We start from the raw sequence: 57,349 nt of genomic DNA on the forward strand, positions 1-57,349 counted from the left end.
TGGTGTTTTATCTTCAAAGAAAAGGCTGTCGCCTACCAAAACCGGTGAAGGGTAAACTGTTGCCAAGATATCGTCTGCTGAGTGAATTACTTTTTTCTGAAGCCACAATGCGACGAGGGCAGCAAGCAACAATGTTGCGATAACACCGATGATGATGTTTTTTTTGTTTTTTTCAAAATAGTTCATGATAATTTGGTGTGATGTGTTGTAATATTTGTGTTTTTATCTAGCTTTCATGGCATTATCCCGATCAAAGAGGCGTTGCTCTTTACTTTTATAACCTACAATGCATTCCTGAGTTCTCTTTTCAAAATTTTTGGTATCAAACGAAATAGTCGTTACCCTTTTTTTATCGTTGTAGTACATTTCAAAGAGCTTTGCAATCTGGGGATAAGCATCTATTCTGTTATCGTCTGTACTGAATCTTTTTTTGGTCCCACGTATATAATCGGTGTTTCTTTCAATGTCGTGATCTACCATAACATCCGGAATTTCTTCTTTTATGCGAGAAATCTGAGTAAAGGTACTGTCAACTATTTTTTGAATTTTCTTCTGTTCGTTATCAAACTTCGCTTTTTCTTCCAATCGGTCTAATGCGACAATATCTGATGAAGTAAAAGGAGATTCAAAACGGTTCAGAAAAATAATTCCCAGCAGAATCATAGCGGCCAGCAACATCAAGATGAGATATAAAAACTGAAAACGTTTTTCTTTTTTGGATAGTGTAATTTGCCCTTGCATAATTTGGTGTTTTAAAATAGTTTTATCTTCTCCTTCTTCCTCCTGAATAATTTCTTGTAGGATCTTTCATGAGTTCTCTGTTAACAGTAGCAACTTTACCCGTACAACGTATCAGCTCATTACGTGCAAATTCTTTCTTGTTCGATGCATCGATAATTTTTGTTTTAAGATTCAGCATCGGATTGATGTGATTAAGCAAAGAAGAATAATGTTTGAGGTTATCGGCACTATCGGCACCTATGACTCTCCTAACTTCATCAATCTCATCAGCAATCTGACGGCGTAGCGGAATATCATTATCCACCGCAGCAATATCTAATGAGGCTATATGATATTGAAGACTATCTACCATGATTTTCATGGCCTTAGAACGAGCCATCAATTTTTCATAATCTTCTACTTCCTTCTCCATTCCCACACGCTGCGTGTGGTAACTTTTAAAAAAGAAAAATACGGTACAGAAAGAAATTAAGGATAAGATAACAAACGATAAGATAAATTTCCAGATGCCTACCCTGACATCGGATGTATTCAATTTTTTATCTCTAGTTGTAGACATAGTTGTGATTTGATTTGGAATGTGAAAATAGAAAAAAAATACTTATGCACAAAATTAAATATGGACTTTGCAACATATTTACAATTATTTAATGTTAAGTTTAATTTTGCAATCCGAAAGATTTTCATACTTTAGTGATCAAAATTTTATTTTACCACTACCAAATCACAAAAATAAAATGAGCAAAATATTAACCAATACGGTTCGGTTTTCCATTGCCGACAGCGATTTTTATTTTAAAAAAATAATGATCAAAACGCTTTTGGAAAATCCTTTTAATATGCTTCTCAATGACTGCAACAATGGTCATGAGCTCATCCACAGGATCTACAGAAAACAGGAAGATGTTTTTATTGTAGAACTCTTCATGCCGGTACTCAGTGGCCTTGAAGCCATAAAATTTATCCGAAAAAATAATGAAGATACCCCTATCATCACTTATTCCGGGACATATCAGGAAGATATGGCCGATATTTTAGAAAAAATTCCAAACATTTATTATTGTCAGAAAAATAGCAATGTTATTAAAGATTTAATCAAAGGGCAGATTACTTCACAAGATTTTGATTACCAAGCGTACTCAGAAAGTTGGAAGCAGCAACCTTTGGCCGTGCAGGAATACATGAATCGACAGAAAAAGAGCCAGGAAGAGCTCTCTTCTACAGAGATCCAGCTGATGAAATTTTGCTATGAAGGCTTCAGTAACAAAGAGATAGGTGAACAACTGAACCTGAGCACCAGAACAATTGACACCTATATCAACAGACTTACAGAAAAGCTTGGTTTAAAAACAAAACTTCACCTCATCCGCTTCTGTGTAGAAAACGGATACTATAATTCGAGTATGTAAAAGGTGTTTTTGTGGAGTAAAACCGTACTAAATATAAAATTCTCAGCGTCTTAACCGAAATATTTTCGTTACTAATTTGTTACTATTCAATTTTTTTAACTAAATTTGCACACCTAAAATTTAAAATTAAAAAAGGAAATGACAAAGGCAGAATTGGTAAACACCATCTCAAATAAATTGGGAACAGAAAAGAATGAAACACAGAAAGTTGTAGAAGCTTTTATGCAGGAGATCAGGACTTCTATGTATAATGGGGACAATGTTTACTTAAGAGGTTTTGGATCTTTCATCGTTAAAACTAGAGCAGCAAAAACGGGAAGAAACATTTCTAAGAACACTGCAATAGAGATTCCTGCACATAATATTCCTGCTTTCAAGCCATCAAAATCTTTTGTGGAGAAAGTGAAAACTAAAGTTGCAGTAAAATAAGAATAACAATTGAATATTAACTAGTTACACAAAAAAAATTTAACATTATGCCAAGCGGAAAGAAAAGAAAAAGACACAAGGTTGCAACACACAAAAGAAAGAAAAGAAGAAGAGCGAACAGACATAAGAAAAAATAATCTCAACTAGAGATTTTGTAATATAATAATATAGTTGGTGTTTATATTTTTTTAATATTCACCAACTATATTTTTTGTTTGTTACCACAAGATTTCAGAAAAATTCAGGCTAAAATTAATATCAGAATTTCGAAAATTTAGCATTAAATTTAAAAAAGAAAAATACTAATCAATATCTGAATCAACTTTAATCTAAAAAAATATCTTATATCAAAATGAAGAAAGAACTTATAATTTCGCACGAAGATGAGCTTACAAAGATTGCTTTATTGGAAGACGGAAGATTATGTGAACTTCATGAGGAAGAAGACAAAAATGACTTCGTAGTCGGAGATTTATTTATAGGAAAAGTAAAAAAACTGGCTCCAAACCTTAATGCAGCATTTGTAAATATCGGATACGATAAAGACGCTTTTCTGCACTATCAGGATCTCGGACCTCAGTATCTTACCTATAAAAAATTTCTAAAAGACACGGTTTCTAAAAAACAAAACGCTTCAAGTTTAAAAAATTTCGAAATACAACCCGAAATTGACAAAAACGGAAATGTAGATAAAGTAATCGCTAAAGATGACGTTGTCATTTTACAGATTACAAAAGAACCCATCTCCACGAAAGGCCCGAGAATATCTACTCAGATTTCTCTCACGGGTCGTTTTTTGGTCTTGATACCGTTTGATAATAAAGTTTCTATCTCAAAAAAAATCGGTAGTTCTGAAGAGAAAATAAGACTCAGAACTTTGATTGACAGTATAAAGCCGGAAGGTTTTGGGGTCATCATCAGAACCGTTGCCGAAGGCAAGAAAGTCGCTGATCTTCACAATGATATGAATCAACTGATTCAGAAATGGGAAAATACTTTTAAGAATATTCAGAAAAATAAAGTCCCTTCTAAAGTATTGAGTGAAGACGATAAGGCGTCGTCTATTTTAAGAGATAATTTCAACCAGGATTTTGTAAACGTCTTCTGTGACGACGAACAAATGGTTGAAGAAATGAAAAATTATCTGGAAGTCATTGCTCCTGAACGAAAAAATATTGTTCAGTTTTATGATTCCCACATTCCTCTCCTCGAATATTATAACGTTGAAAAGCAGCTTAAACAAAGCTTTGGCAAACACGTAAATATTCCAAGTTCAAAAGGTGCTTACCTTGTGATAGAACACACTGAAGCATTGCACGTAATCGACGTCAACTCCGGAAATAATATTACAACCGGAAACGTTGCCACCAAAGAACACGGTCTCAACGTGAACAAAATGGCAGCCACAGAAATAGCAAGACAGCTACGTCTACGTGATATGGGTGGTATTATCGTTATCGATTTTATCGACATGATCAACCCAGATCACAGAAGAGATTTGTTTGAACATCTGAAAACAGAAATGAGCCGCGACAAAGCTCGCCACAAGATTCTGCCTCCAAGTAAATTTGGACTGATACAGATCACCAGACAGAGAAACCGTCCGGAAAAACAAATCGACATCAAAGAAGAAAACCCCAACAAAGACGGAGAAATTGTAGCTCCAATTGTCATTGTTGAGAAAATGGAAGACACCATCAGAACCATCATGCAAAAAGGCGACAAAGGAAAACTTTACCTGCATGTACACCCTTTCGTTGAAGCTTTCCTTACCAAAGGACTTAAAAGCATACAAATGAAATGGTTTTTGAAGTACAAAAAATGGGTGACCATTATCCCAAGGGATTCTTTCAAATATTTAGAATACAAAATCTACAATTCGAAAAAAGAAGAATTAAGCGGATATTCTAATTAGAAAAACACAAAAGGCCTTCAGAATTTTCTGAAGGTTTTTTTATTTTCTTATTCTCAAAATACAATTTTAAAAATTTTGAATACCATAGTCACCAAATGTAAATGACTAATGACTTCTTAAATATAAAATAAATCCCTACCTGAATAAAAAAAACAGCTAAATTATACCGTTAAGCATTATCAGTAAAGGGATTAACAACTTCATTAAAAAGCAAAAATTAAAATAATTCACAATTAATAGATTTTATAATTTTAAAATTGCGAAAAAAATAAAATAACATCACTTATATTACATTATTCAGTAAAAATTTACGTTTATACACCAAAAACATATGGTTTTTTCGTATATTTATATACTGAAAACTAAGACCGATGAAACCTAATTTAACTATTTTTGATGAGCCTCTCTTGTACACGGAAGGTCTATCTAAACTCCTTGTGCAAAACAAAATTTTTAGTTCTATAGAAATTTTTAATACTTCCGAAGGTTTATACAATCACGTTAAAGACAATCCACCGGAATATCTCATGATCAGCTCAAATATTTTGATGTTAAGTGATCTTTATCATTGCATTGATAATGTGATATCACAAAACAATAATATCAAAATCATGGTGATAGGAAATTCTTACGATGTCATCGTGATCAGAAAACTTTTTAACAAAGGCATCAAAAGTTATCTTGATAAGAACAGCAGCTATGACGAATTTATAAAATCTGTGAACGCTCTGAGCTCAAACGAAATTTACGTTTGTGAATATGCAAAGAAAATGATGATTAACTTCATCAGCAACGAACAGGAAAAGCAAAGCCCAAGCATAAAAGAACCACTAACAAGACGAGAGCTTGAAATTCTTAAGCTAATTTGTGATGGTCACAGCAGTAAAGATATTGGCGGGCAACTTTTTATCAGCATCAATACTGTGGAAACTCATCGAAAAAGAATCTTAATGAAATTGAACGTAAAAAACTCTGTAGGTGTAGTAAAATATGCACTTGAAAATAATATCTTCAGCTAATTCAAAATATTTAGACGAAAAAAAATCAAAACCCATTAAGGTTTTGATTTTTTTGTTTCATCAAGTATCTATAAGCCTCTATTCATAATCCGCCATCTCACCGTTTGTAAATAATACCGCACGGGTAAAATCAATCATTAAATTATTTAAATCAATTACCACAATATTTTTCTGAGAAATATTGTCATTTGAAGTATTCATTAATATTATTTGAGAATTATTGGGTGAGAATCTAGGATCCAAATCATTTGTCCCAAGAGGTCTGTCACTCTCTACCGTAACATCTACAACCGAACTGTTTGCCAGATTATAAATAAAAACATGAGAATCTAACTGTCTGTAATTGGCATCCTGATATCCTGAAACATCATGCGTGTAGAGTAGTTTTTGTCCGTCCACAGAAAAATTAAGTCCGCCGGTCGCACCCGTGAGAGCTGAAAAAATATTTTGCAAAACATTCCCAAGCATATCGATAATAAAAATTTTGGTATTGTAACCGCTAAAGTTATTGGTCTTTATTGCAATTTTGCTGTTGTCATAGCTCCAATCTGCTTCTGAAATCAGGCTTCCATCAGGAGTTGTGTAAATAAGCTGCTGCCCGGTACCATCTTTATTAATTCTATATAATTTATCAAAATTTGAATAAATAAATGCGCTGCCACTTGTATTCCAAGAAAAATCTAATTCATCCTGATTAAAACCTGCAACCGGAATTTGGGTCACTTTAAAAAGATTGCTTCCATCAGGATTGACGGTGAAAATATGACTTCCGCCTGCATCGTTTCTTAAAAATGCAACAAGCCCGGCATTATTGTTTTTTCTAGGTCTCCAGCTGTTGCTTGCTGAGCTTGTCAGTTGAAAACTATTTCCCTGACTATCGCTGGACAGGATGACAAAGTTCCCATTTTGCTTACGCACATAATGATAACGGTTTGCAGGAGTTGCATTGGTAGTAAATTTGAAAACAGGACTTAAAACATCCGGATGAATACCGTCTGAAACAGAAACCTGCCAAAAATAACTTACTCCAAATTGCAAATTAGACAAAGTATAAGTCTTTACCTTCAGATCATTCACCTCAATAACATTGGTATTGATATTATTTTTAACCGTAAGTTTATACGTAAGACTGTCTGTTTTATCAGGATCAGTAGCGTTCCAACTAAGTTGTACCGTCAGGGGCTGATTTTCAGCATTATCAATCGGGCTTAATAATACCGGTGCTGTAGGCGGAGAATTGAGAGATTCATCATCATCCATTTCAAAAACAACAGTAACGATCTGGTTCTCACTCTGAATATTTACCGCTTGAAAATTAACGACATAACCCGTAAGTTCAGCTTTTATAGAATAATTGCCTTTCGGAATGTCTTTAATTTCAAACATCCCATCTTTATCACTAAATACAGTTTGCGTACTTGGTGTGGTGAAAATTTTCGCATTTGCAATAGCTACATTTGTACCTTTCTTTACTACTTTGCCTTTAAGCACACCCTTTTGGCTCTGCTCTACCAAGTCTTCACTGCATGAAGCCAACGTGAAAAGCAAAATCAGTATTGAGAATATTTTGATATATGTTTTCATAATTTACGTTTTTATTTTTTTCCGATATAAAAATTAATGCCTAAAGCAAATCTCAAATTTTGATCTTTTCTTTGGCCATTGACAAAACCGTCCCAATCATCTGTGAATCCCAAATCATATTGAGAAGAAAGTCTTAAACCCAAATTTTTCTGAACAAGATATTCTAGACCGCCACCAAACTGACCTTTATATCTTGTTTTGTCGGTAGAAAACATTGAACCTAAACCTGCATACACATAAGGTGAAAGCTTGAATTTCGGAATAATAAGATACTCAAGATTAAGCTCTGCCCCTACATATGTTTTTGAGATTATATTTTCATTTTCGAGTGTAAAAACATTGGCGTTGGCTTCAAGATTAAAATTATCTGCAAAAAAATATTTAATTCCTAGCTTACCTCCGATTGTAGTTTTAGGATTTACATAATCGCCTCTTACTTTGTTTGCTTCAATCTGTCCGAAAATTGAAACGTTCTGCCTGTCATTTGTAGGATATTTGTTCCCAACAAGTCTATTGTTGCTGATTTTCTGCTCTGCATTATATTCATCAACTACTTGCTGATATTTTGCAGGGACATCAACCGCCTTTCCCCAGATATTATCTCTTACACCTTCTACAATCAGAGATTTTACAGCTTTTTCGATAGCATCTGTAACTGCCATTTGGATGGGTTCATTTTGGGTCACCCCAACCTCAGCTTCCAACAGCCTTTCTGTATCAACATATTTAAAGAAACTTCCGTTGATGCTTGTAGAGAGAATTGTTTTTGAAACATAAACAGTTTTTAGAATTTCACCATTTAAAGTAGAAACAGCTCTCAGATAAATCGTGATTCTGTCTTGTCTGTATTGTGTAGAGGCACCAATACCGAAATATCTTGCGCCAATACCACCGGTCATAATATTACTGTCATAAGAGATCACACCACCCTCTAAAAGAGTTCCTGCATACAACAACGGTGGCAAAGCCTGGCTGTTTTTATCTACATCTTTAAGGTACTCCTGACGGGTTGATCTGATGATCTGTCTTTCGTTAAGAAGATTAGCAATATTTTCTCTTTCAATGGGTGTAAACCATCTGCTGTCTTCTAATGCTTTGATGAGGATAGTTGTAGTACCCTGAGGAACCGCTGTACTCCAGTTATTTCCGTTTTCTGACGGCTTGTATTGGCCAGTCTGATCACGGAATTTATAAACGCCTATAACAATTTTTTCTTTTGGCAAAGGTAAGTTGCGAAGTTCTGTGGTGTAAGGGGTAATCTCTCCCATCATAGATTTTTCTTTCTCTGCGGGAAGTCCAAGAATGGAAGTGCAGCCTTGCATAACATACAAAAGCACAATGCCAAATACGATTCTGAATTTCGTATAGATTCTCATGGTAAGGTTTTTAGTTTTAGTTTTTTAAAAATTATTTTGGAACCACAATCTCAGATTGCTCACCGGTATTGGTGTCCAAAATACTGATCATCATGCCTTGAGCGGTATTCGTAATCTGAAGATACAATGACCCAAACATATAATTTCCTGCCTGCACGCCTCCGGAGCCAAACTGATCCTGAAATAATTTTCTTGATAACTCACTCAAAACCTGACGGTTTAAGCTATCTGTGAAATTACTCAGAGAACCTGAGTTTCCGGTAAGGCTGTTGCTTAATTTATCATCAAACTGATTCTGAGCACTCGCTGAGCTCAGCAACCATTGATAATTGAATGTATCGCCGCCAAAGGCAGGATTAATCGGTTTGTATACCAGCTGTTGAGATTTTGCCAGAAAAAATCCTGATAAAAAAATCATTGCTGTAAAAAAAGTTTTCATGGTAGTTAGTTTTTAGTAGATGAATTCGTTTTTAATGAGATTCTTCCGGGCGTTATAGTCTTTTATGTACCTCAAAGTATAATCTAACTGTTCCCTCAGATAATCTTCATTGGGATTGGTCATAAAGCTATAGACGAGTTTATCATCAACCTGTATATTGATTTGTCCGCTTGTTCCTCTGGCTGGCAGTTCGGTAATAGTAATTGCAGAATTGCTCTTGTCAGGAATTTGACTGTACTGAATATAAAATAAATCGTAAAAGTCTCTTCCTACTTTGCTTTTTGTCTCGTCAATCGTCAATCCGCTCAATTCAAAAGCTTCTTCTTTTTCAACAACACTTACTGATTTCTTAAAAAAATCCTGATTGATTTCCAGGCTGTCTTTTGCCAAAAGTTTTTGTGTCTGCTCGTCTCGAATGTATAGGAAAGCTTTTATGGCATCTCGCTGCTCAAGATTTACACTCATTTCAGATAAGGCTTTGCTCTCATTAGGATTGATAGAAAATTTTCCGCTCTGTTTATTGTTGGAAAGATTTCCGCTGGCTCCTTTTTTAATTGAAATCAAAAGGTAATTCAGTTCCTGATAGGTAGAAGTGTTATTGGTAACTAATGCTTTAATTTTCAGCTGCTTTTCTACGACATCTTTCTCTATTTTTGCGACAATCTTTTTGTCATCCTGCCCAAAAGTGAAAATCGACAAGAACACAAAAAGAAAGCTGTAAGATATAAAGATGAAATTTTTCATAGCAGAAGTTTAATAATTTCGCATAAAAACCGTCAAATTCTCGCCTTTTACATTCAGATGCATGCCTTCAGAGACACTGTTACTTCCTGCAATATCAACCATATTGTTATTGCCTTGGGTTGTGATTGCTGTTTTTGCTTCTTTTGAATAAAATGCATTATTAAAATAAATACTGTTTTGATCACCAAATTGCTGCACAACAATATTAGTTTTGGCATTTATATTTAAATCTGCAGTATTTGAATTCCCAACTTGTGCAACTTGCGAAATGGAAGATGCAGATAAAGATTGGTCTGCATTCTGTAAATTAATCATATCAACTGCAGTCTGGCTGTTGATACGATTCCAGTCTATTTGCTGCGACTTCGCCAACATTGTTGAGAGAAGCGCCAGGGTAATAAATATTTTCTCAAAGGTTTTCATTTTTATTTTTTTTAAAGGTACTTGAATACAGTGCTTTACAAAACACGTGAAACGGTTACTTATAGAAAATCACGGTTTATGGTTACCCGATTCCGTATTTATACGCTAAACTATTTTAGCCAAAAAAAGGAGAAACCTAAGTCTCTCCTTTACAGTATTAATATGAATGAAATTAATTTGCCTTTTTGATTACGTATAGAAAATTAAATTCTTAACACATTCATTTTAAGTAAAAGAAACTATTGTCTGCTTATTGATTAACTACAACAGTATTTGCATTACCAACTTGGTTTGAAATATGATAGTTTCCGTTAGTCATTTGGTTTACAGTAACTGCATTGGTATTACCATTTTGAGTAATATATGATTCGTTACTATTTGCATTAAGTGCTCCTGAACCTTGATTGATAGTAGCTGTGTTGCTATTACCCATTTGGTAGCCTTCAGAGATATTACTGTTACCATATTGGTTAGTAACCAAAAGGTTGCTGTTTCCACCAGATTGCTCTCCGATAGATTCGTTATCATTACCTCTTTGGAACATATCAATAGTGTTTCTAGTTGCAATGCTGCTTGCTGTTCCGCCTTGGTCAGCACTTGCATAGTTTCTATTTCCTATTTGGTCTATCTCAGTTCTGTTATAATTATTTACTTGAGTAACATATGCTTCGTTATCATTACCATTTTGGTCAGATTCCATAGAGTTACGGTCACCTGTTTGAGTACCTTCAGCAATGTTTCTCAATCCTGTTTGGAACTGTCCGGCTTCGTTATAGCTTCCGATTTGTTCTAAATCAGCATTGTTGTTTCTATTGTTTTGGCTTTGCATTGCTCCGTTGTAAATTCCTCCGGATTGTTTTGCAGACACAATGTTACTGTTACCTGTTTGATTTTGAGTATTCCAAGAAGAACCTCCTGTTTGTAAAGAAGTAGCACGGTTAAAGTTTCCGTTTTGAGTTTGTTGTGCAGTATTGTCATTACCAGACTGAGTAGATGAAGCGTTGTTCAAATTTCCGTCTTGATTTTGAGTTGATTTTTGACGAGATCCTGTTTGTACAGCCGATGCAACATTGAAGTTACCATCCTGATCTTGTAAAACCTTGTGGCCATCACCAGATTGATTAGAAGATGCTGTGTTTAAATATCCATCCTGCACTTGATCAAGATCATTTAAATATCCAACCTGAGAAGCTGTAGCTGCATTCAGGCTACCTTCCTGCATTTGATTAATATCATTGGCAGAGCTATAAACACCTGTTGGACGAGTATATCCTACCTGACTTTGAGAAGCAGTAGCCGAGTTAAAATTACCATCCTGATTCTGAAGGATTTTTGATCTTACATCTCCACCACCTTGTGTAGAAGTAGCTGTATTAAAAGTACCGTCTTGATTTTGAGTAATTTTAGACCCATAAGTAAATTGCTGTGTCGCAGTAGTTCTGTTTGCCAGACCTGTTTGATCCTGAACAACCTCAACTCCTCCGGCAGAAAATCCCTGACCTTGTGATACTGTTGCCTGATTTAATGTTCCATCTTGTGTACTTTGTGCTTTATTACGCGCACTATTACTTCTTTGGCTTACATTTACGCTATTATTGTTACCTGTCTGCACAGTCTTATTCTCGTTTCCAAAAGTCTGCAAACTTGTTTGTGAAACCGTTGCAGAATTATTGTTTCCAGTTTGTGTTACATCATTATCACTGTTTTGTGCTAAAGCGAAGCTTGCTGATAAAATAACAAAGGCTCCTGTTACTAATTTTTTCATGGTAAGAAATTTTATTGGTTAGTGATACAAATTTAGAGCTATCACAACCTGAAAAATACCACCGTAAAAGGGTAAATTTATAATATCATTGGATACAGTTTGAATCGTAACCGTTTTCAGTTTAAGATAGTCATTAGTAATAGGTAGTTGAGAACTACGTAAAAATACGGTAGAGAAATTGAAAGAAAAATTATGGTTAATTAACATCAACAAGTATTCCTTTTTATAAGATATATTAGTAATTTTGAGATATGGAAAGTTTTGGAAAAGATTTACTGCAAAAAATCAAAAAAGCTCAGCTCGGCGGCGCCAATGCACATGGAGTTTTCTCGCCGCCATACCGTGAAGTTCTTACCCATGATCAGATTATAGAAAACAATCCAAAATTTGCTGCCGTAAATATTGTTCTTTATCTAAGGGATAACGAATGGTTTTTCCCACTCATCCAAAGAACAGAAAATGAGCGCGACAGACACAGCGGACAAATATCTTTACCCGGAGGAAAACGTGAGGAATATGACAGAGATTTTGCTGAAACTGCCGTTCGTGAGACATCAGAAGAAATCGGTTTAGAAAAACCTTATGTAAGAATCATCCGTGAAATGTCTCCTATTTACATTCCGCCAAGTAATTTTTATGTTTATCCTTACATTTCATATTCGAAAAGAAATCCTGAGTTTATTCTTCAGGAAAGTGAGGCCGTAGAAGTTATTGAATTTCCAATCACCTCATTTTTAAATCTACCGGATTCACCGGAAATAATGTCATTGCCAGGTGCAAGAGGAAAAGAAGTTCCTGTAATTAATTTCAACGGATATATCATTTGGGGAGCAACCGCAATGATACTCAGCGAGTTCAGTCAGTTGATTAAAAAAATGTAACTTTGCAGATATTATGTTTAATTGAAAAATGGCGAAGAAGAACATATTCACCGATTCGTTCGGCACTCCTTATTTTTTAAAAAGGTTTATCATTTTTATTCTGGGAATTATTTCTTACAGAAGATTTAACGGTTTTAATAAGCTGAAAATCACCGGAACAGAACATTTAGTAGACCTTCCGGATTCTAATGTCCTTTTCGTTTCCAATCATCAGACTTATTTTGCTGACGTTGCTGCAATGTATCATGCATTTTGTGCGGTAAACAATGGCTATTTAAACACGATAAAAAATCCGATTTACCTTCTTAATCCAAGAGTTGATTTTTATTACGTTGCAGCCGAAGAAACCATGAATAAAGGCATCCTTCCGAAAATTTTTAAAATCGCAGGCGCAGTAACAGTTAAAAGAACATGGAGAGCCGAAGGTAAAAATGTCAACAGAATGGTTGATTTGAGAGAAATTGATAATATCATGAAGGCCTTAGATAACGGTTGGGTGGCAACTTTCCCGCAGGGAACCACCGCAGCATTTGCACAGGGAAGAAAAGGAACGGCAAAATTGATTAAAAATCAAAGACCAATTGTTATTCCAATTAAAATAAATGGATTTAGAAGAGCGTTTGATAAAAAAGGGCTTCGTGTAAAAGTAACCGGAGTAAAACCAACAATGGAATTTAAAAAACCATTAGATATCAACTACGACGAAGAAAATGCACAACAAATTCTTCTGAAAATCATGACCGCTATTGAGCAGACTGAAGATTTCAACGTACTTCATACGTATGATGAAGAAATTAAAGCAAAGAAGTCTGAACAACCCAATCCATAAAAAAATTTAAAGTCATTATGAAAAAATTAATAGCAATATTCCTATTAATCATGATTACGGTTTCTTGTAACAGCCAGAAAGTTTATTCAGATTTTGATATCAGTTATTCAAAAAGCGGAGGTTATGCACCGATCTATGAAAACCTTTTGATCAAAGGGAATGAAGCACATTATTCTTTCGAAGGTCAGGGAAAGAAATCCAAAACAACTTTCAAACTTACCAGTGAAGAAATTCAGAATCTTAATCAGGTTCTGACTCAGAATAACTTCAGACATATTGCCGAAGATCACAAAAAAATATACGACCGCATTGCCGTTTCCATCAATGTAAAAAATGGTGAAAACAGTGCCAATAAAACCGATGCCAGCATGATTATGCCTCAGTCTCAGAAAAATTGGGATCAGATCGTGAATACTTTCCAAAACACCATCAGTAAAAACGTAAAAAACACTCCATAAATTTGAAAACCCATTTCATTGCCATCGGCGGAAGCGCCATGCACAACCTTGCGATTGCGTTAAAAGATAAAGGATATGAAGTTTCAGGCTCAGATGATGCCATTTTTGAACCTTCAAAATCAAGACTTGAGAAAAAAGGAATTCTTCCCGAAGAATTAGGCTGGTTTCCTGAGAAAATAACTTCAGATATTGATGCTATCATTCTTGGAATGCACGCTCATCAGGACAATCCTGAACTGGCAAAAGCAAAGGAATTAGGTCTAAAAATATATTCTTATCCTGAATTTTTATACGAACAGTCAAAAACCAAAACGAGAGTTGTCATCGCAGGCTCTCACGGGAAAACGACGATCACATCAATGATTCTTCATGTTCTGAATTTTCATCAGAAAGATGTGGATTTTATGGTGGGTGCTCAGCTGGAAGGTTTCGACTGCATGGTAAAACTAACGAAAGATAATGATTTTATGGTTTTAGAAGGGGACGAATATCTTTCCTCACCTATCGATCTTCGTTCAAAATTCTTACTGTATCAACCCAATATCGCTTTAATGAGCGGAATTGCCTGGGATCACATCAATGTTTTCAAAACATTTGATGATTACATTGAGCAATTTAGAAAATTCGTTGCAAGCATTACTCCGGGAGGAGTTTTGGTGTACAATGAAGAAGATCCAGAAGTTGTAAAAGTAGTTGAAAATGCTGAAAATTATTTCAGAAAAATCCCTTACAAAACTCCCGAATATGAAATCGTCAGTGGAAAAGTTCATTTAAAAACCGAAATGGGAGATATTCCGCTTTCTGTTTTTGGAGCACACAATTTATTAAATCTTGAAGGAGCAAGGCATATCTGTCATACTTTAGGTATCATGGATGAAGATTTCTATGATGCCATCATGAGTTTTAAAGGGGCTTCTAAACGTCTTGAGAAAGTTGAAAGAGAAGACAAGGGAATTCTTTATAAAGACTTCGCACATGCTCCCAGCAAAGTAAAAGCTGTGGTAAAAGCTTTCTGTGAGCAGTTTAAAAACGAAAAAAAATATGGCTTTCTTGAGCTACACACTTATTCAAGTTTAAACCCTGTATTTTTAGAACAATATGATCACGCAATGGATGGTCTGGATGAAGCTATCGTTTTCTATTCCGAAGATGCTTTAAAAATCAAAAGAATGGAGCCGATTTCTCCCGACTTGATCAAAGAAAAATTTAAGAACGAAAATCTGAAAGTCTTTACCAATGCTGAAGAACTTCATGCTTACTGGGATTTATTAGATAAAACTAAAGGAGTTTATATGATGATGAGTTCGGGTAATTTTGGGGGATTGGATTTAGCTAAATAAGATTTTTATCACTAATATATAATTGATTTAATTCCATAACTTCGTTTTGCATATGTAAGTTATCAATAATGCTAAAACCGCATCATGACAGAACTTTTAGATTCAAGAAACCAAAATTTATGGAATGACATTCAAGAGAAATTTAATATTTCATTTGTAGATACCATTAATGGAAATTATGGTTGTTATTCACAAAATGACAGTGTCATTTTTTACATTGACAGCAAGCACTTGTGTAAAGATTCATTCACACATGAATTGTTGCATATCTATTTGAGGCTTAAAGAATTTTACATTGGTGCTGGATTAAAACTTACAATCAAAGATAGTAGCATTTTATCCAATATTATGTCTGACAAATTACTTGAACACATGGGAAATTGTTTGGATCATGTGAAAATGCTTCCTATCTATTTAGAAATGGGATTTGACAGAAAGAAATTTATAGTTGACTACAATCTTTACAAATGCACAACCCAGGAATTACAATTTTTAAGAGAACATTACAACACCGGTAACCGAATAAATTTAAATGTTGTAGACCCATATATAGGAAGAATTGTATCAATAATAGCAGATCCAAATGATCAGTTTGATTATTCAAATGACTTAGTAGAACTAGAAAAGATTGATCCTTATTTATATCAGATTATTGTAAAGCTTTATGATGATTGTAAAGAGATCAAACTTGAAGATAGAAGTATACTTGATGATGATGATCATAGTGCAGTATACAACTTTTATCAGAATATGAAAACCTGGATGTCAAAAAACATGATTAATTAATGTACAGAATAATTCTTTCTTAGCTAGAAAATTTTCAAACTACTCATTAAAAATGTAAAAAACTCTTTCTGAAATAAATCTGAAAGAGTTTTTTTATTTTATAACTTACTAAATATCTGCCACAGCATTCAACATTTTTTCTTCCCAAGACGGATCTTTCGGGTCAAAAAACAATCTTTTTCCGGTGTCTAAAGAACGGACAACATTCATTTCTTCTTCTGATAATTCAAAATCAAAAACATTAAAATTCTCTTCAATTCTTGAAGGCGTCACAGACTTAGGAATCACACAGAAACCTTCCTGCAAATGCCACCTCAGAATAACCTGAGCAACTGTTTTGTTGTATTTTTCGGCAATATTTTTTAAATCCTGATTTTCTAAAAGTTCTGCATTTCCATTTCCCAGCGGGCTCCAAGGTTGAGTTACAATGTTATTTTCTTTATTGTAAACCTGAAGTTCTTTTTGTTGGAAAATCGGGTGTAATTCAATTTGGTTAATCACAGGAAGAACTGTAGAATTTGCTTTTAATTCCTCTAATTTTTCAACTGTGAAATTACAAACACCAATCGCTTTGATTTTCCCTTCATGATACAACTCTTCCATTGCCTTCCAAGCTCCCATAAAATCCGAGTAAGGCCAGTGGATAAGATACATATCCAGATAATCCAATTGCAATCTGTCGAGAGTCCTTTGAAAAGCAGCTTTCGCCTTGTCATAGGTTGTATCCTGAACCCATAATTTGGAAGTTACAAACAAGTCCTCTCTATCTACTCCACTATTTTTTATAGCATTTCCAACAGCAGTTTCATTTTGGTAAATAGCAGCCGTATCAATCATTCTGTAGCCCACTTCAATGGCTTTTACAACAGCGTTCTCGCATTCCTGCATATCTTCCATTTGCCAGACTCCAAAGCCTAAAGCGGGAATATCAATTCCGTTATTCAATGTAATTACAGGCTGTCCTGTGTATGTTTTTTGTTGCATAATTGCTTTTTTTAATTTAAAATAAATTTATTGTAAGTTCTAATTAATTTTTCCCATAATCTGTCGGAACAAACCTTTGATATGATCAATTTCATTCTGATACATCGTTTGTTTTCTACAACCAAAGTACAAGGTATTTTCTAATTTTTTTTCGCCTTCCCAAATCAGTTTCACATCACCATTTTCTATTTCATTTTTGCATAAAAAATCAGGAACCACAGCCAATCCAATCCCGCCTTTCAGACAACGGATAATGGAATTCAGGTTTGGAACAATATAATTGGGTCTGAAATTAGGTTTATGCCCAAAATTCAACAGCCAAAACTGAAAAAGATGCTCCATATCTCCGGTTGTTCCGTACCATTTTTCCTGTTTCAGCCAACTTTCGATTTCCTTAAAATCTTCGGTTTTTAAAACCTCTTTAAAACTATCTGTATCAACATTTTTTCCGCCAACTAAAATAATTTGTTCAGAAGAAAATGCTTCGTGCAGAATGTTGGGAGAAGTTCCTTTTTTTGGAGTAATGATTAAATCTAAAATTCCTTTATCAAGCTGATCGAGCATTTCAGGATATTCGCCAAAGCTGATAATTAAATTAAAATCTAATGTTGAAACATATTGTTCCAGAGTTGTCTGAAAAGTTTCAAAGCACATTCCTACACTGATGGTCGGGGTGGTCTTTTCAGTCGATTTCTGAAAGTTTTTTTCCACATCTTCCAATTTAGATAAAGCTTCGGAAACTGCGTTGAACAAAACTTTCCCTCTCTCAGTCGGAATCATTTTCCGTCCTGTCCTGTCAAATAATTTATACCCGACATACGCTTCCAATGAACCTAAATGAAGGCTCACTCCGGGTTGCGAAATAAACAGAGAATCTGCCGCTCCGGTTAAAGTTCCGGTTTTATAAATCGCTTTGAAAGTTCGATACCATTCTAAATTAACCATAATTTTTAATTATAAAATGAATTATTAATTGTCGATTTCGCTTCGCAAGTTAGGACTAAGTTTTTAAAAATAGACAATTTTATTATCATAATTATAATACAAAACTATAATTTATGTTATTTTTATTATACAAAGACCAGCCATAACTTTGCATCATAAAATTTAAACATTTACTAAAAATGAAAAAAGTATTAGTTATTAACGGCGGACAAAATTTCGGACATTCCGGAGGAAAATATAATCAGACGATTGCAGAAAACACTTTGGAAGCCTTAAAAGAATTTGAAAATGTAGAAATTAAAATTTCGAATATCAGCGAAGGTTACGATAAAAATGAAGAAGTGGAGAAATTTGTTTGGGCAGATTTTATTATCTATCACACCCCAATCTGGTGGTTTCAATTGCCGAATGGTTTCAAAAAATATATTGATGAAGTTTTCACAGCCGGCCATGCCAAAGGAATTTACATGAGCGACGGAAGATCTTCTGATAACCCAAAAATCAACTACGGAACCGGCGGAATGTTGGGCGGAAGAAAATACATGCTTACTACAAGCTGGAATGCACCGGAAACTGCCTTCACACTTCCCGGAGAATTTTTCAGCGAAACAAGTGTTGACAACGGACCGTTATTCGGTTTTCACAGAATGAACTCTTTCGTTTCATTGGAAAAAATGGAGAGTTTTCATTTTCATGATGTAGAAAAAAATGCAAATATTGAGCGTGACATGAAATTGTACAGAGAACACGTTACAACCGTTTTCGAGAAAGAATTAAAACCACAATTAGCCTAATGAAAATCTATCTCACAGCAATCATCAAAGCAAAAGAAGAACACAGAACCGAAGTTTTGGAAGTTCTTCAGAAGATGGTAACAGAAACAAAAAAAGAAGAAGCCAACGAATTGTACGCACTTCATCAGGGAATTGAAGATAAAAATCATTTCATTTTCTATGAAATCTGGAAAAGCGAAGAAGGTTTGAAACAACATAACGAGCAATCATATATAAAAGCTTTCGGAGATTTGGTTGATGAAAAACTGCAGGAAAAGCCACAGATTTATTTAACAGAAATTATTTAAATATGAAAAAATTAGCATTATTAATTCTTTCCGTTTTTACAATAGGATTTGTTAATTCTCAAACCAAAAAATCAAAGAATATGAAAAAGAAAATTCTTTTCGTGGTAACAAGTCACGACAAAAAAGGTGATACAGGAGAAGATACAGGATACTACCTCGGTGAAGTTTCGCATCCATGGGAAGTCCTTCACAAAGCCGGTTACGAAATTGATTTTGTAAGTCCAAAAGGCGGAACCCCACCTGTCGATGGATTTGATTTGAAAGATCCTGTCAACAAAGAATTTTGGGAAAACAAAGAATACAAAACTAAAATAGATCATTCCTTGAAACCATCAGAAGTAAAGCCTGAAGATTATTCAACAATTTTTTACGCAGGCGGTCACGGTGCGATGTGGGATTTCGCAGACAATACAGAATTGGCAAAAATTGCTTCTATCATCTATGAAAACGGAGGAATTGTCGCAGGAGTTTGTCATGGACCTGCTGGTCTGGTGAATATCAAACTGAATAATGGAAAATATTTGGTTGATGGAAAGAAGATCAATGCGTTTACGAATGAAGAAGAATCTGAAGTAAAACTGACACATGTAGTTCCTTTTCTTTTAGAAGATAAATTGAAAGAAAGAGGTGCGAAATTTGAGAAATCTGGACTTTGGCAGAATCATGTTGTGACAGACCAAAGAGTGATCACAGGACAAAATCCGCAATCTGCAAAAAGTGTAGGCGAGGCGATTTTGAGTGAGTTGAAAAAATAACTTCATACTTTTTAATTCAAATTGGTGTAAATATTTCATTACATCAATTAAAAATCAAGACATGAAACTACTTCCAACTTTTCTATTCACAATATTTCTGATGTGTAATTTTTCAGCACAGAAGAAAGAAATTTGCAGATACACAAAAACTCCCACAGGTTATCTGATGGTACTTCGTGAAAATGATGATGTCCTGGCTCAGATTGAGAATCTTGCAAAGACTGAGAATATTCCGTCCGCAAGCTTTACGGGAATTGGTTTTGCGAAAGAAGTAACTTTTGGATTTTACGATTTTCAAGCTAAAAAATTTAATCCCAAGACGTTTAAAAAAGTTGAGATGGGAAGTCTGACGGGTTCAATTGCATGGAATGAAAAAGGTCCGTCAATCCACGTTCATGGAGTCGCAACTGATGAGAAATTTGATGCGTACGGCGGTCATCTTCTTTCCCTTCACGTCGGAACGGGCTCGATGGAAATCTATGTAACCGTTAATGATAAAAAATTAGAAAGGAAAATAGAACAACCTTTGAATGCTAACGTGCTTCAACTGAATTGTCAACAATAATTATTAAACAAAAATAGCTTCTCAAATTCTGGGAAGCTATTTTTGTTAAAGGCAAAACTGAATTACCTTGCTATCGGTAAATGGGTACTGATTGCAATTCTGTTCCACATATTAATCGAAACAGCAGCCATGATAATATCTGCAATCTGCGTTTCATTAAAAAGTACTTTCGCCTTCTCGTAAGTTTCCTCAGAAAGTCCTTTTTGACTGATTAATGTTACCTCTTCTGCAACCATTAAAATTACCTGTTCTTCTTCTGTGAACAATTCTTTTGCATCTCTCCATGCATTCAAAAGAAAAATTCTCTGCGGAGTTTCACCGTATTTCAAGGCATCTTTCGTGTGCATATCCAGACAGAAGGCACATCCGTTGATCTGGGAAGCTCTGATTTTAATTAATTCTTTCTGAATAGGAGTTAAAAAACTGTTTTGAAGGGCAGCCTCCATTCCAATTCCTGCTTTGTAAGCGGCATCGTGCGTCGTTGCCATGTTGAATCTTGCGCTCATACTATTTATGATTTTTTAATTAATGTATCTATTGAAAAAAAATATTCTTTTTGTGTTACCAGTAAAAAGGCCGCTGCACTTCCTACCCAAACCGAATAGTCTAAAGGAGCTTTAATTCCTAATGCAATCGTCATCGAAAGGGCAAAAATCAGCAATAAAAAACCTGTTCCGTATGCTGCGATTTTAGTTTTAAACCCGAAAATCAACATCAATGGAAAAATAATTTCTAAAAAAGTAGCAGTGTAAGCTGAAAATGTGCTTAGAATTTCAGGAAGGAAAAAAGTTAACTGTTTTGTGTATTTTTCAAAATTCTCCCAGTTTCCCCAGGCCGAATTTTCTCCCCAAAAACCAAACCGATCTGCAACGGCAGATAGCATTGTAACTGCGATTGCGAATCTTAAAAATAATTGTGGAAATAAAATCTTTTGGTCTGTCATGATATTGGCTCCTTATTACATGACAAAGTTGCGACATAGAAACCGCAAAAATCTTAAACTGGTTTAAGAACGTAATTTCGCCCTGATCTCACTTAAATATTCCGGAGTGAAACCTAAAAATGAAGCCAGTAAATATTGCGGAATCCTCTGTATAAACCAAGGATAAAGCGTACTGAAATGAATGTAATATTCTTCTTTACTCATTTCATAAAGATAGCGGATCCGCTTTTCGGCAGCAGAATAAGCACGTTGATAAATCATTCTGAAATAACGTTCCATGATTGGATGTTTTTCCAGCAAAAGTTCCTGAGACTGAAAATCAATCATCATAATTGTCGATTTCTCAACTGCCTGAATATTAAACTCAGTTTTTACTTTTTGTTCGAATGCAAAATTATCTGCCAACCACCAGTTTTCAATAGCAAATTCGGTAGTTTGCTCAACTCCTTTTTCATTGATGAAGAACTTTCTCAGACAACCTTTTAAAACAAAATATTTGAATTTACATAAATCACCTTCTGACATCAAATTCTCTTTTTTCTTTACTTCCAAAACTTTAAAGAAAGAAGATATCGAAGCAAATTCTTCTTCACTTACAGTAATAAATTTATCTAAATGAGCTTTAAAAGTTTCCATTTTTAAAATTGAATACTCAAACTTAACTTTATTTTTTTAGTTTTACAATGATAAAAAATCGAATCATGGAAATTGTTGCTAAAATTCTTATTGCAGTTGTGGCTTTAGAGCATTTATATATTCTCTGGATGGAAATGTTCGCCTGGGAAACCAAAGGAAAAGAAGTTTTCAAAGCGGCTTTACCACCTGAAATGTTCAAACCGACAAAAGGTTTGGCAGCCAATCAGGGATTGTACAATGGTTTTCTTGCCGCAGGATTGATCTGGTCTTTTTTCATTGAAGATGAAAAATGGCAAACCAATATTGCTTTGTTTTTCTTGAGCTGTGTAGCGATTGCAGGAATCTACGGTGCCATTTCTGCGACAAAGAAAATATTTTTTGTTCAGGCTTTACCTGCTATTTTAGCGATTGTTGCGGTTTTGTTGAAGTAATTGAGAAACAAAATGCCTGAAACAAAGTTCATATACAAAAGAAAGTTTTTTGACAATGAATTTAACTTAGCATTTATTTCAATTTTTGGATTGCCTTTCATTTTAGTTAAAAAAGGTTTTCTTGATTTGTCATTCGGCTGTATCATTTTTACTATTTATTCAATGATGATTTATTTCTCATTGTCAAATATTTTTAAAATGATCATTTTGAACGATAAAACAGAGCTAATAAACTTTTTTGGAAAGAAAATATTAGTTCCTAATAACAAAATATACTTTTCAGAAGAATATTACAGAAAAGAAACTAAAGATTCTGTTGTACATACTCTTAAATTGGAGGTTCAATTTCCTGATAAAAAGATTACTTTTTATAAAGATGAAGAACCAAATTACGATGAAGTAATTAATTATTGCAAAAATAAATACACACAATCAAACAAAAAAATCATCAACTATAGGTTTTATATAATTCCTTTGTTAATAATTTTTTCAGGGTTACTTTTTTTCCTCTTTACACGAAACTGTTATAAAAAGCAGGAGCAGGATAATATCGTAAGTATTAGAGATTTTGGATACATTAAATTAGAAGGAACTTTTAAAGATTATAGGAATAAGAGAAAGAGCACAAATATTGTTCTCCATCTAAAAGAATATCCAAAATTTGAATTCTCACCTGTTGACTCATTACAATATTCACCCAATTTTTATAGCAAACTAACTAAAGGTAGTACAGTAAACATTTACATGACTCATAATGAATATTATAAAAAGATTAAAAAAACTATTCCTCTTAATTTTTATGATACATATTTTAATTATACTGAAATTAAAATCTACGATCTTGAATAAATTTATTAATTCAAAAGAGTCTTTATTAGTTTCTCCTTCATTTTCTCTGTTTCAAATAGACCTTCATGATAATAAACCAGTTCCTGATTTTCATTTAAAATAATCCACAACGGATAAACGGGCTGATTTTTATTTTTAGATAAAGCCAAAGCTAACTCATGAATTCCAGAATTTCCGTTAGGTAAATAATTAAATTCTTTCCCTTGAAAATTAATTTTTTCTTTTGTTTTCTCAGCTTCAAAATTGATGAAATGAAAATTTTCGTTCATCATTTTAACCAAGTCCTTATCCTTGCTTAATTTAAATGATTCTATTTTACAAATTGAGCACCAATCGGTATACAAATGAATAATAATTGGCTTCTTATTTTGTTTCTCTATTTTTTTAAAATCTGAAAGAGTGCCTGTCTTTATCTGCGATAGATAAAAACAAGGCACTAAAAGTAACATTAAAAAAAACTTTATTTTTTTCATTTCAAATTATATTTTACACCCAAAAAACCTCGGATTCTCTGCATCGGAGCATAACCATACGTTGTGTCAAAAGTATAATGATTTGGATTATTAATTGGGTCATTTACATTATTATCAAACGGATCAAACGGTCGCATCAACGGATCTTTCGGCGTGAAATTGAACAAATTTTTCACCCCGCAATACACTTCAAATCCGGAGTTGAAACTTTTAGAAACCTGAATATTGGCAAGATTGTAAAACGGTGAATATTCAGGTCGGTAATCGTTGGGCAATACAGGCAATCGCATCGGACCATAGAACTGTCCTGTAAAATCGATGGCAAGATTATTCTTAAATTTATAGGTTATGCTGTAAGTTCCGCTCCATTTCGGGGCATGAAGTTGTCGGGATTTTCCGGTTTCTCCATCGAATTTCTGATAAACATCTAAATAGGTAACTCCTAAATTTACACTCAACGGAAAACTGAAACTGAAATCGACATTCATCGAAGCACCTCTTGAAATTCCGTAGCCATTTAAATTATCATAAATAATTTTCTGAGGATCGGTATCAAAATCACCAACAATTTTATTGCTGAAATACGTGTAAAATGCAGAGGCATCAACATTAATTAATTTATCTCCTACAGGAATTTTCCAGACATAATTTAAATTTCCGTTAATGGATCTTTCAGGTTTTAAATTGTCCTTAATCACAACTTCCCGTGAACCCGTCAAAGCTGCATGATCTTCGGTAAATAAATTCACCACCCTGAAACCCGTCCCGAAATTAAATCTCAAAGTATGATAAGGATTCGGAGAAAACTTCCATGCAAAACGCGGCGAATGCACAGAATGATGAATTTTATCATAATCAAATCGGTAACCCAACAACAAGGTGTTTTTTTCATTAACCTCCCATTGATCCTGAATAAATGCTCCAAAAATGGGTGATTTCATTGGCTCATTCTGCAAACCGTCTGAAGACATCGTCCCTGGCGTATTGTCATCATAAAAAGTTTTTTTGAAAGTCGCTCCCAAAACCAAATCATGATTTCCGAGTTTTTTATCCCAATAGGTTTGGGTAAAAGCTACTTTCTGAGTCGCCAAAAAAGGATTGGTTCCATAGAAAGAATCCTGATCGTGAAAATTGTAGGAAAACTGAGTAACAATATTTTCTTTCATTGGCCACTGATAAACGCCAAAAGCCTCTATTCTATTGGTGTAGATACTTTCTCCGTAAACCTGATCGCTTCCCCTGTAAGACTTATTCCACTGCATCTCTCCACCGAAACGGTCTTCATACAGATACCTCAAAGCGAAACTTGCCAGCCTGTTTTCTTTTCGCACAAAATTCCATTTATTAAAAACTGAAATTCTGCTCTGCAGAGCGGCATCTGTGAAATTGTCTTTATTTTCGTCAAATCTTTTAGTGGAATTAAAATAATTTAAGCTTAATAATGAGGCCACATTTTTACCGAAATTAAACTTTGTTGACAAGTCAACATTATTCTCTGCCCAACTGGTAGTCATTAAGTCAACACTTAATCTCGGAGCGGTCAACGCATTTTTGGTGATAATATTAATCACACCGCCCATCGCCTCTGAACCGTAAATGGATGAAGCCGGGCCTTTTACCACTTCTATTCTGTCAACTAAACTGTTTGGAATTCCACTCAATCCATAAACGGTAGAAAGCGAACTTACAATCGGCATTCCGTCGATCAGAATCATTGTATAAGGACCTTCCAGACCATTGATGTGAATATCTCCCGTATTACAAACCGAGCAGTTCAATTGAGGCTTCACTCCGTTCACCATAGAAATTGCTTCAAAGATACTTGGCGTTGGGTTTTTCTGGAAAAATTTCTGTGTATAAATTTCAACATTCACCGGACTTTTAGATTTGCTGATTGGTTTGAGCGTACCAGTAATCACGACATCATCAATATCTCTGGTTTTAATTTCTTTTTTGCTTGAAACTTTAGCAGAATCAAGCTTTTTAGATTGATTTAAATCTAAGCTATCCGTTTCCTGAGAGAAACAGAAACCCGAAAAAAATATGACAGAAAATAATATTCGCTTCATGAAATTAAAATTGTTAGACAAAACTAACATTTATTTTTAGAACAGCAAAACTTAAATAAAAAATTGTTTTTAATTTGAATTCACTAAAAAATATTAAATTTGAGAGTCAACATATAAAGTACAATGAGATATCATCAGTCGGGAAACATCCCACCAAAAAGGCATACGATTTTTAAGTCACCGGAAGATAAATTCTATTACGAGCAACTATTTGGTACAGAAGGCTTTCACGGCATTTCTTCTTTGCTATATCATGTTCACCGACCGACACAAATCAAATCAATTGGCGAAGCAAAAGATGTAACTCCAAAGATTGCGGTTGACAAAAATGTGACGCCGAGAATGTTTAAAGGGATGAATGTGACTCCTGAAGATGACTTTTTGGACAGCAGGAAGTTTCTTTTGGTAAACAATGACCTGAAAATGGGATTGGCAAAACCAAGAAAATCGATGGATTATTTCTACAAGAATGCCGAATGTGACGAACTGCTTTTTGTACACGAAGGAAGTGGGATTTTAAAAACATTTGTCGGCAATCTTGAATTTTCTGTTGGCGATTACCTGATTATTCCGAGAGGAACGATTTATCAGGTAGAATTACAATCTGATGATACTGTATTTTTTGTGGTGGAAAGTCATTCTCCGATTTACACACCAAAGAGATACAGAAACGAATTCGGGCAGCTTTTGGAACATTCTCCGTTTTGTGAAAGAGATATTATTGCACCCACTTTTGTAGAACCAAAAGACGAAAAAGGAGAATTTTTAATTAAAGTAAAAAAAGAAAATCAGATTACTGATTTCATCTACGCAACGCATCCATTTGATGTTGTGGGCTGGGACGGTTATTTTTATCCATATAAATTTAATATTAAAAACTTCGAACCGATTACTGGGAGAATTCACCAACCGCCACCAATTCACCAGACTTTTGAGGCACACAATTTTGTAGTTTGTTCGTTCTGCGCAAGAATGTATGATTATCATCCGTTGGCAATTCCCGCTCCGTACAATCATTCAAATATTGATTCTGATGAAGTTTTATTCTATACAGAAGGTGATTTCATGAGTAGAAATCATATTGACTTAATGGATTTCACGCTTCATCCAGGCGGAATCGTTCACGGACCTCATCCGGGAGCGATGGAAAGAAGTATCGGAAAAAAATTCACTGAAGAATATGCTGTAATGGTCGACCCATTCCGTCCTTTAAAAATCACTGAAGAAGCAATGAAAGTGGAAGATCCGTCTTATAAAACTTCTTGGCTGGAAAGTGAGGATCATAATTTGGAAGATCGTTCGCAGGAATGATCATTCGAAAATAATCAAGAAAATTAAATATAAAAGGATTGAATGTAAATATTCAATCCTTTATTCTTTTCATTAATCAAAACATGACAAATATCTTCATCAAACAAACCAAAGATGTAGACTAAATATAAAGAATATGAGTTATCTTTAAGATATTAAAGTAAACGATAAAAAATTTCAATATGTATAATTACATCAGTGCAGAAGAAGCTATTTATACCATTAAAAGCGGAAACCGTGTGTTTTTTCATGGAAGCGCATGTACTCCGAATCATCTGATTGATGAATTGGCAAGACAGTCTCACCGCTTAGAAAATGTTGAGATGGTTTCCATTACACAACAGGGAAATGTGGAAATCGCAAAGCCTGAATACAAGGACAAATTTTTCATTAATTCGCTTTTTGTTTCAACACCGGTGCGTGATGCTGTCAATTCTGACCGTGGAGATTTTGTTCCTGTTTTTTTAAGTGAAATTCCGATTTTATTCAGAAAAAATATTTTACCGCTTGATGTTGCTTTAATTACGGTTTCACCTCCGGACAAACACGGTTTTTGTACATTGGGAACTTCTGTCGATGTTGCGAGAGCTGCCGTAGATACCGCAAAAATAATTGTAGCCGTCGTGAATCCCCTAATGCCGAGAACTCATGGCGACGGAATGCTTCACATCAGCAAAATTCATAAATTAGTCTGGAATGAAGAAGAACTTCCGACGGTAGATTATGGTGCAAAAGTAGGTCCGGATGAAATGCTCGTTGGAAAAAATGTAGCTGAATTGATTGACGACAGATCAACCTTACAAATGGGTATCGGAACAATACCTGATGCGGTTTTAAAATGTTTAGGAAATCATAAAGACTTAGGCGTTCACACCGAAATGTTGAGTGATGGAGTCATTGATTTGATTCAAAATGATGTCATCAACAATAAGTATAAAGGCTACAACGATAATAAAACCATCACAAGTTTCTGCTTCGGAACAAGAAAATTATACGATTATGTAGATGATAATACGGTTTTCTCTTTTGATGATGTGAGCAATGTTAATTTTCCGATTAACATTATGAGAAACAAAAAAATGGTCGCCATCAATTCTGCCATTGAAATTGATTTAACTGGACAAGTCTGCGCAGATTCTATCGGAACTATGCAGTATAGCGGAATTGGCGGACAAATGGATTTTATGCGAGGAGCTGCTTTAAGTGAAGACGGAAAACCAATTATCGCTATTACTTCAAGAACAAAAAGAGGAGTTTCAAGAATTGTTCCTTTTCTAAAACAAGGCGCAGGTGTTGTGACAACAAGAGGTCATATTCATTGGGTGGTAACGGAATACGGAACGGCTTATCTATACGGGAAAAACCTTCGTCAGAGAGCTCAGGAATTGATCAGTATTGCGCATCCTGATGACAGAGAAATGCTAGAGAGAGCGGCTTATGAAAGATTTAAGCATTAAAAAAGATCTAAAAACCTCATATTTATCTAAAAAATACGTACATTTAATTAAAATAGAGAAAAAAGTTTTTGGCAATCTTTTTGCTGAAAACTTTTTTTATATAAACATTACACATTTGAAGACGATTTATAATTCTATAAAAGATGAAGTTGTAAAACATCCAAAAGTTCAGGATTCTGTTTTAGGGATGGTAAACGAATGGAAGAGAAGTCACTATATAATTCTTTCAGAAATTATCAAAGAAGAGCTTGCTTTATCAGAAGAGCTTAAAGATGATAAAAGATTTGAGTTAGGAAATACGATTTCACACATTACCTTGCAGCGATTTTTTGAAAATGATTATCAGGATAAAACCCACAATGATCTCCGTTTTTTGAAGACGCTAGATAAGATCTGCATTTTTTTAGGCTTTAAAGATCTCAACGCATACATTTATCATTTAAAAGAAAATGATCTAAATGGTAAAGAATTAAATGATGATGTCTTTTCCACTGATATTGTTTACCAATATTGCTCGACCGTTTTTGATTTATATAAGAATTTCCCTGTCTTAAAATTAGACTTGTTTAAGGATCTTGTATTTGACAATTCTCCGTTTTTGGAGAGAGCCTCAGAATTTAGCCGCGAACTTTGCGAGAGACAGTTTGAATTGGTTACAAAAAATAACCGTTCTAATTTTGAAATATTCGATGTCAATATCGTTACAGACGAGCCTGATAAAAAAATCCTAGAAACTCAAGAATTCTGGAATCTTTTATTCAAGGTAGGAGAAACCGGAGAAGAACATTTTGTAAATCAACTCAACACACAAATTTATTTCATTCGCAAAATTGATAACGTATGGAAAATTTGGGATAATTACAATCCGGATGCCGGAAGATTAAATAATAAAAAATAAAAGCCGTAATTAATTACGGCTTTCATCGTTTTGAAATAACTTCCTTTCGACATCTAGTTTCTAATACAAATATAGATTAAATAACAAAACAAAATTAAACTTAAATATACTTAAGTGAACTTTAACATATATTAAAAATAACGCAACCGATTACATAACAATAATGTTTTTAATTATTTACAAGAATTTTGTAATTTGCAATCCATTAAATAAAAGTAAAAATAGAAAATATGTCAACACTTACATTTGCCGAAAAAATTGCTCAGGCTGAGAATTTTTTGCCAATAAATGGCACAGATTACATTGAGTTTTATGTAGGAAACGCTAAACAGGCCGCTCATTATTATAAGACAGCATTTGGTTTTCAGTCAGTTGCTTACGCAGGTCCTGAAACCGGAGTAAGAGATCGCGCATCTTATGTTCTTCAGCAGGGGAAAATCAGATTAATCCTTACAACAGGTCTAAAATCTGACTCGCCAGTTAGCGAACACGTAAAAAAACACGGCGATGGAGTGAAAATCTTGGCACTTTGGGTAGACGATGCTTATTCTGCATTTGAAGAAACTACAAAAAGAGGTGGAAAACCTTATTTAGAGCCAGTAACTTTGACAGATGAGCATGGTGAAGTAAAAATGTCCGGAATTTACACGTACGGAGAAACTGTTCATATGTTTATCGAAAGAAAAAACTATACAGGACCTTTCATGCCTGGTTATCAAAAATGGGAAAGCGATTACAAACCTGAAGAAGCAGGATTATTATATGTTGACCATTGCGTAGGAAACGTAGATTGGGACAGAATGATCCCAACTGTTGAGTGGTACGAGAAAGTAATGGGATTTGTGAACATTCTTTCATTTGACGACAAACAAATCAACACAGAATATTCTGCATTGATGTCTAAAGTAATGTCAAACGGAAACGGTTTTGCCAAATTCCCAATCAATGAACCTGCTGAAGGAAAGAAAAAATCTCAGGTTGAAGAATATCTTGATTTCTATGAAGGAGAAGGCGTACAACACATCGCAGTTGCAACAAAAGATATTATTCACACGGTTACCGAACTTAAAAAGAGAGGTGTAGAATTCCTTTCTGCTCCACCGGAAGCATATTACAACATGGTTCCTGAGAGAGTTGGCCACATTGATGAGGATCTTAAAAAACTTCAGGATTTAGGTATTTTAATTGACCATGATGAGGAAGGTTATTTATTACAAATCTTCACCAAACCTGTAGAAGACCGCCCTACCCTTTTCTTCGAAATCATTGAAAGACATGGTGCACAAAGCTTTGGTGCAGGTAACTTCAAAGCACTTTTCGAAGCTTTAGAAAGAGAGCAGGAAAAAAGAGGTAATCTTTAATTTTAAAATAAAATATAGAGTTTTGTCAGGATGCAGATCTTGACAAAACTTTTTTATAAACACAAACTCATGAGAAAATTATTCATCTGTACATTATTTTTCATCAGTCTTTTATCTAAGGCTCAAAATTACGCAGCATTAGATAAAATTCTAACCGTTTTGGAGGAAAGAAGAGGCATTAATCAACATCTTGAAAACGTAAGCGTAGAGAATAAAAAATTTGTTCTCATCAAAGATTTCCCAGACCATACAGAAAGAAGTTTTATCATTATCAAAGGGAAAGATGCGACGTACGTTGAAATGTTTGACGATAAAGCGACCGGACAAAGTACATCAAATGTTTTTTCCGGAGATATCATCAGAAAAAAGAACATCATTTCTTTAAGAGCTGATAAACTTGAGAACAAAAAGATCCCGATTCCGGTTTCCAAAACACTTCTTTTAACCAAGCAGAAAGAAATTATCTATCTAATCGACATCAATTCGAGAGACCGATGGATTGATGAAGAATCTTATACCAAAAAATCAAAATAATAACTTTCAAAAAAGATTACTTTAAAATCTAAATCAAACTATCACATTATGAAATCATTTGTAGAGTATAATTCAAATTCAGACTTTTCAATACATAATATTCCTTTCGGAGTTGCAGTGTTTAACAAAGAATTTATCGCCTGTTGTACAAGAATCGGCGACCAAGTTGTTGATCTTGCCCTTTTATACGACCTTTCTTATTTTGAAGAAATCGCAGGTTTAGACGACAATGTTTTCGAAGCATATACTTTAAATGAATTCATCGAATTAGGAAAACCTGTAACCAACGCTGTTCGTTTAAGAATTCAGGAATTATTACAAGAAGGTTCGATTTTATCTAAAGATGAAAAAACCATTGAAGATGCATTCTACGATTTGGATCAGGTAAAAATGATCATGCCGATTCATATTCCAAACTACACAGATTTTTACAGCAGCATCGAACACGCAACAAATGTTGGAAAAATGTTCCGTGACCCAGCAAACGCATTGCTACCAAACTGGAAGCATTTACCGGTAGGTTATCACGGAAGAGCTTCATCGATCGTCGTTTCAGGAACTGAGATTAACCGTCCAAAAGGCCAGATGAAACCTGCCGACGCAGACAAACCTGTTTTCGGACCTTGCAAACAGTTAGATTTTGAATTGGAAATGGCTTTCATCATCAACCAAAATACTGAAATGGGAGAAAGCGTATCTACAAAAGATGCTGAAAATGCCATCTTCGGAATGGTGATTTTCAACGACTGGTCAGCTAGAGATATCCAATCTTGGGAATATGTTCCGCTAGGACCGTTTTTGGCTAAAAATTTCGGTTCATCAATTTCTCCATGGGTCGTAACTTTGGAAGCTTTGGAACCATTCAGAACTACTTCTCCAACGCAAGATCCTGAAGTTTTGGATTATTTAAAATTTGAAGGAGATAAAAATTATGATATCAATCTTGAAGTGTATATCCAACCTGAAAACGGTGAAGAAAACCTGATTTCAGAAAGCAACTACAAATACATGTACTGGAATATGACGCAGCAATTGGCTCATCATACGGTAAACGGCTGTAATTTGGAAGTTGGAGATATCTACGCAAGTGGAACCATCTCAGGAAACGACCCAAAATCATACGGCTCTATGCTTGAATTGACTTGGAGAGGACAAAACCCAATCACATTAAGCAACGGACAAGAAAGAAAATTCATTGAAGATAACGATACTGTGACCATGAAAGCTTGGGCAGAAAAAGATGGTATGAGAGTAGGTTTCGGAGAAGTTTCTGGTAAAATTATTCCGACTAAATAGATTTAATTTTAAACACTTAAGTATTTTTAAGTTAAAAGGCAATGAATATTTTAAGTTCACTTTAGTTTTTGAAAATCTCTGATTTTCTTTTTTAAACATGATTACACAAAAACTCATCAATGACATTCTTATAAAGTTGTTGGAGCTTGTATTGAAGTTCATAAATTGGCAGGTCCCGGTTTGTATGAAGAAGTATATCATCAATGTTTAGAAAAAGAATTTAATTTAGTAGGTTTAAAATACAAAAGTGAACTTGAAATACCATTTTCATACAAGGGTGAGAAAGTAAATTGTAAATTGAAATGTGATTTTTTAATTGAAGATTTAATTGTTTTAGAATTAAAATCGGTTTCAGAGATTCATCCAATTCATAAAGCACAGACAATGAATTACATGAATTTACTTAAAGTACCAAGATCAATTTTAGTAAACTTCAATGTAATAAATCTTTATCATGAAGGTTATGAATCTTTTGCTTCAAAACTATTTAAAGAACTTCCGAAAGGATGAAAATCGCAGATTTTCAAAACTTAAGTGCACTTAATATACGCAATTATAATACTTAAAATAACTTAAGTGTTAAGATATAAAAAAATGAAAACACTCATCCCATCAGAAATATCGTCAGTTCAACTACAGACAATAATGCAGACCGCCGTCTCACCACGACCGATTGCATTAGCTTCTACAGTTGACAAAGACGGTAATAGCAATCTATCGCCTTTTAGTTTTTTTAATATGTTCAGTACCGTTCCTCCGATTTTGATTTTTTCACCATCGAGAAGAGTTCGGGATAATACCACGAAACATACTTTAGAAAATGTTCTAGAAGTACCAGAAGTGGTTATCGGAACAGTAAATTTCCCAATCGTACAGCAAATTTCTTTAGCATCGACAGAATATGGAGATGGCGTCAATGAGTTCATCAAATCTGGTTTGACGATGAAAGATGCTGATTTAGTTCAGCCTAAATTAATTGAAGAATGTCCCGTAAACTTTGAATGTAAAGTTTTAGAAATAAAATCTTTAGGAGATCAAGGCGGCGCAGGAAATTTGGTTATTTGTGAGGTTAAAAAAATTCACATAAGAGAAGAATACCTGAACGAAGAAGGAAATTTAGATCAGGCAAAATTAGACATGGTTGCTCGTCTGGGCGGAAATTGGTATTCAAGAAATAATGAAAACAATCTTTTTGAAGTTCCAAAACCTTTGGTAACAAAAGGAATTGGTTTTGATCTTCTCCCGGATGCTATAAAATACAGCAAAGTCTTTACAGGAAACGATTTGGGAATGCTCGCCAATGTAGAAGTTTTGCCTTCAGAAAATTGTCATGAGGATGAAAATATTCATCTGGAAGCACAGAAACTTTTGCTCGAAAGTAAGATTGATGAGGCTTGGAAAATTTTAGTTAAATAAATTGACATACGTACATTGATGAAAAATATTATTTTATTACTTTTTGCTGTAATCATCTTACAATCTTGTTATTACCCTGTAAGAAAAGATTATGGTATTTACAGTAAATCTTTGGTGTTTTCAAAAGATAAAAAGTGGCTGATTAACAACATCAATACCGATGTCAATTCGCAACACCGAGAATTGATGAATAAAGAAGTTGTGCAATTGTTTAATGAAATGAGTGGCGGAAAAGCTACCGATCTGAAAACTGCAAAATCTGAAAATCTGATTCAAAATCATATTCCATCTGATCCACAAACAGAAGATCTTGAAGTACTAAAAAACAGTTCTGATTACAATTATCTGGTAAATGTTTATACGTTTAAAGTTCGAAATGCATTAGACAATACTATCGGAATGCAGAGCCAGTACAAAACCAACGAAACTTTTGCGATGATGGATATTTACGATATTAAATCGTTGAAAAAAATATATTCTTTCAAAGCATATTCAGAAGTTGGCGTAGATAAAGATCAGAAGGTGACTATTTTCACTCCTAGTACCGAAATGATGACAATGAAAAATTTCAGAAGTTTAATAAAATCGGTAAGGAAAAATGCCATAAAAACTGACACTTCTCTTTAAATATACATAAAGACAGCTTACGTAAAGCTGTCTTTTTTATTTATTCATTCACAATTTTATCATTGATAAATTCAATACATTTTTCGACAACTTTATTTAAATCTTCAGGCAAATTCTCTTCTTCCCAAGGTTCTTTTGAACCGAAAACATGATTGCCATTTTCAACTAAAAACAATTCAGTATTAGGGTTTAAAATGTGAAGATGTTCAGCATTTTTCATATTTACACCTTCGTCTGAAGTACCATGAATAATCAAAACATGAGCTTTTGCCATTTCCATGGAACGTTCTACATCGAAGCGATGCGGATCATTAGCAAAATCTTCATAAAATTGATAAAAATGTGGCATCTGCTGTTTTGTTCTTCCATTTTCAACATAATAAACTCCTTCATTTTTCCAGTGTTCAAAAGCTTCATCTTTTGGAAAACGTTCGAGATTATCGACACTTGCCAATGTAATCAATCCGTTGATTCTAATATCTTCGCAAGTTTTAATAATTGAAATTCCACCACCACGACTATGTCCGATCAAAATTATTTTTTGGTCATCAACTTTTGGATCTTTTGAAAAATAATTAATTACAAAATCCAAATCTGAAAGTTCTTTTGAATAATTATTATTTCCAAATGCTTCTAAATCGTCGAAGCTATGAGGATTTTCAATGGTGGTTCCGTTGTGCGAAAAATTAAATTTAACAAAGAAAAAACCAGCTTTAGCAAATTTCTCAGCCATCAAATCCCATGCGCCCCAATCTTTATAGCCTTTGTAGCCGTGAACGAAAATAACTAAGGGAAGTTTATTTTCTGTTTCGGGATAATATGCGTCGGCAAAAAAATCTTTGGTTTCTGGATTTGAGATGTGTATATTGAGGTTTTTTGTGATCTTCATATTGTTTTGTATCTGATATTTTTTTGTCAATCCATAATATAAATATTATGTTTCAAATTACCATTATTTAGATTTCTACGGAAGGACAAACTGTATTTGTATTTTAAAAAAATCTGACTTTATAATTACTTTAAATTGATTTTTACTTAAAAATAGTACAATTAGAATTAAACACAAAGTAAAAATCTTATTTTTGCGTTATGTTGGATTTAAGAACGGTTACCGTACAGCGCTATATTCTTCCGCTCCGGGAGGGTGGTTCGCTTCCTGCTTTGGCGGAGGCTGATGATGATTTTAAATATGTTTTAAAATTCCGTGGTGCAGGTCATGGCGTGAAAATGTTGATTTCAGAACTTTTGGGCGGAAAAATCACAGAAGCTTTAGGTTTAAAAATTCCGGAACTCGTTTTTGCGAATCTCCATGTCGATTTCGGAAGAACGGAAGCCGATGAAGAAATTCAGGATTTACTAAAGAACTCTGAAGGCTTAAATTTAGGTTTACATTATCTTTCAGAATCGATTGCGTTTGATTCAAGTATTAAAGTTGATCCGCTTTTAGCTTCAAAAATTGTCTGGCTGGATGCGTTTATTACCAATATCGACCGTACTTTCAAGAATACCAATCTTTTGATGTGGCATAAGGAACTTTGGGTAATTGATAATGGTGCATCGTTTTACTTCCATCATTCGTGGCAGAATTTTGACACCGCTGCGAAAACTCCTTTTAAATATGTAAAAGATCATGTTTTGCTTCCTCAAGCAACAAAATTGGATGAAGCTGAAAAGTTTGCGCATGAAGTTTTAAATGAAAATCTTTTCAGAGAGATTGTTAATTTAATTCCGCAAGATTGGCTGCATTGGGACGACGCTGAAGAAAGTCCGGATGAAATACGTGAAGTCTATTTCAACTTCCTGAAAACACGCTTAGAAAATTCTCAAATCTTTGTAAACGAAGCCAAAAATGCAAGAGGATAAAATATACGAATACGCCGTTATACGCCTGGTGCCAAAGGTTGAAAGAGAAGAATTTTTCAATATTGGATTGGTGATGTTTTCGAAAAGAGAGAAATTTATTAAAGTTGAGTTTTACCTCTGTCCGGATAAATTTAAGCTGATCAAAAGCAAGCTTGATTACGACGACATCATCAAAAATCTCGAAAGTTTTAAAAATATTGCGGAAGGAAAAAAGGATGGCGATCCAATTGCAAGTCTTGATATTCCCGACAGATTCCGTTGGTTGACCGCTGTGAGAAGTGCTGTGGTACAAACTTCCAGACCCCATCCCGGAAAATCTAAAGATCTGGAAATTACTTTTGGTAAACTTTTTGAGGAGCTAGTAAAATAACATACCTCAACAATTTATTTATGAATTCAGCGATTAACAATACCAATATCAGCAGGTTTTTTCTAAACCTGTTTTTTATTTTCTTTTTCTCAGCAACACTATTTGCGCAAACATCAAAAAGCACTTTACTTCAGGATAAAACTGCCGTTTCTGAAAATATTACTTACAAAAAAGATGGTGAAGGCAAGAATCTACAATTGGATATGTACAGACCGAAAAATTCAGCCAAGGAAAAATTGCCGGTTGTTATTTTTCTGCACGGCGGCGCATGGGCTCTGGGAGATAAAGTCATAGCTCCGGATAATTATATTGAACAAACGATTTTAAAGCTAACAGAGAAAAACTATGCAGTTTTAAGTGTCAATTACCGTTTGGTAAGTGATGAGGTTCACTTTCCCGGTCCAATTGAAGATTCTAAAGATGCAGTAAGATGGGTGAGAAAAAATGCAGATCAATACGGTTTTGATGCAGAAAACATTGGCTATTGGGGCGTTTCTGCGGGAGCTCATCTTTCGCTGCTTTCCGCTTATACTCCTGACAACGAATTTGTAGGAGATCAGGAACTTTCGAAATATTCAGGAAAAGTAAATTATGTAGTTGATAATTTCGGACCGACTGATATGAACCGCCTTCTTCACACCAGAGCTCCAAAACCTTTGTTATTTATCGTTGGTTTAATTTCAAAAAAAATCATCGATATAAGAACGAAAATCGCAAAAGGAATGACTGGATATGACGTTAATACTGAAAGAAAAAAAGTCATTGAAGCCTGCAAAACCATTTCACCACTTTACTACACGCAAAATACAGTTCCTACATTGATATTACACGGTAACAAAGATAAAATTGCCCCAATCAGACATTCAAAAAGGCTAAATAAGATGCTGGATAAAACTAAAACTAGGCACGAACTTATTATTGTTCACAAAGGAAATCATGGTTTTAAAGACACTGACAAAGCCTATCAGGACGAGCTTAATAATGCGATGGTTAATTTTATTGTGTCTCAAACCAAGTAGAATTTCAAATATAATTAAAATTACAAATAACGTCTTTTTTCTCAAAAAGAAGCAATAATTAAATACTTGTAAATCATTCATTTAAATTAAACAACATTAAACACAATATAGAAATTTGCTAAATTGATATACATATTCATTCATTTTATATTGAAAATAAGTACCTTGGCCAAATGCTTACATTATTAACAATAATTAAGCAAAAACCCTAATTATTTACTCATATAAAACCGAAATGACATGGAATTTCTAAATGGAATTAATGCACTGACCTTGGTGTTCACATCACTCCTCATCTTTGCAATTGCTTACCGTTTTTACGGAATTTATTTAGCGAACAAAGTTCTTCGTCTAAATGACAAAAACACAACCCCGGCAGTCGAATTTGCAGATGGAAAAGATTACGTCGCAACCAATAAAAACGTGCTCTTCGGGCATCACTTTGCAGCAATTGCCGCGGCAGGGCCATTAGTAGGACCTGTTTTGGCAGCGCAATTTGGTTATCTTCCAGGTGCCATCTGGATTTTGATCGGCTGTGTTTTGGGAGGCGGAGTTCATGATATGGTTGTACTTTTTGCATCGGTAAGACATAAAGGGCAAAGTTTGGCCACCATCGCATCCAAAGAAATTGGTAAAACTACCGGAACTGTCGCAGGTTTTGCGATTTTATTTATCTTAATTTTAACGTTGGCAGGATTGTCATTAGCCTGTATCAATGCGATGCACGAAGCTTCATGGTCATTATTTACCGTAGTCATCACTATGCCGATTGCAATTATCATGGGATTAATCATGCGTTACAGAAAAAACTCAGTGACTTTTGCAAGTATCTTGGGTGGAGTTCTGTTAATTGCAGGAATTATCGGAGGACATAGTTTGATGCAGAATGAAACGATGAATAATATGTTTACATGGGACATCACCACGATTTCGATAGCAATTCCATTATATGGATTTTTGGCTTCCGTACTTCCGGTTTGGCTGCTTTTGGTACCGAGAGATTACCTTTCCACTTATTTAAAAATCGGAACGATTATCATGTTGGCTATCGGTGTAATTGTGATTCATCCTACGATTCAAATGCCTGCTTTAACTGAATTTATTAATGGTGGCGGTCCTGTTATTGGTGGTCCTGTTTTACCATTTATCTTCATTGTCATTGCGTGTGGAGCGATTTCAGGATTTCATGCCGTAATCGCAACAGGTACAACTCCAAAAATGTTGAACAGAGAAAAAGAAATTCTTTTTGTAGGTTATGGAGCGATGCTTGTAGAAGGTTTCGTGGCATTAATGGCTCTAATTGCCGCCTGTACTTTGATGCCGGGAGATTATTTTGCGATTAACACCCCAAAAGATACTTATGATGCTTTTCTGGCAACACATCCGAACTTACATGGCGTTGACATCGATTATTTCTCAGAACGAATAGGGATTGATTTGCATGGAAGAACCGGAGGTGCCGTTTCTCTGGCTGTCGGGATGGCGCATATTTTCAATAAAATCCCATATATGGATCAGCTGATGGCGTATTGGTACAACTTTGCGATTATGTTTGAAGCGGTGTTTATTTTAACAGCCATTGATGCAGGAACTCGTGTCGGAAGATTCTTTCTACAGGAAATGTTGGGTTCTGTGATTCCTAAATTTAATGATAAAAACTGGACGCCTGGAATTATCATCAGCAGTTTGCTCTTTACATTTGCTTGGGGGTACCTGGTTTTCACCGGAAACGTAAGCAGTATCTGGCCACTCTTCGGAATCAGTAATCAGTTGCTCGCCGCTTGTGGATTAATTGTCTGTACAACAATGCTTATTCGTCTCAATCGAGGAAAATATGCGCTTTGCTCTGCAATTCCGGGAGTTTTTATGGCGATTATTACATTTTGGGCAGGCTACATTCAGGTGATGGATATTTACATTCCAAAACAGCAGTATTTATTGGCGACTTTAGCGGTTGTGGCAATGGTGTTGATGCTGATTGTTTTCGTTGGTGCTTTTAGAAAATGGTACCAGCTGCTTCAAGTTAAAACTTCACACACTGATTTCTATGGAGAGACAGTGAAGGAATTGGTAGAGAGATAATTATGTCTTAAAACAATAGAACCAAAAATTTAAAGGCGCAATGAGTATTGCGCCTTTATTATTTCAATATGATAAATAGTATTCTTAATTAATTCATTTGCTGTTCAAAGTATTGATTTAAATTTTAGTCAGCTTAGCATATTTCAAAATCAAGTTCTTCTCACCTTCGTGTAAGAAAACCACTTTTGCTTTGATATTCTGAGGATCGGTTCCATCCAGGAATTTCACTTCACCAATTCCGAAACGGTCATGTCTCACTTTGTCACCAACCTCAATATCCTGCGAAGAAGCACCGCTTGGATTAATGATTTTTGCTGTGGCTACAGGTTTTAGTTTTCTTGGTTCAGCAATAGGTTTATCATTTTCGCTTTTAGAGATGGTCTTCTTTTCTACTTTTTTAAAGCTTCTCATTTCTGAAGGATGTTCATCAAAAATATTGGACGTAATCCCTGCATTGTTTATAAATCTCTTTTCGATGGCCGGATTTAAAAACTCAATATATTCTTCATCCACTTCACTCAAAAATCTTGAAGGTTCGGCATCGGTAATTTTCCCCCATTGAAAACGAGAAACTGCATACGAGAAAAATGCCTGTTTTTCAGCTCTTGTCAACGCAACATAGAACAAACGTCTTTCTTCTTCTAAATCTTCGCGGGTTGCCGAACTCATGAAACTCGGAAATAGATTTTCTTCCAAACCTACCAAATGAACAACTGGAAATTCCAGACCTTTTGAAAGGTGAATGGTCATCAGAGAAACCATGTCTTCATTATCATCTTTCCTTTGAGTATCGGCAGAAAGTGCAATATTTTCAAGGAAATTCGGTAAACTCGGATCTCCATCCTCGATTTGCTGTTGTTCTTCGATAAAACCCTGCATCGAGTTCATTAATTCCTGCACGTTTTCTACACGGGAAATTCCTTCGGGAGTCTGATCGTCTTTTAAAAATTTAATCAAACCGCTTCGCTTTGCCACTTCCATTGCAACGCTGTATGCCGTCTCAGTTTTAAGCAAAACCTGAAATGCTTTGATCATGGACCAGAAATCACTCAGCTTTGTTAGAACTCCATTGTTGAATTTCAGCTGTGGCGCATATATTCCGAGATTGTCTAAAACTTTTGACACCGGAAGATTTTGCGAATCTGCAAAAACAATTAATTTATTCTGAGTCGTTTCACCAATTCCTCTTGTAGGATAATTGATGATTCTCATTAAGGCTTCAGAATCATTTTCGTTGACCAAAAGACGTAGATAACCGATCAAATCTTTTACCTCTTTCCTTTGGTAGAAAGACAAACCTCCATACACTTTATAGGGAATATTTTTTCTTCTTAAAGAGTCTTCAAAAGCTCTTGTCTGAGAGTTGGTACGGTATAAAATCGCAAAATCACTAAATTTTTTCTGTTCTCTGTTACTCAGTTCCCAAATATTTCCGGCTACGAAATTGGCCTCATCAGCATCGGAAAGCGAACGGTAAACCTTGATTTTTTCCCCCTCTTCATTTTCACTAAAAACATTTTTCTTAAACTGCTGCAAGTTTTTAGCAATCACTGCATTCGCCGCATTCACGATATTTTGTGTCGAACGATAATTCTGTTCCAAAGAAACCGTCACAGCATACGGATAGTCTTTTTTGAAATTTAAAATATTATAAATATTCGCACCACGGAAAGAGTAAATCGACTGTGCATCGTCTCCCACAACGCAGATATTTTCAAATTTTGAAGCTAAAGCTTTAACAATTAAATACTGCGAGTGGTTTGTATCTTGGTACTCATCCACCAAAATATATCTGAATCTGTCCTGATATTTTGCTAAAACTTCCGGAAATCTTGTTAAAAGCTCATTGGTTTTCAACAATAAATCATCAAAATCCATTGAACCGTTTTTATAACAAGCTTCTACATATTTCTCGTAAATCTTTCCAATAAATTTCATGTTGGCTTTTTCGTCAGCTTCCATTAATTCTGGATTGTTGTAATATGCTTTTACAGTAATCAGATTATTTTTATAATTCGAAATTCTTGACTGAACTTTTTTAGGTTTGTATAGATCGGCATCAATATTCATGTCTTTCAACACTTTTCTGATGACATTTAAAGCGTCTTGTTGATCGTAAATCGTAAAGTTCGAAGGATAACCCAAATAATGTGCTTCACTTCTCAGAATTCTTGCAAAAACCGAGTGAAAAGTTCCCATCCAAAGACTTCTTGCATTGCTTTGGCCAACCACTTTGGCGATACGTTCTTTCATTTCCTTTGCCGCTTTATTGGTAAATGTCAACGCCAGAATATTGAAGGGATCTACTCCATTGGTAATCAAATGGGCAATACGCATCGTAAGCACACGCGTTTTTCCGGAACCTGCTCCTGCAAGCACCATCAGAGGTCCTTGTAAAGTGGTAACGGCTTCATATTGTGATTCGTTGAGTCCTTTCAGATAATCCATACAGCAAAAAAAATTTGGGAACACAAAATTAGTGTATTAAAAGGAGAATACAAATTATGAATTTAAATGTTCAGAATTTGAATTTCAGTAAAATTTCTTTAAAAATTTAAATAAAAAAAATCAGCAAAATAAAATTCTGCTGATTGATTATCTATTTTAGCATTCAATTATTTAGCGTAAGTTTTCAGTCTGTCTACCATATCACCTAAATCAAAAGGCTTTGCGATAAAAGCATCTGCTCCCGCATCTAAAGCGGACTGCTCTAAACCACGGCTCGCTGACATAATAAGAACAGGAATGTCTTTTAAATTTTCATCTGCTTTTATTTCTTTGCAGATATCTCTCCCGTCTTCACCAGAAAGCCACATATCCATTAAAATCACATTGGGTTTAGAATCTGCATTCAATGTCTTCAGCATATCTGAGCCCTTATAAAATTTTTCAATCTCAAATCCTTCAAAATCAAGCATCATTTCTATTGAATCTACGATTGCAGGACTGTCATCTACCACTAAAACTTTTGTTGCGTTAGGCATTTTGTTGTACGTTTTTACTTTTGGGGATTTCGAAGCAAAAATCAGACCCTTTTCCTTCTGTTGATGCTAAGAAAATGCGACCACCAGACCTTTTAATAATCTCAGAAGAAATATAAAGTCCCAGCCCGAGTCCCGGAAAAGTATGCTCTTTTGAACCGCTCACTCTATAATATTGCTCAAAAACTTTCTTGTGTTTATCTGATGGAATACCAATACCGAAATCTTTCACACTGTAAATAACTTTATTATCTTTTAATTTTGTGGAAACGATTACCTGATCTGCATCAGGAGAATATTTTATAGCATTGCTGATCAGATTACTCATCACCTGAGAAATTCGGTGACGGTCTGCGTAGATATTTCCTATTTTAGAAGGATGTAGAATAATTTTGTGTCTTGAGGTCATTTGCTGCTCGGCAACAATTTCTTCAGTGAGCTGGTCAAAATCAAACTCAGATTCATTCAGCTGTATTTTACCGTTCTGTATTTTGGTGACATCAAGCAAATCGCTAATTAAAACAGTCAGTAAATCGATTTGACCATCCATTTTTCTGGCGACTTCAGCATTTTTCAAATCATCTTTTTTAACGAGATTTTTCTCAATAAACTGAGTGTAAATTTTCAAACTTGTTAAGGGAGTTTTCAGCTCGTGGCTGGCAATTCCAAGGAAATTATCTTTTTGGGTCTGCAGTTGTTTGAAATCATCGATATCGGTAAATGTACCGATCCATTGTTTGATATCACCATTTTCATCAAAAGCGGGAGCTGCTCTTCCTAAAAACCACCTATAAACTTCAGGGTTATCAGGATCTAAAAACTGATATTCCATTTCAAAAGAATTTCCGGTTTTCAAGCTTTCTTCCCAGACTACCTCTACCTGCTCATAAACCTCAGGCTTAATAATCCTTTTTACTCCCTCTGCAGGATCTTCATTTTTATCAAAACCTGTGTATCTGTACCAGTTTTCGTTCATGTAGGTCATTTTGCCGTCTTTATCACAAGTCCAGACAAATTGCGGCATCGAATCTGCTAAATCCCTGAATCGCTCTTCCCTTTTCTGAATTTCTTCACGTGCAATCACCAAATCTGTAACATCAACTGCCATATTGTGAATGGCGTACACTTCACCATTAGCATTTTTTAGTGGTTTGTAAGAAAAATTAAAATAATACGTCTGAAGTTTTCCATCTACAACTAAATCTACCCGATCTTCAGTTGCCGTGTAGGCAATTCCTGTTTTAAAAATATTTTTGAGAATACCAATAAAAGGCTGACCTTCCAGTTCAGGCAAGGCATCTTCCAACTTCATCCCAATCACAGAAGCGTCTTTTCCCCAGGTTTTCAGCATTAAATCATTCGCTAATTCTATGTATAATTCATCTGAACGATAAATTGCCGTGGAATAATCTGAATTTTTAATCAAATCTTCAAATCTGTACTCACTTTCTTTTAATTTTCTTTTCGAGATTACCTGATCAGTCACTTCTGTTGCGACAACACTTACTCCGATTACCTTTTTTTCGTCGTTGAAAACTGGAGAATAGATAAAATCAAAAAAATGCTCTTCCAAATTTCCGAATTTTTCTAAGAAAATAGGCAGCTTGTTTCCATTAAACACCTCTCCTTTTCTATATACATTATCAAAGATCTCTACAAAGCCCTGAGATTTAACTTCTGGCAAAGCATCAAACAACGGCATACCAATAACTGATGAATCTCGTCCCCACAATTCTAAAATCTGCGGATTGGCATTTTGTATAATCAAATCATCACCAACCAGCAAACACATTGCAACCGGAGCCTGGCTAAAGAGTGTAATCAATGATTCCGGTGAAACATTTTGTTCTAGAAAATTTTTCATGGAGGATAGCCTTAATAAGCTTCAAATTTAATTTTTATATGATGAAATTTATATGATTTCAGTCAAATCTATATTCTAACTTTTAAAACTACAAAATTTTATTAAAAATTTGTAACAATTCATGTATTTTTGGCACTCATTGACAAAACAATTTCTATTTATGAAAAAACGACTTCTTAGTGTTGCAGCTGCTGCTTTTTTTGGAGTAATGCTGAATGCACAACAAATCAAATTCGAAGAGTATGATTTACCAAACGGTATGCACGTAATCCTTCATCAAGATAATACGGCTCCCGTAGTTACTACAGCGGTAATGTATCACGTTGGTGGTAAAGACGAGATAAAAGGAAGAACAGGTTTTGCACACTTTTTTGAGCACCTTTTATTTGAAGGAACTCCAAACATCAAAAGAGGAGAATGGTTTAAAATCGTATCTTCAAACGGAGGACAAAACAATGCTAACACGAGCATGGACAGAACGTATTATTACGAAACTTTTCCTTCAAACAATGAACAATTGGGTCTTTGGATGGAAGCTGAAAGATTGCGTCATGCAGAAATTAACCAAATTGGTGTAGATACTCAGAGAGAGGTTGTAAAAGAAGAGAAAAGATTAAGAATGGATAATTCCCCTTATGGAAATCTTTTCAACACCATTCAGCAGAATCTTTTCACCAATCACCCGTACCACGGATCTGTAATTGGTTCTATTGAAGATTTGAACGGTGCAAAACTAGACGAGTTCAAGGCTTTCTATAAAAAATATTATGTTCCAAACAACGCTACCTTAGTCGTTGCCGGAGACATCAAGCCTGAACAGACTAAAAAATGGATTCTTGAATATTACGGAAGCATCCCTAAAGGAGAAGTAACCCCTAAAAACTTCCCTAAAGACGAGCCTATCACAAAGGAAAAAGAAGTTACTGCGACTGATGCAAACATTCAGCTTCCTGCGTATATTTTTGCTTACAGAACGCCAAGCAACAAAGAAAGAGATGCTTATGTTTTAGATATGCTTTCTTCTTATTTAAGTAATGGTAAATCTTCAGTTTTATACAAAAAATTGGTAGATCAGGATAAAAAAGCACTTCAGGTAGCGGCTTTCAACCAAGGTATGGAAGATTACAGTGTATTTGCATTTTTCGCAATCCCGATGGGAGCTACAACGAAGCAGGTTTTACAGAATGACATCGATGCTGAAATTAAAAAAGTACAGACTACTTTGATTTCTGACGAAGATTATCAAAAACTTCAAAACCAATATGAGAATCAGTTTGTGAATACCAATTCTAGTATTCAGGGGATTGCTTCTTCATTGGCGACAAGCCACGTTTTGATGGGAGATACCAATTTAATCAACAAAGAAATAGATATTTACAAATCTATTACGAAGCAAGATTTGCAAAATGCTGCTAAAAAGTATCTTAATTCTAACCAAAGAGTAATCATCAATTACGTACCTGAAAAAAAATAATCTCTTTTAGACCTTACGTTTTAAAAGAATGATTACAATTAAATTTTTACAAATGAAAAAGCAATTAACCTATATAGCAGTAGCATTTTTATTCACAGGAATGCTTTCTGCGCAAAAAATTGATCTTAATGCAATGCCAAAAGCAGGTCCTACACCTGCAATCAACATTGCTCAGCCAAAAACTTTCCAATTAAAGAACGGTTTAACAGTAATGGTAGTTGAAAACAACAAACTGCCAAGAGTAAACATGAGTCTTTCTATGGACAGACAACCTTACTTCGAAGGGAACATCGCAGGGGTAAGCGAAATCATGGCAAGCCAGCTTGATAATGGAACAACCACATTGAGCAAAGACGAATTTAACAAGAAAATAGATTACCTAGGAGCAAGCTTAAACTTCTCTTCTGCAGGAGCTTCTGCAAATTCTCTTTCAAAGTATTTCCCGCAGGTATTGACTTTGATGTCTGATGCCATCATTAATCCTAAATTCTCTGCAGACGAAATTGAAACTGCAAAACAAAGAACCATCGAAGGATTAAAATCTGAAGAGAAAAATGCTTCTTCTATTGCTTCAAGAGTTTCTAATGCATTGGCTTACGGAAAAAACACTTCCAGAGGTGAATTTGAGACAGAAGAATCTATCAAAAAAATCACATTGGCAGACGTACAAAACGTTTACAAAAAATACTACGCTCCAGACAATGCTTATTTGGTAATCGTAGGTGATGTGAAACTAGATCAGATCAAACCTTTGGTTGAAAAAGCATTCAATAACTGGAAAAAAGCAGATACTAAATTTGCAGCTCTTGAACCAGCTACGAATGTTGCTAAAACTGAAATCAACGTGGTAGACGTACCTTCTGCTGTGCAGTCTGTAGTTTCTGTAGGAAACCTTACTTCATTGAAGATGAGCGATCCTAATTACTTTCCTGCAACAATTGCCAACTACATCCTTGGTGGTGGTGGTGAAGCCAGACTTTTCATGAACCTTCGTGAGAAAAACGGTTTTACGTATGGTGCATACTCAAGCATGACGGCAAGCAAATATTCTCCTGATTTTTCAGCTGAAGCAAGCGTAAGAAATGAAGTTACAGATAAGGCCGTTAAAGAATTCATGAATGAACTCAATGGAATCTCTACGGTAAAACCTGAAGAATTGGCTAACGCTAAAGCTAAATTGAAAGGAAGTTTCATCATGGCTCTTGAGCAACCTGCAACAATCGCAAGATTTGCCGTAAACCAAAAGGTAAACAATCTTCCTGCAGATTTCTATACCAACTATCTGAAGTCAATCGATAAAGTAACTGCTGCTGATGTTTCAAATGCCGTAAAAGCGAATATTTTACCCAACCAAAGCAGAATTTTCATCGCTGGTAAAGCGTCTGATATTTCTGAAGGATTGGAGAAATTAGGATATCCTGTAAAATATTTTGATGCAAACGCTAACCCTGTTGCAAAACCAGTTGCTCAAAAAGTTGACGCCAACGTAACAGTAGCTTCTGTTGTAGACAAATACATCACTGCTATCGGTGGAAAAGCTAATCTTGCTAAAATCACTTCTTACACTACAAATGCTTCAATGTCGATGCAGGGTCAGAATATTGACTTTAAAATTGTAAAAGCACAAGGTGGTAAAGAATTAACGATGGTAACAGCTGGAGGAATGACAGTTCAAAAACAAGTTTTTGATGGTAAAACAGGTTATTCTGAACAGATGGGACAAAAAGTTGAAATGACCAAAGAGGAGATTGCTGATAACTTGAAAAACACTGAACTTTTCGAAGAATTAGGTTTTGCTAAATCTGCAGATTACAAATTGGCAGGAATTGAAAAAATAAACGGTGAGGATTCTTACGCAATCAAAACTGCTGACAAAGCATATTTTTACAGCGTAAAAACAGGTCTAAAAACCGGTGAAACTGAAACTGTAAAAGCTCAAGGCCAGGAAATGACAGTTCCAACAACATTTGGTGATTACAAAGAAGTATCTGGTGTGAAAATGCCTTATACAATTACTGCAAGCCAGATGGGAATGGAGATGGTTATGAAAGTAAAATCTTACGATATTAATCAGGCAAAAGACACTGATTTCAAATAAGATCATAGATATTATTAAAAAAGCGGTGACAATTGTTGCCGCTTTTTGTTTTTAGTGAAATCTTTATTTTGCGGTTCTGTAAAAAAACATTAAATTTGCCCATTCAAAAAGATATTAGAATTAATGGATACTATATTTACACTATTGATGGTTCTTATTATGATTGCCAGCATTTTATTGGTAATCGTTGTCATGGCTCAAAACCCTAAAGGGGGCGGTCTTTCAAGTACATTCGGAGGTGCATCTTCTGCACAGTTCGGAGTACAGAGAACTAACGACTTTATGGAAAAGTCAACTTGGACTTTAGGAGCGGTAATCATCGTTCTTATCTTAATCAGCGTTGTTGTTACAGGGAAACCTAAACAAACAGCTCCGGTTATACCTACAGCTCCTACTAAAACTGAAGTACCGGCTAATAAAACAACTCCAACTTCTAAAACTACAGCTCCGGTAAGTACTCCGGCAACTAAATAAGAAATTATTTTTAAGATAAAACAAAAGCAACTCAAATTGAGTTGCTTTTTTATTTGAGTTTAATGAGCTCTATTTTGTGTCTTAATTTTAATCCCGCTTTCAGAAATGAATATTGCAAAGGTTTGCTCTCTCTGTAATATTTATCAATAAATATCTGCATGGCGCCGTAAAATCTTTCGAGATAAGCCTCATCTTTTATTGTGCTTTCGCCTTTGTAATGAAGGATAGATGCTTTTCCGTAGTAATAGTTTTTAAATCCGTTCTTTAATAAAGTGTAGCACAAATCAATGTCTTCGCCATACATAAAATACTTTTCGTCCAAGCCTCCTACTCTTTCGTAAACTTCTTTTTTAGTTAAAAAAAATGCTCCGGTGATTACCTCTACTTCAGCAATTTCAAATTCATCTACATCATTTCGATAATAGGATTTTGAATTTTTCTTTTTAAAGCCGGTAAACAGTTTTTCAAAAGAATTGAACATATCTGGAACCGAACGTTTACTTTCCGGAAGAAAATTTCCGTTGGCATCGTGCATTCTCACTCCCAAACATCCGAAAGCAGTTTTAGAATCAGCAAAATTTAAAATTTCATTTAAATAAAAACCTTCTAGTTCGGTATCCGGATTTAAAATCAAAAGATATTCTCCTTCGGCAGTTTTGATTGCTTTATTATTCGCAATGGCAAAACCTTCATTCTTTTCTGAAGCAATAAATTTCACCTTTGGAAATTCAGGGATGAGGTCGCCCCAAGAACTATCGGTAGATTTGTTATCAATCACAATAACTTCATAATCGACGTCTTCCGCATATTTTTCAATAGAAAGGAGACAGTTTCTCAGAAGTTGAGTCACATTATAATTAACGATAATGATTGAAAGCTTTTTAGTCATTTTAATCCTTTTCGTTATATGGAAGTCGGTTAATGATTGATCGTCCCAAAGAAATTTCATCAGCATATTCCAATTCATCTCCTACGGAAATTCCTCTCGCAATACTTGAAAACTGAATGCCTGAGTTTTTGAATTTCTTATAAATATAGTAAGCCGTCGTATCACCTTCCATCGTAGCACTCAAAGCAAAAATAAATTCTTTAGCCTGACCTTGCTGCAATTTCTTTTCAATACTCGGAATATTCAACTGATGAGGCCCAACGCCTTCCATTGGAGAGATTTTTCCGCCAAGAATCAGGTATTTCCCTCTGTATTTTCCGGTATTTTCGATGGCAATAACGTCTCTTACATCTTCTACAATGCAAATCAGTTCATCACTGCGTTTTTCATTGCTGCAGATTTCGCAAATATCAAAATCTGAAAAGTTATGACATTCTTTACAGTATTTAATTTCATTCACCAAATTGATGATTGAAGTTCCTAAACTTGTCGCTCTGGAATTAGGTTGTTTAAGTAAATGAAGCGCAAGACGCAAGGCGGTTTTCTTCCCAATACCTGGAAGTCCGGAAATTTCCTCAACCGCTTTTGCCAATACTTTACTTGGATAATCCATAAGACAAAAATAAGAATTATAGTTGTAAAATTTGAATAGTAAACAGTCAATTAATATGATTTTTCATGAATTAAAATTCAATTTTTCATCCAAGTCATAATTGTCAACTAATCATTTAAAAATCTGAAAAAACCATTATCTTTGATCATCAAAATATTAAACAGAAAAATAAACTAAATGGTACTTAACAACCTTAACTATCCGCTGGATTTTAAATTTAAAATCACCACACTTGCCAGCGATTTCAACATCACAGATAAAAACGGAAGCTCTGTCGCTTACGTACGTCAAAAAATGTTTAAACTGAAAGAAGACGTGATCGTTTTCAATGACGAAAGCAAAACGAAAGAGCTTTTCAGAATTCAGGCGAATCAGTGGATTGATTTTAATGCATCTTATTCTATTAAAGATACCATCGGGAAAAACTTCGGCAGATTGGCCAGAAAAGGAATGCGTTCTATCTGGAAGTCTTCGTACAATGTTTTAGACGAAGCAGATCAACAAAAATTCACCATCACAGAAGATAACGCTTGGGTCAAATTTTTCGACGGAATGGTTGGCGAAATTCCTATCATCGGAATGTTTACCGGATATTTCCTAAATCCATCTTACACGGTAAAAGGCATGGACGGAAAAGAATATTTTAAGCTAAAAAAAATGCCTTCAATGTTCGGAAGAAGATTCCAGCTTGATAGAATGGTTGATATTGATGACGAAGACGAAAGTTTAGTGGTTTTATCTTTATTGATGATGGTACTTTTAGAAAGAGCAAGAGGATAATATTCATTTTGACAATTTGCTTTTGACGACTGGCTCATATTTTGAAGTCATGATTATTCAGAAATATTATAATAATTACCTTACCAGATGAAATATCTAATCATTTTCTTTTCAGCATTTTTATTAGTTGCCTGTAAAAAGGAAAAAGAAACCGTTTCAAATCCGACACCTAAAGACTCTTTGAACATTGTTCAAGACTCTGCGAAAACAGATGCTAAATCCGCCAATATTATGGTTGATGTTTTCCCTTTTCCTAAAGAAATCAAAGAATGCTCTTGTTATTTTGCGAGAAATAAAGCAGATTTTGAAAACGAAAAGTACATTTACGCTGACGATGCAGGAAAAACCGCTTACATGAAACTCGACGGAAAAAGAATCGCTATGAATTTGATTTCCTCAAGCGATATGGAAGCAGATGAAGAACTGACCAAAGAAATTGAAAATGAGAACTATAAAATCTCTGTGAAAGGTAAAAAGATAAAACACGAAGAGGTTTTACTGTTTGAAGGTACTTTAACCATCGAAAAACCTGACGGAAGCATTACAACAATGCCAATCTATGGCGAATGCGGATGCTAAAGCAATAAGCAATAAGCAATAAGCAATAAGCAATAAGCAATAAGCAATAAGCAATAAGCAAAAATACTGCTCCTGAATTTCGGGAGCATTTTTTATTTCATATGTATTTTTTATTTTTTTATTTGTCATATGCAATCGCCGAGTTTAGTTGGTATTTTCGTTTCTAACTCATAGCGATTTCGTAATTTTGATAAAAATAAATTTTATGGAACTATCAAACATAGAACCGCAGATTATCTGGAAGAATTTCTCCAAATTGAATGCAGTTCCGAGACCGTCAAAAAAAGAAGAAAAAGTAATTGCTTTCATCAAAGAATTTGGTGAAAATTTAGGTTTAGAAACCACGGTCGATGAAGTAGGAAACGTCATTATTAAAAAACCTGCTACTCCTGGAATGGAAAACCGTAAATCAATCGTGATGCAGTCGCATCTTGATATGGTTTGCCAGAAGAATAATGATGTAAATTTCGATTTTGAAACTCAGGGAATCCAAATGGAAGTTGACGGAGACTGGGTAAAAGCGAAAGGAACAACTTTAGGTGCTGATAATGGCTTGGGTGTAGCAACCATCATGTCGGTTCTTGAAAGTTCAGACATTCCGCATCCTGATTTGGAAGCGCTTTTCACCATCGATGAAGAAACGGGAATGACCGGAGCTTTAGGTTTAAAGCCGGGACAATTGACCGGACAAATTCTTTTAAATTTAGATACAGAAGAAGATGACGAAATCGACATCGGTTGTGCAGGTGGAATTGATGTTACAGTATGCCAAAACTATTCTACAGAAGCTTCTAACGGGCAAATCGTGAGAATCGAAGTGAAAGGTTTGCAGGGAGGACATTCAGGAATGGATATCCACAAAGGGTTCGGAAACGCCAATATTATTTTAGGCAGAATTCTTTACAAAGCTTTGGAAAATCAAAACGTTCAGTTGGTTTCTATCGACGGTGGAAGTTTGAGAAATGCTATCCCTAGAGAAGCTGTTGCTTTGATTTCTGTGAGAAATTCAGGAGAATTTATTGAGAATGTAACCGAAGGAATTAAAAAAGAAATTTTAGAAGAATTTGCTTCTATCGAAACCGGACTTCAAATCAATATTGAAAATTCTACAAGTTCTGACAAAGCTCTTTCTGAGGAAGATTCAAAGAAAATTATTTTGGTTTTAAAGTCGCTTCACAACGGCGTTTACAGAATGAGCCCGGACGTTCAGGATTTGGTAGAATCATCAAACAATGTGGCAAGAGTTGAATTGAAGGAAGGTGGTTTGAAAATCTTAAACCTTTCAAGATCATCAGTTGATTCATCAAAAGATTCTGTTGCTGAACAATTAAAATCAGTTTCAGAATTGGCAGGAATGAATGTAGAATTCAGTGGGTCTTATCCTGGCTGGAAACCAAAACCGGGTTCTGAAATCGTTCAGATGATGGAAAAAATATACACTGAAAAATTCGCAGAAAAACCTCACGTTGTCGCTTGTCACGCAGGTTTAGAATGCGGAATCATCGGTGCCAATTATCCTGAAATGGAAATGGTAAGTTACGGACCAACCATCAGAGGTGCACACTCACCTGATGAGAAAGCAAATATTTCTTCAACACAGAAATTCTGGAGCTTTACGAAAGATATTTTAGCGAATATTCCTTTGAAATAAAGATAATTTAATCAAATTGAAATATCCAAAGTCTTTTGATTTTGGATATTTTTTATTTAAACCACTAAGGCGATTTAAGAAGTTAAGATATATTAAGTTTGCTTCGATTTAAATTGAAAAAATTAAAAATCAAATGATTATTCTTAACTTCAATTTAAATTTTTTAAAATTTTATTAGCGAAAAAAATTATGAAAAGTATCACCGTATTCTGCGGATCGAGTTTCGGTTCGGATGAAAAATATAAAGAGCAGGCAACTTTGCTAGGACAGACTTTAGCAAAACAAAACATCCAACTTATTTATGGCGGTGCCAATGTGGGATTGATGGGTGCAGTTGCTGACGGAGTGTTACAGGAAGGCGGAAAAGTAATCGGCGTTCTTCCCCATTTTTTACAGTCAAAAGAAATTGCGCACACCCATCTTACCGAATTAATTTTGGTAGAAAGCATGCACGAAAGAAAAACCAAAATGAATGACCTTTGCGATGGCGTCATTGCACTTCCCGGCGGATTTGGAACTCTGGAAGAATTATTTGAAATGATTACTTGGGCACAGCTTGGACTTCACAAAAAACCAATTGCCATTTTGAATATTGATGGATTTTATGATGATTTAATCAAATTGGTTCAGACAATGGTTGATAAAGAATTTTTAAAACAGATCAATCAGGAAATGCTTTTGGTGAGCGACAGTATTGATGAACTTTTAGAAAAAATGAAAAATTATCAAGCCCCAACTGTTGGAAAATGGATTTCGAAGGAGGAAGTTTAGTACATTTGCTAATATCATTGTCACACACCAACAAGAAATATAACTATGAAAAACATTATTCTGTCGGCAAGTTTATTTGCAAGTCATTTGTTTTTGGCACAATATAATTATCCAAAAACTCCTGAAAATTCTGTTGTTGACGATTATTTCGGGACTAAAATCACAGATAATTATAGATGGCTGGAAGATATCAAAAATCCAGAGGTAGAAAAATGGTTCAAATCTCAATCAGATTTTAGCCATAGCGTGATTAATAAAATTCCGCATCGTGAAGATCTTTATAAACGCATGAAGGAGGTACAGGAAATGAATGGCGATTCTTTTGATGCGATATTAGAGAGGCAAAACACTTATTTTTATACCAAAACAAAAAAGGGTGAAAATCTCTCGAAACTCTATTCAAGAGATCTTTCTACAGGAAAAGAAACATTGATTTTTGATCCCGAAACTCTTGGTAAAAACACACAAATCACCAATTTCATAGTTGATTCTAAAGCTAAGAAAATTGCTTTTTTATTATCAAAATCAGGGGGTGAAATTTGTGATTTAAGAATTTTAGATCTCCCGACGAAAAAATTTCTGAATGATAAAATTGGTCCTATCTGGAGCGAATTTGCATTTGAATTTACACCAGATGACAAAGCTATCATTTATACCAAAATGAGCACGGCAGATCCGAACAGCAATATGCTTTTAAAAGATATGAAAGCAATGTTACATATTATTGGAACCGACACAAAAACGGATAAAATATTAGCATCAAGAGAAAATTATCCCGAATTGAATGCTTTAACGGAACAATTTACAAGCATTTCTTTTACTGATGATTATAAATATCTTGTTTTAAGATTAAGCTCTGTAAAATCAGAAAGCCCAATTTTCGTTGCACCTTATTCGGAGTTAAAAAATAAAAAAATCAAGTGGAAACAGATTGTAAAGCCTTCAGATGACATTACTGATGTATTTATTTCAGGTGACAAACTGTTTCTTCTTACTCATAAAGATGCTCCTAATTACAAAATTACTCTAACAAGCTTATCAAATCCTGATTTTAACAATGCAAAAGTAGTTGTTCCTGAGAGTAAAGATGGCGTAATTATCAGTATCCATAATTCTAAAAATTATCTTTATTATTCATTAGGAAACGGTATCATCAGAGATAAATATCAGGTAAGCATCAATACACTTACCGGAAAAAAAGTTGATTTCCCGACTGGAGTAAATAGTTCGTTATCACTTAACCAACGTGAAAATGATAACATTTTTTGTAATAACGTTAATTGGCTGACTCCATTAACGACCTATGAATACAATCCTGAAAAAGGAAATCCGGTAAAAAGTAAGTTTCTGAATTCTGAAACCAATTATCCTGATTATAATACATTGTATACTGTAAAAGAAGTTGAAATAAAAAGCCACGATGGCGTAATGGTTCCGCTTTCTATTATTTATCCTAAAAACATAAAAATGGATGGTAGTAATCCAGCTTATATAACAGGTTATGGTGGTTATGGATTTTCTTATGAACCCCGTTTTTCGACAAGACTTTCCGTTTTATTAGAACAAGGAGTTATTCTCGCCATTGCTCATGTAAGAGGTGGTGGCGAAAAGGGTGAAAAATGGCACGAATCAGGAATGAAAGCTACAAAACCCAATACCTGGAAAGACTTTATTGCTTGTTCGGAATATCTGGTTAATCAAAAATATACTTCTCCTTCAAAATTAATCGGAAATGGTGTAAGTGCAGGTGGAATTCTTATTGGAAGAGCAATTACTGAAAGGCCTGATCTTTTTGCGGTGGCAATTGCCGAAGTAGGTATGACAAATACATTACGATCTGAAACTACAGCAAACGGATCTAATCAAATTCCGGAAATTGGATCTATTAAAAATGAAGAAGACACAAAACATTTAATTGAAATGGACGCTCAAAGTAAGGTGAAAAAAGGTGGAAAATATCCTGCTGTAATTGTACGTGTTGGTATGAACGATTCCAGAATTGTTCCTTGGATGCCTGGTAAATTTGCAGGAATTTTACAAAACAATTCAACTTCAGGAAAGCCTACCTTACTGTATGCAAACTACGATAATGGGCATTTTACAAGTGATTTTGATGTTATTTTTAAAGAATATGCAGATATTTATTCATTTGCATTATGGCAAGTGGGACATCCGAATTTTCAACCTTCTAAAGATTAAAAAATTTGATATAAACAAAAACTCCTGAAGAAAATCTTCAGGAGTTTTTTATTTTAATTTAAGGATAAGGAGCAATCTGTACTTCAAGCCCCTCCATTTCCATCGCCATGTGCAGCTGGCAACCCAATCTGCTGTTGGGCTCTACATGGAATGCTTCGCCAAGCATGGCATCTTCTTCATCACCCATCGGCTCAAGTCCTGGATCCTTGATTACATACACCTGACATGAGGCACACATTGCCATTCCTCCGCAAACTCCGATGGTTCCTTCTTCTGCCAATTCGTAAGAACGGATGATCTCCATCAAATTCATCGACATATCAGTAGGAGCCACGATATCGTGGGTTAATCCTTCCCTGTCAGTGATTCTTATATTTATATCGTTCATTTTAATTAATGTTGTTGGTTGATGGTTAATAGTTGATGGTTTCCAGAAATGTGTAATTAGCAACCGAAACCTAAAAACCAAATTAATCTATTTTCTTAACAACCGCTTTCTCAGCTTCTTTACGGCTACCGTCGAAACCATCAACTCCACTTACCGTTGTATATTTCAAGACGAATTTTTTACCCGGATTTAATCTATTGTAAACACTCTGACACATTAAAGTTGCCTCGTGGAAACCACAAAGAATCAACTTCAATTTCCCGGGATACGTGTTGATATCACCGATTGCGTAGATTCCTTCAATATTGGTTTGGTAATCTAAAGCATTGTTCACAACGATTGCATTTTTTTCGATATTCAAACCCCATTGAGCAATTTCTCCCAACTTTGGAGTCAGCCCGAATAACGGAATGAAATAATCTGTTTCAATATCTACCGGTTCTTCTCCGTCTCTTACAACAGTGATCGCTTCTATTTTCCCGTCA

At 34.8% G+C, this 57,349-nt stretch carries 60 protein-coding genes (2 of these 60 only partly in view); 36 read left to right on the plus strand and 24 right to left on the minus strand.

Translation table 11 applies throughout. The annotated features are described in order from the left end of the window. The 3 genes in view from MQX03_RS14450 to tssO (MQX03_RS14460) are tightly spaced (at most 36 nt apart) and all read right to left on the minus strand, a layout consistent with a single transcriptional unit that may run on beyond the window. Positions 1-186 carry the 5' portion of a PKD domain-containing protein gene (locus MQX03_RS14450; protein WP_129536302.1) on the minus strand. Its footprint begins 717 nt before the window's first position, so 186 of the gene's 903 nt are visible here — the first part of the coding sequence; the start codon lies at positions 184-186; its stop codon lies beyond the left edge, outside the window. 36 nt (positions 187-222) lie between these two features. After that, positions 223-741, minus strand: coding sequence for a type VI secretion system TssO (gene tssO, locus MQX03_RS14455; protein ID WP_242803899.1), 519 nt, complete (start codon positions 739-741; stop codon positions 223-225). Between the two features lie 22 nt (positions 742-763). Beyond that, positions 764-1,300 (minus strand): type VI secretion system TssO, encoded by a 537-nt coding sequence (tssO, locus tag MQX03_RS14460; protein WP_129536299.1) that lies wholly within the window; start codon positions 1,298-1,300, stop codon positions 764-766. 178 nt (positions 1,301-1,478) lie between these two features. Here tssO (MQX03_RS14460) and MQX03_RS14465 point away from each other — a divergent pair, with 178 nt between their 5' ends. The 4 genes from MQX03_RS14465 to MQX03_RS14480 all read left to right on the plus strand — a co-directional run bounded on the left by MQX03_RS14465 (position 1,479) and on the right by MQX03_RS14480 (position 5,513). Then, the gene (locus tag MQX03_RS14465; protein ID WP_242803901.1) at positions 1,479-2,150 is read left to right on the plus strand and encodes a response regulator transcription factor; all 672 of its coding nucleotides are present in this window, start codon (positions 1,479-1,481) and stop codon (positions 2,148-2,150) included. A 138-nt stretch (positions 2,151-2,288) separates the two neighbouring features. Further along, positions 2,289-2,579, plus strand: coding sequence for an HU family DNA-binding protein (locus MQX03_RS14470; RefSeq protein WP_034674127.1), 291 nt, complete (start codon positions 2,289-2,291; stop codon positions 2,577-2,579). Between the two features lie 352 nt (positions 2,580-2,931). Continuing rightward, positions 2,932-4,494, plus strand: a complete 1,563-nt coding sequence (locus tag MQX03_RS14475; RefSeq protein WP_242803903.1) for an Rne/Rng family ribonuclease — start codon at positions 2,932-2,934, stop codon at positions 4,492-4,494. A gap of 371 nt (positions 4,495-4,865) precedes the next feature. Beyond that, positions 4,866-5,513 carry a response regulator transcription factor gene (locus MQX03_RS14480; RefSeq protein ID WP_242803905.1) on the plus strand — a complete coding sequence of 216 codons (648 nt, stop codon included), beginning with the start codon at positions 4,866-4,868 and terminating at the stop codon, positions 5,511-5,513. Positions 5,514-5,591: 78 nt separating this feature from the next. Here the strand turns inward: MQX03_RS14480 and MQX03_RS14485 are convergent, their stop codons facing one another. From MQX03_RS14485 to MQX03_RS14510, 6 genes are all read right to left on the minus strand, one after another. Beyond that, positions 5,592-7,097: a carboxypeptidase-like regulatory domain-containing protein gene (locus MQX03_RS14485; RefSeq protein WP_242803906.1), complete on the minus strand. Its 1,506-nt coding sequence runs from the start codon at positions 7,095-7,097 to the stop codon at positions 5,592-5,594. A gap of 11 nt (positions 7,098-7,108) precedes the next feature. After that, entirely contained in the window at positions 7,109-8,473 is a 1,365-nt protein-coding gene (locus tag MQX03_RS14490; RefSeq protein WP_242803907.1) for a CsgG/HfaB family protein, read from the minus strand. A 31-nt stretch (positions 8,474-8,504) separates the two neighbouring features. Beyond that, the gene (locus tag MQX03_RS14495) at positions 8,505-8,912 is read right to left on the minus strand and encodes a curli production assembly/transport component CsgF (protein ID WP_242803908.1); all 408 of its coding nucleotides are present in this window, start codon (positions 8,910-8,912) and stop codon (positions 8,505-8,507) included. Positions 8,913-8,924: 12 nt separating this feature from the next. Next, positions 8,925-9,656, minus strand: a complete 732-nt coding sequence (locus MQX03_RS14500; RefSeq protein ID WP_242803909.1) for a curli production assembly/transport protein CsgE — start codon at positions 9,654-9,656, stop codon at positions 8,925-8,927. A gap of 9 nt (positions 9,657-9,665) precedes the next feature. Beyond that, a complete protein-coding gene (locus MQX03_RS14505; RefSeq protein WP_242803910.1) occupies positions 9,666-10,079 on the minus strand; it encodes a hypothetical protein in 414 nt (137 codons plus the stop codon). 250 nt (positions 10,080-10,329) lie between these two features. Next, the gene (locus tag MQX03_RS14510) at positions 10,330-11,844 is read right to left on the minus strand and encodes a hypothetical protein (protein WP_242803911.1); all 1,515 of its coding nucleotides are present in this window, start codon (positions 11,842-11,844) and stop codon (positions 10,330-10,332) included. Between the two features lie 251 nt (positions 11,845-12,095). Here MQX03_RS14510 and MQX03_RS14515 point away from each other — a divergent pair, with 251 nt between their 5' ends. From MQX03_RS14515 to MQX03_RS14535, 5 genes are all read left to right on the plus strand, one after another. Next, a complete protein-coding gene (locus tag MQX03_RS14515) occupies positions 12,096-12,725 on the plus strand; it encodes an NUDIX hydrolase (protein WP_242803913.1) in 630 nt (209 codons plus the stop codon). Positions 12,726-12,753: 28 nt separating this feature from the next. Continuing rightward, positions 12,754-13,554 (plus strand): lysophospholipid acyltransferase family protein, encoded by an 801-nt coding sequence (locus MQX03_RS14520; RefSeq protein WP_242803915.1) that lies wholly within the window; start codon positions 12,754-12,756, stop codon positions 13,552-13,554. Between the two features lie 17 nt (positions 13,555-13,571). Continuing rightward, positions 13,572-14,012 (plus strand): hypothetical protein, encoded by a 441-nt coding sequence (locus MQX03_RS14525; RefSeq protein WP_242803917.1) that lies wholly within the window; start codon positions 13,572-13,574, stop codon positions 14,010-14,012. Positions 14,013-14,014: 2 nt separating this feature from the next. Beyond that, positions 14,015-15,352: a UDP-N-acetylmuramate--L-alanine ligase gene (locus MQX03_RS14530; RefSeq protein ID WP_242803919.1), complete on the plus strand. Its 1,338-nt coding sequence runs from the start codon at positions 14,015-14,017 to the stop codon at positions 15,350-15,352. An 84-nt stretch (positions 15,353-15,436) separates the two neighbouring features. Beyond that, on the plus strand, positions 15,437-16,138 hold the full coding sequence (locus MQX03_RS14535; RefSeq protein ID WP_242803920.1) for a hypothetical protein: 702 nt from the start codon (positions 15,437-15,439) through the stop codon (positions 16,136-16,138). 108 nt (positions 16,139-16,246) lie between these two features. Here the strand turns inward: MQX03_RS14535 and MQX03_RS14540 are convergent, their stop codons facing one another. Next, the gene (locus tag MQX03_RS14540; protein ID WP_242803922.1) at positions 16,247-17,122 is read right to left on the minus strand and encodes an aldo/keto reductase; all 876 of its coding nucleotides are present in this window, start codon (positions 17,120-17,122) and stop codon (positions 16,247-16,249) included. Between the two features lie 39 nt (positions 17,123-17,161). After that, a complete protein-coding gene (locus tag MQX03_RS14545; RefSeq protein ID WP_242803923.1) occupies positions 17,162-18,067 on the minus strand; it encodes a LysR family transcriptional regulator in 906 nt (301 codons plus the stop codon). Positions 18,068-18,246: 179 nt separating this feature from the next. Here MQX03_RS14545 and MQX03_RS14550 point away from each other — a divergent pair, with 179 nt between their 5' ends. The 4 genes from MQX03_RS14550 (at position 18,247) to MQX03_RS14565 (ending at position 20,468) form a co-directional block, all read left to right on the plus strand. Beyond that, complete coding sequence (locus tag MQX03_RS14550; protein WP_242803924.1) at positions 18,247-18,861, plus strand: NAD(P)H-dependent oxidoreductase; 615 nt, start codon at positions 18,247-18,249, stop codon at positions 18,859-18,861. Further along, positions 18,861-19,148, plus strand: coding sequence for a putative quinol monooxygenase (locus MQX03_RS14555; protein WP_242803925.1), 288 nt, complete (start codon positions 18,861-18,863; stop codon positions 19,146-19,148). The genes MQX03_RS14550 and MQX03_RS14555 overlap by 1 nt, the downstream gene beginning before the upstream one ends. Positions 19,149-19,150: 2 nt before the next feature. Next, positions 19,151-19,903 carry a type 1 glutamine amidotransferase domain-containing protein gene (locus MQX03_RS14560; protein WP_242803926.1) on the plus strand — a complete coding sequence of 251 codons (753 nt, stop codon included), beginning with the start codon at positions 19,151-19,153 and terminating at the stop codon, positions 19,901-19,903. A gap of 61 nt (positions 19,904-19,964) precedes the next feature. Then, on the plus strand, positions 19,965-20,468 hold the full coding sequence (locus MQX03_RS14565; RefSeq protein ID WP_242803927.1) for a PPC domain-containing DNA-binding protein: 504 nt from the start codon (positions 19,965-19,967) through the stop codon (positions 20,466-20,468). 62 nt (positions 20,469-20,530) lie between these two features. Here MQX03_RS14565 and MQX03_RS14570 read toward each other — a convergent pair whose 3' ends face one another. From MQX03_RS14570 to MQX03_RS14580, 3 genes are all read right to left on the minus strand, one after another. Continuing rightward, entirely contained in the window at positions 20,531-20,974 is a 444-nt protein-coding gene (locus MQX03_RS14570; RefSeq protein WP_242803928.1) for a carboxymuconolactone decarboxylase family protein, read from the minus strand. Between the two features lie 5 nt (positions 20,975-20,979). Then, positions 20,980-21,411 carry a DoxX family membrane protein gene (locus MQX03_RS14575; RefSeq protein ID WP_242803929.1) on the minus strand — a complete coding sequence of 144 codons (432 nt, stop codon included), beginning with the start codon at positions 21,409-21,411 and terminating at the stop codon, positions 20,980-20,982. 63 nt (positions 21,412-21,474) lie between these two features. Further along, positions 21,475-22,047, minus strand: coding sequence for a Crp/Fnr family transcriptional regulator (locus MQX03_RS14580; protein WP_242803930.1), 573 nt, complete (start codon positions 22,045-22,047; stop codon positions 21,475-21,477). Positions 22,048-22,112: 65 nt separating this feature from the next. Here MQX03_RS14580 and MQX03_RS14585 point away from each other — a divergent pair, with 65 nt between their 5' ends. Next, entirely contained in the window at positions 22,113-22,478 is a 366-nt protein-coding gene (locus MQX03_RS14585) for a DUF1304 domain-containing protein (protein WP_076561109.1), read from the plus strand. Positions 22,479-22,685: 207 nt separating this feature from the next. Next, positions 22,686-23,327 (plus strand): hypothetical protein, encoded by a 642-nt coding sequence (locus MQX03_RS14590; RefSeq protein WP_242803931.1) that lies wholly within the window; start codon positions 22,686-22,688, stop codon positions 23,325-23,327. Between the two features lie 5 nt (positions 23,328-23,332). Here MQX03_RS14590 and MQX03_RS20595 read toward each other — a convergent pair whose 3' ends face one another. Together MQX03_RS20595 and MQX03_RS14600 are read right to left on the minus strand one after the other, a co-directional pair. Next, positions 23,333-23,800, minus strand: coding sequence for a thioredoxin fold domain-containing protein (locus MQX03_RS20595; RefSeq protein WP_394801753.1), 468 nt, complete (start codon positions 23,798-23,800; stop codon positions 23,333-23,335). Beyond that, positions 23,797-25,869, minus strand: a complete 2,073-nt coding sequence (locus MQX03_RS14600; RefSeq protein ID WP_242803933.1) for a TonB-dependent receptor plug domain-containing protein — start codon at positions 25,867-25,869, stop codon at positions 23,797-23,799. The genes MQX03_RS20595 and MQX03_RS14600 overlap by 4 nt, the downstream gene beginning before the upstream one ends. A gap of 123 nt (positions 25,870-25,992) precedes the next feature. On the opposite strand from MQX03_RS14600, the gene MQX03_RS14605 reads away from it, so the two are divergent. The 9 genes from MQX03_RS14605 (at position 25,993) to MQX03_RS14645 (ending at position 34,769) form a co-directional block, all read left to right on the plus strand. After that, positions 25,993-27,180, plus strand: a complete 1,188-nt coding sequence (locus MQX03_RS14605) for a homogentisate 1,2-dioxygenase (RefSeq protein WP_242803934.1) — start codon at positions 25,993-25,995, stop codon at positions 27,178-27,180. Between the two features lie 182 nt (positions 27,181-27,362). Next, positions 27,363-28,637 (plus strand): acetyl-CoA hydrolase/transferase family protein, encoded by a 1,275-nt coding sequence (locus MQX03_RS14610; RefSeq protein ID WP_242803936.1) that lies wholly within the window; start codon positions 27,363-27,365, stop codon positions 28,635-28,637. A gap of 115 nt (positions 28,638-28,752) precedes the next feature. Beyond that, entirely contained in the window at positions 28,753-29,535 is a 783-nt protein-coding gene (locus tag MQX03_RS14615; RefSeq protein ID WP_242803938.1) for a hypothetical protein, read from the plus strand. A 230-nt stretch (positions 29,536-29,765) separates the two neighbouring features. Then, the gene (hppD, locus tag MQX03_RS14620; RefSeq protein ID WP_129536271.1) at positions 29,766-30,896 is read left to right on the plus strand and encodes a 4-hydroxyphenylpyruvate dioxygenase; all 1,131 of its coding nucleotides are present in this window, start codon (positions 29,766-29,768) and stop codon (positions 30,894-30,896) included. A gap of 69 nt (positions 30,897-30,965) precedes the next feature. Further along, positions 30,966-31,430, plus strand: a complete 465-nt coding sequence (locus MQX03_RS14625; protein ID WP_242803940.1) for a hypothetical protein — start codon at positions 30,966-30,968, stop codon at positions 31,428-31,430. Positions 31,431-31,478: 48 nt separating this feature from the next. Next, positions 31,479-32,726, plus strand: coding sequence for a fumarylacetoacetase (gene fahA, locus MQX03_RS14630; RefSeq protein WP_242803941.1), 1,248 nt, complete (start codon positions 31,479-31,481; stop codon positions 32,724-32,726). A gap of 180 nt (positions 32,727-32,906) precedes the next feature. Beyond that, entirely contained in the window at positions 32,907-33,236 is a 330-nt protein-coding gene (locus tag MQX03_RS14635; RefSeq protein ID WP_242803943.1) for a GxxExxY protein, read from the plus strand. 84 nt (positions 33,237-33,320) lie between these two features. Further along, entirely contained in the window at positions 33,321-34,142 is an 822-nt protein-coding gene (locus tag MQX03_RS14640; protein ID WP_242803945.1) for a flavin reductase family protein, read from the plus strand. A gap of 18 nt (positions 34,143-34,160) precedes the next feature. Then, the gene (locus MQX03_RS14645; RefSeq protein WP_242803947.1) at positions 34,161-34,769 is read left to right on the plus strand and encodes a hypothetical protein; all 609 of its coding nucleotides are present in this window, start codon (positions 34,161-34,163) and stop codon (positions 34,767-34,769) included. A 40-nt stretch (positions 34,770-34,809) separates the two neighbouring features. On the opposite strand, the gene MQX03_RS14650 is transcribed toward MQX03_RS14645, so the two are convergent. Continuing rightward, positions 34,810-35,658, minus strand: coding sequence for an alpha/beta hydrolase family protein (locus MQX03_RS14650; RefSeq protein WP_242803948.1), 849 nt, complete (start codon positions 35,656-35,658; stop codon positions 34,810-34,812). Positions 35,659-35,858: 200 nt separating this feature from the next. Here MQX03_RS14650 and MQX03_RS14655 point away from each other — a divergent pair, with 200 nt between their 5' ends. The 4 genes from MQX03_RS14655 to MQX03_RS14670 all read left to right on the plus strand — a co-directional run bounded on the left by MQX03_RS14655 (position 35,859) and on the right by MQX03_RS14670 (position 40,103). Next, a complete protein-coding gene (locus MQX03_RS14655) occupies positions 35,859-36,632 on the plus strand; it encodes a HipA family kinase (protein WP_242803949.1) in 774 nt (257 codons plus the stop codon). After that, positions 36,619-37,002 (plus strand): DUF3037 domain-containing protein, encoded by a 384-nt coding sequence (locus MQX03_RS14660; protein WP_242803950.1) that lies wholly within the window; start codon positions 36,619-36,621, stop codon positions 37,000-37,002. The genes MQX03_RS14655 and MQX03_RS14660 overlap by 14 nt, the downstream gene beginning before the upstream one ends. A 20-nt stretch (positions 37,003-37,022) precedes the next feature. Then, positions 37,023-38,021 carry an alpha/beta hydrolase gene (locus MQX03_RS14665; protein ID WP_242803951.1) on the plus strand — a complete coding sequence of 333 codons (999 nt, stop codon included), beginning with the start codon at positions 37,023-37,025 and terminating at the stop codon, positions 38,019-38,021. Between the two features lie 240 nt (positions 38,022-38,261). Beyond that, complete coding sequence (locus MQX03_RS14670; RefSeq protein WP_242803952.1) at positions 38,262-40,103, plus strand: carbon starvation CstA family protein; 1,842 nt, start codon at positions 38,262-38,264, stop codon at positions 40,101-40,103. Between the two features lie 117 nt (positions 40,104-40,220). On the opposite strand, the gene MQX03_RS14675 is transcribed toward MQX03_RS14670, so the two are convergent. From MQX03_RS14675 to MQX03_RS14685, 3 genes are all read right to left on the minus strand, one after another. Continuing rightward, entirely contained in the window at positions 40,221-42,551 is a 2,331-nt protein-coding gene (locus tag MQX03_RS14675; RefSeq protein WP_242803953.1) for an ATP-dependent helicase, read from the minus strand. Positions 42,552-42,718: 167 nt separating this feature from the next. Then, positions 42,719-43,087, minus strand: a complete 369-nt coding sequence (locus MQX03_RS14680; RefSeq protein ID WP_229983845.1) for a response regulator transcription factor — start codon at positions 43,085-43,087, stop codon at positions 42,719-42,721. Continuing rightward, a complete protein-coding gene (locus tag MQX03_RS14685) occupies positions 43,080-44,948 on the minus strand; it encodes a PAS domain-containing protein (RefSeq protein WP_242803954.1) in 1,869 nt (622 codons plus the stop codon). The genes MQX03_RS14680 and MQX03_RS14685 overlap by 8 nt, the downstream gene beginning before the upstream one ends. A 160-nt stretch (positions 44,949-45,108) precedes the next feature. On the opposite strand from MQX03_RS14685, the gene MQX03_RS14690 reads away from it, so the two are divergent. The 3 genes from MQX03_RS14690 to secG all read left to right on the plus strand — a co-directional run bounded on the left by MQX03_RS14690 (position 45,109) and on the right by secG (position 48,994). Next, the gene (locus MQX03_RS14690) at positions 45,109-46,422 is read left to right on the plus strand and encodes a M16 family metallopeptidase (protein ID WP_129536259.1); all 1,314 of its coding nucleotides are present in this window, start codon (positions 45,109-45,111) and stop codon (positions 46,420-46,422) included. A 52-nt stretch (positions 46,423-46,474) separates the two neighbouring features. Next, positions 46,475-48,520, plus strand: a complete 2,046-nt coding sequence (locus MQX03_RS14695; RefSeq protein WP_242803955.1) for a M16 family metallopeptidase — start codon at positions 46,475-46,477, stop codon at positions 48,518-48,520. 123 nt (positions 48,521-48,643) lie between these two features. Continuing rightward, entirely contained in the window at positions 48,644-48,994 is a 351-nt protein-coding gene (gene secG, locus MQX03_RS14700) for a preprotein translocase subunit SecG (RefSeq protein ID WP_242803956.1), read from the plus strand. A 49-nt stretch (positions 48,995-49,043) separates the two neighbouring features. On the opposite strand, the gene MQX03_RS14705 is transcribed toward secG, so the two are convergent. Beyond that, the gene (locus tag MQX03_RS14705) at positions 49,044-49,883 is read right to left on the minus strand and encodes a glycosyltransferase family 2 protein (RefSeq protein ID WP_242803957.1); all 840 of its coding nucleotides are present in this window, start codon (positions 49,881-49,883) and stop codon (positions 49,044-49,046) included. A 1-nt stretch (position 49,884) separates the two neighbouring features. After that, positions 49,885-50,496: a recombination mediator RecR gene (gene recR, locus MQX03_RS14710; RefSeq protein WP_129536255.1), complete on the minus strand. Its 612-nt coding sequence runs from the start codon at positions 50,494-50,496 to the stop codon at positions 49,885-49,887. 177 nt (positions 50,497-50,673) lie between these two features. Here recR and MQX03_RS14715 point away from each other — a divergent pair, with 177 nt between their 5' ends. From MQX03_RS14715 to MQX03_RS14735, 5 genes are all read left to right on the plus strand, one after another. Further along, a complete protein-coding gene (locus tag MQX03_RS14715) occupies positions 50,674-51,276 on the plus strand; it encodes an LURP-one-related/scramblase family protein (RefSeq protein WP_242803958.1) in 603 nt (200 codons plus the stop codon). 87 nt (positions 51,277-51,363) lie between these two features. Next, entirely contained in the window at positions 51,364-51,855 is a 492-nt protein-coding gene (locus tag MQX03_RS14720; protein WP_242803959.1) for a hypothetical protein, read from the plus strand. A gap of 205 nt (positions 51,856-52,060) precedes the next feature. Beyond that, the gene (locus tag MQX03_RS14725) at positions 52,061-53,506 is read left to right on the plus strand and encodes an aminoacyl-histidine dipeptidase (RefSeq protein WP_242803960.1); all 1,446 of its coding nucleotides are present in this window, start codon (positions 52,061-52,063) and stop codon (positions 53,504-53,506) included. A gap of 189 nt (positions 53,507-53,695) precedes the next feature. Beyond that, positions 53,696-54,277, plus strand: a complete 582-nt coding sequence (locus MQX03_RS14730; protein ID WP_242803961.1) for an LOG family protein — start codon at positions 53,696-53,698, stop codon at positions 54,275-54,277. 45 nt (positions 54,278-54,322) lie between these two features. Next, positions 54,323-56,476, plus strand: coding sequence for a prolyl oligopeptidase family serine peptidase (locus tag MQX03_RS14735; protein ID WP_242803962.1), 2,154 nt, complete (start codon positions 54,323-54,325; stop codon positions 56,474-56,476). Positions 56,477-56,534: 58 nt separating this feature from the next. On the opposite strand, the gene MQX03_RS14740 is transcribed toward MQX03_RS14735, so the two are convergent. After that, on the minus strand, positions 56,535-56,864 hold the full coding sequence (locus MQX03_RS14740) for a 2Fe-2S iron-sulfur cluster-binding family protein (RefSeq protein WP_129536250.1): 330 nt from the start codon (positions 56,862-56,864) through the stop codon (positions 56,535-56,537). An 82-nt stretch (positions 56,865-56,946) separates the two neighbouring features. After that, positions 56,947-57,349, minus strand: partial view of an NAD(P)/FAD-dependent oxidoreductase gene (locus MQX03_RS14745; protein WP_242803963.1) — the 3' portion only. Its footprint extends 653 nt past the window's final position; the window shows 403 of its 1,056 coding nt (coding positions 654-1,056); the start codon falls outside the window, past its right edge; its stop codon occupies positions 56,947-56,949.

It is taken from the genome of Chryseobacterium aahli (assembly GCF_022699665.1).
GTDB classification, from domain to species: Bacteria; Bacteroidota; Bacteroidia; order Flavobacteriales; family Weeksellaceae; genus Chryseobacterium; species Chryseobacterium aahli.

Excerpts from the sequence above, each read along its gene's own strand:
- tssO (WP_242803899.1), bottom strand. The coding sequence starts at position 741 with ATGCAAGGGCAAATTACACTATCCAAAAAAGAAAAACGTTTTCAGTTT.
- tssO (WP_129536299.1), bottom strand. The coding sequence starts at position 1,300 with ATGTCTACAACTAGAGATAAAAAATTGAATACATCCGATGTCAGGGTA.
- MQX03_RS14465 (WP_242803901.1), top strand. The coding sequence starts at position 1,479 with ATGAGCAAAATATTAACCAATACGGTTCGGTTTTCCATTGCCGACAGC.
- MQX03_RS14470 (WP_034674127.1), top strand. The coding sequence starts at position 2,289 with ATGACAAAGGCAGAATTGGTAAACACCATCTCAAATAAATTGGGAACA.
- MQX03_RS14475 (WP_242803903.1), top strand. The coding sequence starts at position 2,932 with ATGAAGAAAGAACTTATAATTTCGCACGAAGATGAGCTTACAAAGATT.
- MQX03_RS14480 (WP_242803905.1), top strand. The coding sequence starts at position 4,866 with ATGAAACCTAATTTAACTATTTTTGATGAGCCTCTCTTGTACACGGAA.
- MQX03_RS14485 (WP_242803906.1), bottom strand. The coding sequence starts at position 7,097 with ATGAAAACATATATCAAAATATTCTCAATACTGATTTTGCTTTTCACG.
- MQX03_RS14490 (WP_242803907.1), bottom strand. The coding sequence starts at position 8,473 with ATGAGAATCTATACGAAATTCAGAATCGTATTTGGCATTGTGCTTTTG.
- MQX03_RS14495 (WP_242803908.1), bottom strand. The coding sequence starts at position 8,912 with ATGAAAACTTTTTTTACAGCAATGATTTTTTTATCAGGATTTTTTCTG.
- MQX03_RS14500 (WP_242803909.1), bottom strand. The coding sequence starts at position 9,656 with ATGAAAAATTTCATCTTTATATCTTACAGCTTTCTTTTTGTGTTCTTG.
- MQX03_RS14505 (WP_242803910.1), bottom strand. The coding sequence starts at position 10,079 with ATGAAAACCTTTGAGAAAATATTTATTACCCTGGCGCTTCTCTCAACA.
- MQX03_RS14510 (WP_242803911.1), bottom strand. The coding sequence starts at position 11,844 with ATGAAAAAATTAGTAACAGGAGCCTTTGTTATTTTATCAGCAAGCTTC.
- MQX03_RS14515 (WP_242803913.1), top strand. The coding sequence starts at position 12,096 with ATGGAAAGTTTTGGAAAAGATTTACTGCAAAAAATCAAAAAAGCTCAG.
- MQX03_RS14520 (WP_242803915.1), top strand. The coding sequence starts at position 12,754 with ATGGCGAAGAAGAACATATTCACCGATTCGTTCGGCACTCCTTATTTT.
- MQX03_RS14525 (WP_242803917.1), top strand. The coding sequence starts at position 13,572 with ATGAAAAAATTAATAGCAATATTCCTATTAATCATGATTACGGTTTCT.
- MQX03_RS14535 (WP_242803920.1), top strand. The coding sequence starts at position 15,437 with ATGACAGAACTTTTAGATTCAAGAAACCAAAATTTATGGAATGACATT.
- MQX03_RS14540 (WP_242803922.1), bottom strand. The coding sequence starts at position 17,122 with ATGCAACAAAAAACATACACAGGACAGCCTGTAATTACATTGAATAAC.
- MQX03_RS14545 (WP_242803923.1), bottom strand. The coding sequence starts at position 18,067 with ATGGTTAATTTAGAATGGTATCGAACTTTCAAAGCGATTTATAAAACC.
- MQX03_RS14550 (WP_242803924.1), top strand. The coding sequence starts at position 18,247 with ATGAAAAAAGTATTAGTTATTAACGGCGGACAAAATTTCGGACATTCC.
- MQX03_RS14555 (WP_242803925.1), top strand. The coding sequence starts at position 18,861 with ATGAAAATCTATCTCACAGCAATCATCAAAGCAAAAGAAGAACACAGA.
- MQX03_RS14560 (WP_242803926.1), top strand. The coding sequence starts at position 19,151 with ATGAAAAAATTAGCATTATTAATTCTTTCCGTTTTTACAATAGGATTT.
- MQX03_RS14565 (WP_242803927.1), top strand. The coding sequence starts at position 19,965 with ATGAAACTACTTCCAACTTTTCTATTCACAATATTTCTGATGTGTAAT.
- MQX03_RS14570 (WP_242803928.1), bottom strand. The coding sequence starts at position 20,974 with ATGAGCGCAAGATTCAACATGGCAACGACGCACGATGCCGCTTACAAA.
- MQX03_RS14575 (WP_242803929.1), bottom strand. The coding sequence starts at position 21,411 with ATGACAGACCAAAAGATTTTATTTCCACAATTATTTTTAAGATTCGCA.
- MQX03_RS14580 (WP_242803930.1), bottom strand. The coding sequence starts at position 22,047 with ATGGAAACTTTTAAAGCTCATTTAGATAAATTTATTACTGTAAGTGAA.
- MQX03_RS14585 (WP_076561109.1), top strand. The coding sequence starts at position 22,113 with ATGGAAATTGTTGCTAAAATTCTTATTGCAGTTGTGGCTTTAGAGCAT.
- MQX03_RS20595 (WP_394801753.1), bottom strand. The coding sequence starts at position 23,800 with ATGAAAAAAATAAAGTTTTTTTTAATGTTACTTTTAGTGCCTTGTTTT.
- MQX03_RS14600 (WP_242803933.1), bottom strand. The coding sequence starts at position 25,869 with ATGAAGCGAATATTATTTTCTGTCATATTTTTTTCGGGTTTCTGTTTC.
- MQX03_RS14605 (WP_242803934.1), top strand. The coding sequence starts at position 25,993 with ATGAGATATCATCAGTCGGGAAACATCCCACCAAAAAGGCATACGATT.
- MQX03_RS14610 (WP_242803936.1), top strand. The coding sequence starts at position 27,363 with ATGTATAATTACATCAGTGCAGAAGAAGCTATTTATACCATTAAAAGC.
- hppD (WP_129536271.1), top strand. The coding sequence starts at position 29,766 with ATGTCAACACTTACATTTGCCGAAAAAATTGCTCAGGCTGAGAATTTT.
- MQX03_RS14625 (WP_242803940.1), top strand. The coding sequence starts at position 30,966 with ATGAGAAAATTATTCATCTGTACATTATTTTTCATCAGTCTTTTATCT.
- fahA (WP_242803941.1), top strand. The coding sequence starts at position 31,479 with ATGAAATCATTTGTAGAGTATAATTCAAATTCAGACTTTTCAATACAT.
- MQX03_RS14640 (WP_242803945.1), top strand. The coding sequence starts at position 33,321 with ATGAAAACACTCATCCCATCAGAAATATCGTCAGTTCAACTACAGACA.
- MQX03_RS14645 (WP_242803947.1), top strand. The coding sequence starts at position 34,161 with ATGAAAAATATTATTTTATTACTTTTTGCTGTAATCATCTTACAATCT.
- MQX03_RS14650 (WP_242803948.1), bottom strand. The coding sequence starts at position 35,658 with ATGAAGATCACAAAAAACCTCAATATACACATCTCAAATCCAGAAACC.
- MQX03_RS14655 (WP_242803949.1), top strand. The coding sequence starts at position 35,859 with ATGTTGGATTTAAGAACGGTTACCGTACAGCGCTATATTCTTCCGCTC.
- MQX03_RS14660 (WP_242803950.1), top strand. The coding sequence starts at position 36,619 with ATGCAAGAGGATAAAATATACGAATACGCCGTTATACGCCTGGTGCCA.
- MQX03_RS14665 (WP_242803951.1), top strand. The coding sequence starts at position 37,023 with ATGAATTCAGCGATTAACAATACCAATATCAGCAGGTTTTTTCTAAAC.
- MQX03_RS14670 (WP_242803952.1), top strand. The coding sequence starts at position 38,262 with ATGGAATTTCTAAATGGAATTAATGCACTGACCTTGGTGTTCACATCA.
- MQX03_RS14675 (WP_242803953.1), bottom strand. The coding sequence starts at position 42,551 with ATGGATTATCTGAAAGGACTCAACGAATCACAATATGAAGCCGTTACC.
- MQX03_RS14680 (WP_229983845.1), bottom strand. The coding sequence starts at position 43,087 with ATGCCTAACGCAACAAAAGTTTTAGTGGTAGATGACAGTCCTGCAATC.
- MQX03_RS14685 (WP_242803954.1), bottom strand. The coding sequence starts at position 44,948 with ATGAAAAATTTTCTAGAACAAAATGTTTCACCGGAATCATTGATTACA.
- MQX03_RS14690 (WP_129536259.1), top strand. The coding sequence starts at position 45,109 with ATGAAAAAACGACTTCTTAGTGTTGCAGCTGCTGCTTTTTTTGGAGTA.
- MQX03_RS14695 (WP_242803955.1), top strand. The coding sequence starts at position 46,475 with ATGAAAAAGCAATTAACCTATATAGCAGTAGCATTTTTATTCACAGGA.
- secG (WP_242803956.1), top strand. The coding sequence starts at position 48,644 with ATGGATACTATATTTACACTATTGATGGTTCTTATTATGATTGCCAGC.
- MQX03_RS14705 (WP_242803957.1), bottom strand. The coding sequence starts at position 49,883 with ATGACTAAAAAGCTTTCAATCATTATCGTTAATTATAATGTGACTCAA.
- recR (WP_129536255.1), bottom strand. The coding sequence starts at position 50,496 with ATGGATTATCCAAGTAAAGTATTGGCAAAAGCGGTTGAGGAAATTTCC.
- MQX03_RS14715 (WP_242803958.1), top strand. The coding sequence starts at position 50,674 with ATGGTACTTAACAACCTTAACTATCCGCTGGATTTTAAATTTAAAATC.
- MQX03_RS14720 (WP_242803959.1), top strand. The coding sequence starts at position 51,364 with ATGAAATATCTAATCATTTTCTTTTCAGCATTTTTATTAGTTGCCTGT.
- MQX03_RS14725 (WP_242803960.1), top strand. The coding sequence starts at position 52,061 with ATGGAACTATCAAACATAGAACCGCAGATTATCTGGAAGAATTTCTCC.
- MQX03_RS14730 (WP_242803961.1), top strand. The coding sequence starts at position 53,696 with ATGAAAAGTATCACCGTATTCTGCGGATCGAGTTTCGGTTCGGATGAA.
- MQX03_RS14735 (WP_242803962.1), top strand. The coding sequence starts at position 54,323 with ATGAAAAACATTATTCTGTCGGCAAGTTTATTTGCAAGTCATTTGTTT.
- MQX03_RS14740 (WP_129536250.1), bottom strand. The coding sequence starts at position 56,864 with ATGAACGATATAAATATAAGAATCACTGACAGGGAAGGATTAACCCAC.